This is a genomic window from Limibacter armeniacum, assembly GCF_036880985.1.
In the GTDB taxonomy this organism is placed as follows: domain Bacteria; phylum Bacteroidota; class Bacteroidia; order Cytophagales; family Flammeovirgaceae; genus Limibacter; species Limibacter armeniacum.
Map to the genome: position 1 here is coordinate 461,371 of NZ_JBAJNO010000008.1, position 57,671 is coordinate 519,041.

Below are 57,671 nucleotides of genomic sequence, written 5' to 3' on the forward strand. Positions count from 1 at the left end.
TCAGCAGGAACACAAACGTTTGAAGTTACTGCTACGGATGAGTATGGCAAAGTAAGCATTCATACAATTGAGGTGAATGTAGCTAACGTGAACCGTGTGCCAGTAGCAACTGAAACTGCACCAATCAGCATCGACTTTGAGTCTAAAGGTGTAAGCCTACCATTGGCTGATATCTTTGTAGATGAAGACGGTGACGAAATGACTTTCACTACTGTAATAGCAGAGAATACAATTGCTCAAGCAGTACTGACTGGTGAAGAACTGTTTGTAGTTCCGTTCAATGTGGGTAATACATTTGTAACAGTAACAGCTACTGATTCAAATGGAGGAACAGCAGAAGTAAACATTGAAGTTGTAGTGACTGATGTTCCACTAGGCCTTGACGATGAACTGGCTTCGACGCTTAACCTGAAAAACTTCCCTAACCCGGCAACTGCCAATACAACTATCAGCTACGAGCTGCCAGTTAATGGTCAGGTGACGGTAGAAGTGTTTGACTTCAACGGAGGTAAAATTGCGACACTTGTAAATGCTGAACAGCAAGCAGGACAGTATGAGGTGACTTACCAAACAGCTGGTCTGCCAGCAGGCATGTACATTTATGCACTGAGCATCGATGGCGAGCGTGTTGCAACAGGCAAATTGTTGAAACAATAAGGAGCAGTCCTTTATACTGATAAATCCGAAAAATTCGGGAAAACCTACTTAATCAGAAAAACCTCCATCAGGGAAAGTCCCTGTATGGAGGTTTTTTTGTTTTAAGTGAGATCAACAAAAGGCTTATCAAACGAGTTCACTATCTTAGTGAAAATTTTTTTAACGGATACAGCATGGAAAGAATAGCTAAAGAACAAAAGCACGGAAGCACTACTTTTTTATTTGCACTCGCAAGAGCTATTAATAATGGTGCCTATTATGGATTGAGAGGTGTTTTGGTATTGTATATGGTGAGTTATACACTGGCGTTACCTGAAGACGAAGCCTTGTCGATTTATTTAGTTTTTACATTGGGAGTACTCTTTTCAAAGGCTGTGGGAGGTATTCTGGGAGATTTTGTATTGGGCAACAGAATGGCTTACCTAACGGGAGCCTTGCTTCAAGCCATTGGGTGTTTTGTTTTATGCATCAGTGGGTTTGATAGCTTATACATAGGGTTGGTTCTGATTGCATTGGGAAATGGTTTGTTTGGAACCAATGCCTTATCGGAATTTGGGAAATTATACTACGGAAAAGAAAAGTTGTCTGATGCTGGCTTTACCATTCTAAATTTCATTTCCAATATAGGGATCGTAATCGGGACAATTCTGGTAGGTTATGCAGCCGATCTTGACTATAGTATTGGCTTTGCTGTTGCAGGTGTTGTAACCGCTATTTCAGGATTGATTTTATTCTTTTCAAATATACCTGCCAATACCAAAAGACAGTATGCAATAGGTGAAACTGTCCCTAATAACAAAGGATACCTGTATATAGGTATCAGCACAGTCGCTATTTTCTTGTTCTGGTTTTTCTATGAGTTAGGTTACAGTGACCTGTTTGAACTAGGGTACCTGATTAGTGAAGCATTGAGGATGCCTGAGATGTTGGTAATAGAAATAAATAACTCCCTATCTACTTATGCTAGTGTAGGGCTTGCTGTTTTTTGGTCATTTTTTTATGTAAAAACTCAAAGGAAACTGGCATTGGGAATGCTCTTCGGGAGTATAGCCTTCGCCTTTTACTTTATAGACTCATATGCGAATATCGTTCTGTCTATACTACAGTATGGAGGAATCAGTATTTTTCTGGTTTTGGCAGAACTGTTTCTTTTCCCAATAATTTGTTCTACAGCCGTTTATTATGTTAAGCCAAAGTATTTGTCTACAGTAATGGGTTTGGCAATTTTACCTTCATTATTAGCGGCTCATTTGGCAAATCTGATTCCATTTGAAGCATTGGAAACTAACCATTATAAGGTTGGGGCATTCATCACCATGCTGCTGATAGGAATATTGGTTTTGTTCCTTTCAAAAGGAAATAAGAAGAACGAGTTGATATAAATACCATTAAAATCAATTTTGGAGATAAAGGAAAGTATTGAAGAAATGAGTTGACAGTACTTTCCAAAAGGCTTTTCAAGTTGGGGGAATGAAACTTATTCTTCCCCCAATTTTGCCAAGAAACCTCTCAAACTTTCATCTTCATTGAGTCCCAATTTTTTTCTGAGCCTGTGGCGGGCAACTTTTACACTGTTGATTGAAATCCCTAATGTGTGGGCAATCTCCTGAGAGGATAGTTGCATTCGGTACAGGTAGCAGAGTTTTTGGTTAGCATTGGTCAGGTTAGGATACTGTTGTTGTAAAGCCCTGATAAAATTGCGGTGTACTTCACTGAACAGGTCATGAAACTTGCCCCAATCCCTGTCTAGTTCAAAACTTGCATCAATCTCACGAATCAACCTTTGAAGTTCTTTATGAGAGTTTCCTTCAGGCTTCTTGAGACTTGCTTTGATGGTGTCGCTGAGCTTTTTCAGTAACTCATTCTTGTGAATGGTATGAAGGGTATGACTCGTCAATTCTTTCTGCTTGAAGAGCAATTGCTCCTTGAGTTGCTGTTGCATCAGCTCAGCGTTTTCATGTTCAGCTTCCAACAGTCGCACCTGTTGAGCCATGGCCTCTTTTTGCTGTTTTCTCAGGTCGTCTGTACGTTGTTCTACCAGTCTGTTCAACATTTCTTCCCTGCGCCTGATAACGCTAAGCCGTCTGCGGTAAACAAGGAGAATAATGCTGATTCCGAGTAGAACGGTCAGAATCTTGAAATAGATGGTTTCCCACAAATAAGGTAAAACGGTTATGGTAAGCTGACTCTCTTTTGCTTGTTTCCACTCGGTAGGGTCAAGGCTAGCTTTCACCTTAAGGGTGTATGTGCCAGGAGGCAGGTTGGTGTAGGTCGCTGTTCGGTTATGACCTATGTAATTCCATTCCTTATCAAAGCCATCTAACAAATAGGCATACTCTACCTTACTTGTATTGACAAAACTCATGGCAGAGAAGGAAACGGAAAAGACTTTTTGGGAAGGAGAAAGTGTGATAGCAGAAGTTTCAGTGATTGGTGCCTGTAGTGGAGATCCTTCTTGGCCAACTTTTACTGGTTGGTTGAACAGGCTGAAATCCGTAAATCGTACAGGTAACTTCAAGTTTGCAGTAGCCACTTTGGTCGGATCAAAAATATTGAAGCCACTGATTCCACCAAAGGCTAAATCTCCATTGGAAAGTTGCATGGAACAAGCTCTCTGAAACTTACCATTCTGAACCCCATTCTCGGCAGTGTAGTGTGTCAATACGGAAGAGTTCAGGTCAAACTTTGTAAGCCCTGTATTGGTAGAAAGCCAAAGGTTGTGTTGCTGGTCTTCCTCAATGCTCAGAATCACCTGATTGGATAAGGAATGCTGCTTTTCAAAAGCAGTGATTTTTTGGGTCGTCCTGTCAAATCGGTATAGTCCTGCCCCAAATGTGCCAATCCAGATATCTAATCTGCTGTCTTCAAAGATACTGAGAATGCCTTTGGCAGGAACAGCTTCATCTTTTGGCAAAGGGAAGTGTTCAAAACTGCCGGAGTCGGGTTTGTAGCGGTTAAGCCCATTGAAAGTCCCAATCCAGATATCCTGTTTGATATCCTCAAAGATCATTCGTATTTCATTGTTGCTCAGTGTCGTGTTTTCATGTGTGTAGTTGGTGAACTGTTTTGTGGCAGGGTTGTATATACTGATTCCGTTACTTGTACCACACCATACCTTGGCAGTCTTGTCTATCAGAATGGTCCATACATTGTTTTGGGTGAGCGAATTTGGATTGTCTTCCTGACTCAGGAATCGGGTTACTCTCATAGTTTTGATTTCTAAGAGGTTTAGCCCACCTCTGTAAGTGCCTATCCATAAGTTTCCTTTTTCGTCCTGAGCAATAGAAAGAATATGGTCGCTGCTTAGGCTGTAAGGGTTTTGAGGTTGGTGTTTCAAAACGGTAAACTGTCCTGTTTTAGGATCAAATCGATTCAATCCGCCGCCATCAGTTCCTATCCACCAGATGCCATCTCGGTCTTCAAACAGCGTAGTGGTTTTATTATTTGAAAGAGAGTTCTTTTGATAAGGGAGATGCCTGTAGTGAAGGAATGGGTTCCGGTTATTGTAAAGCTTGAGACCTGAGTTGTAAACCCCTAACCATACATTTCCTTCTTTGTCCTGATAAATGGAGGTAATGGCTTGTGTACTGAGATCCTGTTCCGTTTGAAAATTATAGGGATTAAAAAGCCTTTTGTTGAGATCAAAAATACAGATGCCACCACCTTCTGTTCCAACCCAAAGCTTTTTCTCTGGTCCTTCAGCGATTGACAGGATTTCATTGCCTGTAAGTCCGTTAGGTGTTTTTATAAACTGTTGTGTATCCCCTGTAGGACTGTGGCAGAAAACACCCTCACCGTATGAGCCAATCCAAAGGTTATGGAAGGAGTCCATCGTTAAGCACCTTACTTCAGGGTTGGATACAGGTAGCTCCACACTGGATAAACCATGCTGTTGGTGGTACTTGTAGAGCCCCTTGGTTGTTCCAATCCAGATATTGTTGGAATAGTCACTTACAAGTGCTGTTACATGAGCTTGCTTCAGTCCATCATAAGGAAGTTGGGTAAAGGTATTGTTCTGTAGATTGTACAGGAAGACACCATTTCCGGCTGTACCAATCCAGAGATTTTGGGATCTGTCTTCAGTAATAGCCCTGATATCATGGTTAAGCAGTCCTTCATTTGGGCCGAACTGTTCAAAGTTGTCTTCGGTACGGCAATAGCGGTTCAGGCCTGCATGTGTTCCTACCCAAAGGTTTTGTTGGCTATCCTCAAATAATGCCCTTATGGAATTAAAACTAATGCTATTATAAGATTTTAGTGACCGGTGATATGCTGTGAAGGTGTAGCCATCATACTTGTTGAGTCCATCATCTGTACCAAGCCATATAAAGCCTTTTGAGTCTTGAAGGATGCAGTAAATATCACTTTGTGACAGCCCGTCTTCAGCACCAATGCTTCTAAAACTGATAGGGGTGTATGAGGACATGGCAGCCATGGGAGACACACATGTCAGGAGTATTACAAAAAGGGTGTTTTGTAGTAAGTTAGTAAATGGTCTTGTCATGATCAGTTGATGTTGAGCAGCTTTGAAAAATAGTCTTCAGATAAAAAGATTTATAGGTTTTGGTCAAATACAAATGGTTTGTCAGGGGGCTCCATTTGTAAAGTCAGTTCTGATAGTATTGATAATTCGTTAGTTGTAATTCAAAATAGGTAAACCTGAATAGTGCAAAATTTGTGCTGTTTAATTGGGTTATTCTAATAAAATTTAAAATAATTTATATATGAAATATGTTATTTTCAAATAAAAATCTGAATAAATGATGTATACCTAATAATCTTCCTAAACAAAGCGCTTTAGTGGTTTTTTCATAGCTCTGTATCCCTTCTGTTACCTTATCCTCTAAGCTGTATCCTCAAATGTAACGGGGTTTCCTTGTCGCAGTCCCTGCTCCCGAACTAGTTTGGAATGCAAATAACGTCCGGACTATACTTCTCATCCGAAATTTATTCAATTGGTATTTCACCATTTTACTTATCAAAATAATCTACTATTCTATTATGAAAATGACTATGAGCTACGGCTCCTTTTCAGGCGGTAGCTGGAAAGGAAAACTACTTGGCTGTATGTTGTTGCTCCTATCGTTGTCTGTAAGTACAACAACATTAGGACAAGCCAACAGTGGAGCCGCTTACACAACTACTGACCATCAGAAACAAATCATTGGCTACTTTACACAATGGGATGCATGGAAGGATGTTAACCATGGTGTGCCAGCCAAAGGATCATACAATCAGCTCAATATTGACTACTCTCAATACACCATTCTTAACTTCTCATTTTTTGGTGTAGCCAAAGACGGTACACTCCACAGTGGTGATCTTAGAAACAAAAGTATTAATCAGGTAGGGCAGGTACAGGAACCGGGAGAAATCCTGCATCCTGATGCCTACAGTAGCTGGGATTACTGGTTGCTGTATGGAGAACTTGATCTACTTTGGGAAGTAACCCCTGAAGCTGAGGCGGCAGGTTACACTACCAACGGCACTACTTGGAGCAATAGCCAAACAGGACTGACTGGACAAATGCCTATTCCATTTCCAAAGGAGGGAGGAGCGCCAGGTTTATTGCAACTTTGTAAGGACAATGGTGTAAAAGCAATGGCATCGATTGGAGGTTGGTCCATGTGTAAGCACTTTCCTGAGATGGCACGAGACCCACAAATGAGGGCTAGCTTTGTCAATGATTGTGTGACCCTGATTAATATGGGTTTTGATGGTATCGATCTGGATTGGGAGTATCCGGGTTCGATGGGTATGAACATCGAAAACTTTGGACAGGATGACTATCACAACTTTACCTTGCTGGTTCAGGAAATCCGTGCCGCAATTGGTCCTGACAAGTTAATCACAGCGGCTTTCAGTGCTCAGCCTGCCAAATTGCAGGACTTTGAGTGGACGGAGCTGCAACAGACCATGGACTACTTCAATATGATGACTTATGACTTCCACGGAGGTTGGTCCAATATAGCAGGTCATAACTCACCACTTTATTCTTATACAGGTGAGGAGTATGGAGCGCAATCTTGGAATGATACATTTACAGCACTGCAAGCAATGGGAGTAAGTGCTTCCAAAGTTAATATGGGCGTAGGTTTTTATGGTAGAGGTGTCATCACGGATGGGGCAGCCGAACGTAATGCACCAACAGTGAAAGTCTCAAAAAACATAGAGCCTGACGGAACTGTGATGACGGCGGGTGACTATACTAACTTTGGGTTGTTTGATGCTACGCCTACCTATCAGTATATCAAGAACAATACATCAGACTGGACTTACCATTGGGATGATGAGGCTAAAGTACCTTACATGACAAAGGATAATTTCTTCCTGAGCTTTGATAATGAACAGTCAGTACAGGCAAAGGCGGAATATGTTACGGATAATAATATCGGTGGGGTGATTGTATGGCACGTATTCGGGGACTTGGATTTTCAAGGCATCGAACAAACTTTTGCCAGTAAATTACCATACGATTCACAAACAAAAGCACCATTGGTGAACGTACTGAACAGTACTTTTGCCGCAAATGATGGTTCACCTTCTATCTCATTTACTGCACCAGCTGCTGGAAGTACCATTCAGCAGACAACAGCTTTTTCTGCCATTACTTTCGCTGCTGATGCTTCAGATGCTGACGGCAGTATTGCTTCAGTTACCTTCTTGGTAAATGGTGGGGCGGCGATTGCAGGTACAGCAAGTGGAAGTACCTATACTGCCTCTTGGACGCCTTCTGCATTTGGAAGCTATACAGTGGTAGCTACTGCGACAGATAACAGTGGGGCAACATCTTCGGCACAGGTTACCTTCTCCGTACAATGTACAGGTGAAGATTGTCCGAATGAAATTCCTACTGTCTCAATTGATTCACCGGCTGATGGTGAGGAAATACAAGCGACTTCGCTTTCGCCGATCAGCATTACAGTTTCAGCAGCTGATGCTGATGGAACCATTGCTTCAACAAGCATTGCTGTAGATGGGCAAACATTTACAAGTTCTCCAGCCTCTTGGACACCTTCTGCCTTTGGAGACTTTACCATTACGGCGACCGCAACAGACGATAAAGGAGCTACTGCAACAACTACTGCTTCAATATCAATTGTAGAAACCTGTGGTACTCCTTGGACAGCTCAAACCTATCCATCAGGTTCAGAGGTGTCATATAATGGATTCCTTTACAAGGCTGGTTGGGAAGCTGGTGCTTCACAGGTACCGGGAACTGCTGATGTATGGAAATTGCAGACAGCTTGTCCGGGTACTGTTCTGAATTGTGGAGACTATGATGAGTGGGATGGAACTGCGACATACGAAACCAATGGAATGGAAGTAGCTTACAACGGGAATGTATATACATTACTGACTTGGTGGTCCCAAAACCAAAATCCAGAATCAAACCCAACAGTTTGGAGTTTGCTAGCTCCTTGTGATGGTGGTGTTGTAACCGATAATCCACCTTCTGTAGGCTTTGTTTCTCCAACAGGAAATACTACTGTAACTCAGGATGTATTTGCACCAATCTCAGTGGAGGTTTCAGCTTCGGATGACAACACACTTTCGAGTGTATCAATTGATATCAATGGGGTAGTAACTTCGGGAACTACAGCAACATTTACACCTGATGCTTATGGAGAATATACGGTAGTAGTCACTGCTACAGATGATGCCAACCAGTCAACCAGTGATAGCATTGTAATTACAGTGCAACAAGCACCGGGTACGCCAACAGTAGGTTTTACTTCACCAACAAATGGACAAGTATTTAGCGTATCAACACTATCAGCCATCAATATTTCAGTTGATGCTGCAGATGCGAATGATGTAAGTATAGCCGTAGATGGTCAGAGTTTCAGTGGTACGTCTGCAAGTTGGACACCATCGGCATTTGGAAGTTATACCTTGACAGCAACTGCAACAGGAGCAGGAGGTACAGCTACCACTTCGGTGGATGTAACAGTAGAAGAAGCTGTAACTTCTGGAGGAATTTGTGAAGGTGTTGAAGCGTATAAAACTTATGCAGATGGTGGATTGTATAATTCCGGAGATCAGGTGACTTATGAAGGAAACCTTTATGAGGCACAGGTAAATAATCTTTACAATGTGACGCCTGGTACGGCAGATCATTGGTGGCTACCTCTAGGGGCTTGTACAGGTGGAGGAAACCAATCTCCTACAGCTTCTATTACAGCACCTGCTGATGGAGCAACCATCGTTGGTTTGGTCGCTACGACCATTACTGTTGAGGCAGGTGATGCTGATGGAACAGTGGCAAGCGTTGAAATTAGTGTAGACGAGCAGACCTTCAGTGGTACGTCCGCAAGTTGGACACCATCTGCTTATGGAACTTATACCATCACTGTGACTGCAACAGATGATCAAGGAGCTACTGGAACAGACAGTATAGAGGTTACTGTAGAAGAACCACAAGGTCCACAGGCTCCGGTTGTGACATTTGTAAGCCCGACTGATGGTCTGAATATCAAACAGACAACCTTATCGGCAGTTCAGGTTTCAGTAAATGCAACAGATGCTGATGGAACGGTAACAGGTGTTACGATTGCAGTGGATGGACAGAGCTTTAGCGGTACGTCTGCCAGCTGGTCACCGTCGGCTTTTGGAACCTATACCATTTCGGCTACAGCGACTGATAATGAAGGGCAACAGACTACAGAAACGATAAGTGTGACTGTTTCAGAAAATGTAGCCTTTACAGATCATGTATTGGTAGGTTACTGGCATAACTGGAATATCTCAAGCGCACCATATATCCGTCTGAGAGATGTAGACCCATCTTATAATGTGATCAACATTGCCTTTGCAGAGCCTACCATTCGAGATACAGACAATACAATGGTATTTGCTCCGATTGACGTCAACAATTCCGGCAATGAGCCAACAGCAGCTTCACGTCAGCAGTTTATTGAGGATGTAGCATACCTGCAAAGCCAGGGCAAGAAAGTACAGATTTCAATTGGTGGAGCAAATGGCGTGGTTCACCTTGATAATGATACAGAGAAGCAAAAGTTCGTAACTTCGATGATCAGCCTGATTGATACTTATGGTTTTGACGGAATGGATATAGATTTGGAAGGCTCTTCGCTGACGCTTAACTCAGGTGATTCAGATTTTAAGAATCCGACTACGCCACGTATCGTTAACTTTATTGATGCAATTCAGCAGATATTGGCTAACTACAATGGCAACCTGATGCTGACAGCAGCTCCAGAGACCGCATATGTACAAGGTGGCGCTATTGCTTATGGAGGCTCATGGGGAGGTTACTTGCCGATCTTGTATGCCTTGAAAGATAATTTAAACTTTGTACACGTGCAGCTTTACAATACAGGAAGTATGATAGGTTTGGATGGTCAGACTTACACACAAGGCAGTGCAGACTTTATCGTAGCCATGTGCGAGATGATGTTGCAAGGGTTTGATACATACAGTACGGCTGGAGCGTTCCCTGCATTTAGAGATGACCAAGTGGCGATCGGATTGCCAGCTACAGCTCCAGCAGCACCTGCTGGAGGTTATGTTACTCCTGCCAATGTACAGAGTGCCTTGAATTACCTGATAAACGGTACTTCGTTCGGGGGAAGCTATACGATGGTGAATGCTTCAGGCTACCCGAACTTCAGAGGTATGATGACATGGTCAATCAACTGGGATGCAACAGTAGGATATGAGTATGCAAATAGCTTTAATACATTTTTTGGAAGTGGCGCAAGACTGGCTGCGGCTGTTCCTCAGCCATTGTCAGAAAAGATTAAGCTCAATGTATACCCGAACCCATTCAGCCAAGAGGTAACACTGGATATAGAGCTGAATAAAGGAGAGCAAGCAGTTATGAAACTTTATAATATGGCAGGTCAGGCTGTTTTTGAACAGCTCTATAAGTCAGAATATAAAGGGCTTCATAACCTGAAACTGACGATCCCGAGACTTGAAACCGGCATGTATATGCTACAGACTTTAACTCCACAGGGAGTAAGCACACATAAGTTGATCAAGGAATAGTATTAACTTTAGCGAAACAAAGACACCCTTACACTGTAAGGGTGTTTTTTTTATGCCTTATTTTTTAAACAAATATTGATCAATTTATATAACTTAATTGTAAATAACTCAGACCTCATTTCAACCCAACTACCTGATCACTATGGAATATAAACTAATCAATGATGCAGACAGAGCCTTTTTTAAGGCAGAGTATAATGAAGCGAGCAAAGTGCTGTATACATTTTGGTTCGGAAAAACCATCTCAATTGAAGAAGTAAAAGGAGGAGGGATGATGATGGTAGAAATAGCAAGAGAAAGAAGCGTAAAAAAAATCATGAACCATAATGACAACCTGCTAGCTTCATGGGATAGCTCACTTCCTTGGGTAAGCAAGGTGTGGGTCCCAGCAATGGAAAAGGCGGGTGTATTGAAAATGGCTCATTTGATCTCCACCAATCTCTTTGCTCAGATTTCTGCTGAAAATACAAGGAAGATAGTCGAGCATAGGGCTTCAGCATTTGATTTTAGAATTTTTAGTGAGAAGGAAGAGGCGATGTTTTGGTTAATGGAATAACATCGTACATATTGGTGATTTAGAAAACACAAATATTGATAAGGGAAACAGGAATTACTGTTTCCTTTTTTTGTTTCTCTATTAAAACAGAAAAGCAATTTATGATGGAGAACAAAGAATTGATCACCAGAGACTATCTGGCAATTGAGCGTACAAAACTGGCTAATGAGCGTACATTTTTGGCTTACTTCAGGACATTTATAGCCATGTTCAGTTCAGGGTTGGCAATACTTGAATTGGACTTTTTGGCTCAGGTTGACCGTTTGGGAGTAGGTCTACTGGTTTTATCCCCTTGTGTATTGCTGGTCGGGATTCTTCAGTTAATCAGGGTACGTAAAGTGATCAGAAAATACTATCATAATTGATGCAAGTGAATCAGGAACAATCGTAATTTTGGGAACGAAACGGATAATTAGCATTTTCGTGACTGACTGAAATCAATTGCAGAACTAAACTTTAATAACCATGCAAATCAATGTTTATCTGGCAGGGCAAATTCATGATGACTGGAGAGATACTTTCCGTGCACATGCAGTAGAGATAGGGTTAGCCGTAAATTTTCTAGCACCTATGGAGGTACACGAACGTTCGGATAACGTGGGAGAAGACATATTGGGAGTGCAACCTAATCCGGTGATGAAAGACGAAGTAGCCTCAATGATGAATAACCTGCGTACAAGGGTATTGGTTGAAAAAGCCGATGTGGTAATCGCATATTTTGATACAAGTCAATACCGACAGTGGAATACAGCTATGGATGCGGGAATTGCAATTGGAATGGGTAAGCCACTTATTTTGGTAAGAGATGCGACAAAACACCACGCACTGAAAGAGATTTCCAATAGGGCACAGGTAACAGTTGAAACGCCAGAGCAGGCGCTACAGGCACTTCAGTATATTTTTGAATAAAGTTTCAAAAAAGTCTGAAGTACAGTAAATTAAGGAGGTGTAATGTGTTGCTTTTAGTAACAACAGGATCAATACAAGCTTAATTTACCACCAAATACCTAAATACTATGGAAGGCTATATCTCAGACTTTGACCACAGATACGCGGATTACTTGAGTGATAAAGACCTCAAACAGATTCAAGAGTTTGAGAAGAAAACAGGTAAAGTTTTGCTGGCTTACTACTCTAAACCAAGGGTAGCTGAATTGTCAGATGAAGAACTGAACATGATCAAGAAACTTGAAGAAAAGCTTTGCATTAGGATAGTCGCTTATGAGGGCTTCGATCCAAGCCGTAAAAGCTCCTAACGTAAAATCCCTTTCCTGAATAACAGGAAAGGGATTTTTTTGATTTAATATCAAACTTTTTCTTTGTCAGCCTCAAGCTTTTTTCATAGCGAATTTTTCGAGTCCGTAGACAAATACAAAACCGCCAATAGCTAAAACAACTGCCAACATTAATTGAGGGTCACCTGCAAAACTCATTGGGCTTACATTCTGCTCAACCAAAGGTTTCATTTCTCCATGACGGTTGGTATAATACTCCAACACTTCTTTCCATGGCCATACCTTATTGAGTGAGCCGATCATAAAACCAGTAAGTAGTGCGACTGTAGCATCGTGATAGCGCTTCAGTAAGAAACTCAAGACTCTTGAAAATGATAGTATTCCCACCAGACATCCCATACCGAATACAGCCAGTTTAGTAATGTCAAAATCTGAGATTGCTTGCATAATGCGTTGATACTGTCCCATTAGCAGCAAGATAAATGAGCCTGAAATTCCCGGTAAAATCATTGCACAAATGGCAATGCACCCTGACAGAAATACAAAAGGCAAGCCTTCAGGAGCCTCAGAAGGACTTAGAACTGAAATGTAATAAGCAGCGACAGTACCTACGATAATGGCGATTATACTGCCTGCATTCCAATGTTTGATTTGTCTGCTGACAATCACGGCAGAGGCTATGATAAGTCCGAAGAAGAACGACCACAATAGGATAGGATGTGTCTCAAGTAGGTATTTCATCAGTTTGGCCAATGTCAGGACTGACGTGAAAATACCTGCCAGTAGAGGCAAAAGGAAGTTGCCGTCCACTTTTTTCCAAATTCCCTTGATATCGAAGCGGAGTAACATTCGGAGCGCATCAGCATCTACCGACCCAATGGCATTAAGTAACCTTTCGTAGATCCCCGTAATAAAGGCTACTGTACCACCAGACACACCTGGTACCACATCAGCGGCACCCATTCCCATGCCTTTCAGATAGATAAGCAGTTTTTCTTTCATGATAATGTTAAGTAGTTGTTAGCTTCTGAATTAACCTTCAGCTTATATTTATCAGGCTAAGCTCAGTTTTATCTGTAATAAGAGATGCAAACATAAAAAAAACACCTAAGAGTTTTATCGAAAAACGCCAAGGTGCTTTTAAGGTAAAATGAATTCTCTAGAGGGAAAAGTGTACGAATTAACTTGCAGACTTTGTCTCCTTATTATTTTCACACAAGCTTGGGTCTTTTCCACAAAAACTACAGGTTTTACCTTCAGGGTTCAGGAATGGGCTTTGAGAAGCACAAGTTCCCTCAAATTTCCCGTCTTTTTTCAGAATGATTTTTACGGACATCAGAATAAAGAACAAGCCGATCATTCCGACTCCAAGTAATATAGGCAGAAGATTTTCCATAATGACTCTTTGATTTTTCCAAGGGCAAAATTAAACAATCTTTATGGCCCTTGCTAACTCTTTTTCTAAATAACCGTCATTATCCCCAAACTGTTACCACCTTATGATTTTTCTGTATTCAAAATAGGAGAGAAGCCTTATCGCTTTTGGTAGGTGATGATTGGTATGTTGTTTATTTATAGGAGGTTAATGACAAGCGAATCCATTCATTTCAAGAGCAAAGTAATGCTCAGGTTAAAATAATTTAAGGTTTTGAGTAAGGGGTAACTTATTGTTATGTAAGGTTTTAGGTTGTTTGTTGAATCTTGTTAACTTCAAATAATCCAAGTTGATAGTAACTTTTTGAATTAAGGTGCCGTATAAAAAGTTGTGCAGCATCATTAACGTGAATACTTTGATCATTGAATCAAAGGCTGGGGTTGGGGCAACTGTTGGTAATGTGTGGGAGCGTCCTCGACCTCGGCTTTCTTCAAGGTCAAATTTTATTATCTTAAGTGTCAAATTAACTAAAAGAAATTCTACTACTATGTCAAAATTGGTAAAATCAAACTCAGATAAAATCCTCACGGGTGTTTGTGGTGGATTGGCGAGGTATCTAAACATTGACACCACTCTAGTTCGTTTAGGGTTTGCGGTAGCAGGCGTATTAGGAGTCGGCTCTCCAATTCTAATCTACTTTGTGATGGCTTTAATAATGCCGAGAGAAGATCCGTTTGAAATGTATTAATTTGCTTTTAAGTAACCGGTAATTACTTAAACTTATTTTCGACCACTATATAAAATTGGCTAAAGCCCCTCTGAAACATGCGTTTTGAGGGGCTTTTTGTTTTGTTGTTGGATTTTCAACCCTTTTTTACCTCAAATATTAGTTGCCTGTTTTTCATATATTATGTGGACAATATTTGTGATTTACCCACACTTTGTCCACACGGGATACAGGTGGTAGATAGACTGACAGACCAATAAACTAACAATAGCAATGGCAGAGGTGAAAGTAACTGAGTGAAGACAGAAGGATGGTATGATGACCCTGTACCTGTATTATAGAGAGTATGATAAGAGGTTCAGAAAGTCTACAGGCTATGTTGCCTCTAAGATGATACTCATATTTTCTCGACAGGTTACGGATTTTGATTATTAAAACTGTATTAATCCTGTCACTCTTGGAAAATATGCTAATGTATCACGCTCCATTTCTGCTTCTCTTTAGGCTTTCTTCAACCTTATGATCTCCGGCACTTCAGGGGTAGTGATACGTTTTCTTTTCTAGTGAAAGGAGCTGTTCCGCTATGGAGTTTCCACACCATCTACAGATCATTGATACATCCAAACCATAATCTGCTTATACTTGATTTACAGGCTACTGTTCGGGATCAAGCATGCCGACTATCATTTCTTTAAATTCTTGCTCGTGTACTTTTCCTTTAATCTTGCAAAGATAATGGTTGTAGGCTATAGCTATTTCATAGCGCATGTTGTGCTTAGGCTTTTTTTGTGCAGATGATTACACCTGTTGACCAGTTCATCTTTGTCATTGTCAAGTCTTCCCTCGACTCTAAATAGGCCGTTAGATTCTCAGCTTTTTCATTATGTCCTTCTGGCCAATTTGGTTGGGGGGTCATGTCGTCAATCACGTAGAAACCACCGACTTTTAGAAGTTCCAACGTTTCTTCTAGTTCGCTGTATTTACCAGGCCATGCATCGGCAAAAATCAGGTCAAACTTATCTCCTGAGTAGTTCTTAATCCACTCAGTTCCATCTATACAGATTAAGTTCAACCTAGGGTCGTTTCCAAAAAAGTCCTTGGCAATGCCGATTAGTTTTGGGTCATTATCAATACTAGTTAGATTCGAATGTTCATCTAATCCCTCAATCATCCATGCAAGAGAAAGGGAAACGCCTGTTCCTAACTCCAAAATGTTCGCCTTCGGTTTCGAGGCAATTAGTGACTTTAAAAGCGTTCCAATATAAATGTCGGAGGGCATGGTAAACCCGATTTCTTTACACTTTTCTTCTAGCTTAGAAAATGACTTAGGTGCGTCTAGGATATTTGATTCATTCATTTCGTCTCTGATATTAAGCACAACGGTCTTGCTAAAAGCTGTGACCATCCCCCGAGGGCAGGTATGACTTTTAGCTTTTGTTGTATGCAACTTTTATTTTAATTCAATTATTATAATATCTATCGAAAATTGGGTTTGGATCATCAAAATTATCCAACATAATCACACTTTCCCCTTTATTTGTGAAGCCTTTCGAATATTTTGATGTTTTCTTTGCTTCCAAAATATCTTGTCCCAATACATCAAAAATATCATTGTTTATTGTTAAAAAAAACTGTAAAAAGTTCTGCTCATTTTCGACAGTTTCCTGCTAATGTATTAATCCGAATTTTTGGTTTTATTTCATTTATTTCGAACATATTCCTAATCCAAATGCTATCGCAATTTGCATTCTTGTTCAAATAATTATTGACAGTCTTTAGAAAAACAGAGGACTCAATTTGTTGGTTTCAACAAAATGCTCTGCAAACCCAAGTTTTTGATTGACTGTAAGAGACGGATAAGTTTTTTCTTTACTTAAAAGACTAAGAGCTTGTTTGTGATACTTCTTTAGGTTTTGCTTGCCGCGAAGAAATTCCTCTAATCATTTAAGTAGGTTGTAGAAATTTTTTCTATCTAAATTAGCATTCCAAACAAGCTCTAAAAAAGATTTCTTGGATAAGGATATATCTGCAGCAGTATGAAAAAATAAATCGAAGTGGGAAATTATAAATACTGCAATTTCAAACAAGCTCTTACTTATTTTTTGAATGATAATTATTCTGAAATATATAAAGGCAGTAATAAGTCTCTCTGTAAGATCTATTGATCAAGGCTTCAATGATAAGTATATTTTTTAGCAACTGTATGTACTCCGTAAACTTATGTAGCTGTACATTTTTGGACTTTATCAGGACGGTCACAAGCAATACGAACATAAGAAATACACGTTTTCTCCTAATGATCTTGTATGACGAAAGTGTTTCGTGTAATTTTGGTGTCAACAATTTTGTAAAGGTCTAGCTGAGGGTTTTTCGTAGAACAAAGCTAGACCTTTTCTTTTTTGACTTGAGAAGTACCTCGTTGGCTTGCTATCATATTTATATTCAAATGTTTAGCTATAAGTTCGTGACTTTTTAAAAATTGTCGGGTAGAGTGAAACAAATAAAATAAAAATTGCTATGAATTCAGTTAGTGTAAAATTTAATCGAGAAGACAGACCAGAGTTTGTCACGGAGTTGAGGAAGAGGGTGAACAGCTACTTCAAGGAAAACAACATTTCAAAGTATGGAAACCGCCAAATGAAAGTGAAAACCCTATTTATGGTGCTCCTGTACTTATTACCTTTTACTTTCATGTTGACAGGGTACATTACCAATATATGGGTTATACTTGGTCTATGGGGACTCATGGGCTTTGGGATGTCTGGAATTGGCCTGGCCGTAATGCACGATGCAAATCATGGTGCGTACTCCAAGAATAGAAAGACCAATGAGAGGATCGGACGAATCTTGTACTTGGTCGGTGGCTATCCTGCCAATTGGAGAATACAACACAATGTACTCCACCATACCTACACCAACATTCATGAGCATGACGAAGACCTAGGAAATGGGTTTATCCGTATGTCGCCGAATCAAAAGAGAATGGGCATGCATAAATTCCAATTTATCTATGTACCCTTCTTCTATACAATCATGACATTGTATTGGCTAGTGAGCAAAGATTTTCAACAAGCCTTTAGATACAAGAAAAAGGATCTATTGAAAACACAAAACCTGACGTTTCAGTCGGCATTGACCAAAATAACCTTAAGTAAAATCATATATACACTTGTATTCATAGTGCTACCGCTCGCTGTGATCCCAATACCATGGTGGTATACCATGTTAGGTTTCCTACTGATGCAAGCCGTTTGTGGGTTGTCACTTGCCTTGGTCTTCCAATGTGCACACGTGATTGAAGAAACTTCATTTTTTAATACAGAAGAAAATGGAGGAAGCATGGAGAATAACTTCGCGATTCATCAATTGAAATCGACTGCAAACTTTGCCCATGGGTCTAGAGCCTTTTCTTGGTTTATTGGAGGACTGAACTACCAAATTGAGCATCATTTGTTCCCCAATATCTGTCACGTTCACTACAGACAGATTTCAGGTATTGTCAAAGCAACAGCAGAAGAGTATGGCGTACCTTACTTTGCCCATAAAACTTTTGCAGGTGCACTAAGAAGTCACTTTGGGATGTTGTACCACTTGGGCAATGGGAGTTATGAGAAAAAAATAGCTGAAGCACAACCACAGAAGGTGGCGAGCTAAAGGAAAAGAATAGAGTCAATAGAAAAGGAATCTCGGGCGATGCTCGGGATTTTTTTTATACCTAACAGTCGTGTACCCTTGCGTAGGACTTGGAACAAAAAAGTGGAGAACCTGTTAAGTTAGGCTGCTAAGTTGTTGTTTGAAATTAAATGTCCGCATTCATGGGGGGGGAGATAGCCTAAAGCAGCGTGCTTCCGCTGTAGATTACACGATACCTCAATATATTCGAAGAAGACTAGTTCAGCGAGGTTATCCTAGCCTCTTCTCCCGTTTTAAATATGATTTTTTGAAGGGATAACAAATTTGCCACTACCTAAACTAGATCACTAATGACGCTATAGCAACATACAGATTATTAGCTACATTTATAATTTCTCTGAATTCCCTTTGGTTAGATGCAATTACCCACTTCATTTCCATGAAATAATTTCAATTGTTTATTTAAGACGTTTACTTGAGAATACATTTCTGTTTCTATAAACCTATTTTTCCAGTCTATTCCATCATCTGGATTTTCATTATTTCTATGCTCTAAGTAGTAGTTATTCGTTTATGTATTATTGATTGAATGTTATGAGTATTAGAAACTGAGCTCACCTTGTTTGAGGTCATTTCATTTATTCCAACATTAAGGATTAATTCGAATTCAAAAGCACGTTTGGAACCTATTCGGAACCATTCGATTATTTGTGAATTAGCATTAATTATATAAACGTATTTACTGATAAATCCAATGTTGTAGCTAACGGTTAATGTAAAATGTGTCTTAATTCATTTTACATATTGTTATCTTCTTTTTTAATTATTGCAATTGATTCTTTAAAACCTAAATCTCTATTCTCTGAAGCAATAATTTCATTATAGAATCCTATTGCTCTTGGATTCAATTTGGAAATTTTTAACCATTCAGTCTTTAATTCAGACCAAACTTGAGAGTTTAATATACTTTTAAATTGCTCTATTTGGTAAATTGAATCAAGATACTTTATAGCATTAAATCCCCATAGAACCGAATTACTTTCAAACATATCAATTGGCCGATATTCTTGCCCTTACCTTAGACAGATACACGCTCTCCGAAAAGTGAAACCTGTTCAGTTCCTTTGAAATGTTCCCTTACAAGATAAGTTTTCTTGTTTTGTGACTCATAATAGATACGGATCATTAACTCCGTCATCACGCCAAAAAACAGGAATTGTATACCGGCCAGCAAAAGTGTGATACCTAGAATAAGAAGGGGTCTTCCCCAGATATCCTGTCCCATCAACTTCAATACAAGTAGATAAAGGTTTATGCCACCTCCCACTGCAAAGCTAAGTAATCCAAGCAACCCAAATAGGTGAATTGGCTTTTGCATATACTTCTGCATAAACATCATCAGGAATAGGTCACTGACTACTTTGGTTGTCCTGCCCAAACCATACTTTGAGCTACCGTGGATACGGGCATGATGCTTCACATCCACTTCTGTAGTACGCCCACCTTGCATATGAATCAACACCGGAATATAGCGATGCAGCTCTCCATAAAGTCCAAGGTTCTTGGCTATGTGTGAGCGAAATACCCGAAGTGTACAGCCATAATCCTTCAGGTAAACACCAGTCATTCGCCTGATTATGGCATTGGCAATCTTACTGGGAAGTTTTCGTAACAGCGCCCCATCCTGCCTGTTGGCTCTTCTCCCTGCTACTACATCCCAGTTTTCCTGCTTCAGTTTTTCAAGCATCATCGGGATGTCCGTTGGGTCATTCTGCAGGTCACCATCCATGGTCGCTATATATTTACCCTTGGCGTAATCAATTCCGGCAGCCAAGGCAGTAGTCTGCCCGAAATTTTTGGTAAACACTACCAAATTAACTCGATCATTGGCAACTGACTTTATCCGTTCCACGGTCAGGTCAGTAGAACCGTCATCAACTAGGATGATCTCATAATCTAAATGTTGGAGTGCAATCTGAATCTGTCCAATTAACGGGATAACATTATCTTCCTCGTTCATCAGGGCAATGACAACTGAAAGTTCCATAGATTTTTGGTATTAAGATGGTTGATTTTAGTACTGTTTATTTGTCTGTTTAGAGTTTCAAACTAAAACTTACGCCCAAAGAACCTTGCTGGTAAAATGGAAGCAACAAAGCAGAATTGGTCTTTCGGCCAGATTTACTTGCTACTTTTTCCATCAAGGGATAAACCCAATAAGCTATTCTAGTACTTAAGATACCGATTCCTGCTCCTGTAGCGACATCTGTTAACCAATGGCGGTTATTGTAGATCCTGAAAAGCCCTGTACCTGCTGCTACCATATACCCCGCAACACCATACCAGCAAGAGATATCCTTGTATTCCTGTCGTAAGAACTCTGCGCCCATAAATGCTGTAGCCGTATGGCCTGACGGAAAGGAATTGGTAGAACTGCCATCTGGTCTAAGAATTTGTGTATTGTTTTTAAGGGTCAGAACAGAAGACCCCATAATCAGGGTTGCAGTAGCCAACACGGTTGTCCTTTTCCAGAAAGCACTTTTACCTTTTATACCTGCCATATTCAGCGCATATACAGATAAGGAAGGTACAAACTGCGTAAAATCGTCTATTGTAATTCCTTCATCTATATGTTCATTTACTTCCTCCCGCAGCTCAAGGTTAATATGGTTCAAGTGTTTGTTATAGGTACCTATGGTTCCAAAACTGATAAGTACTGTGGGGACAATGAGTGACTTCCAGTAGGTTGGTTTAACCTTTTTAAGGGTGTCTACAGAATTGTTTTGAGCATAAAGTTGCATACAGCCCACGAATAGGCATACAACCAAAACCATTGTATTTCTCATTTTTAATCGGTTTATGAAGGCGAGTTACTTCCTATGTAGGAGACGGCGACAAGTCATTAGGCAGTTACCTATCGTTGATGATTCAAGTTGCTTAGCTTATAGATGTTTTGCTGTTTTCCTTCTTGGAGGCAGTCTTTGCCATAGGCGGTAAAGTATTGGTGCTGTTGTAAAAAAATAAGGTTCAGCTCCTGCCACTCATCTTCCGAAAAGCTCTTCCCCAATTCTTTTTCCCATTCTTGCCTAAGCAGCGCATTGCGATGAGTAAAGTCAGCCGTTCCTAGGTGGAACAGGTCCGCATCACAAAGGATCTCTGCTAGTGGGTGCTCTGGTTTCTGAGGTATTTGGGTAGCTCTGATGCAGGTCAGTACCAATTCCAGTTTATGAGTTGGGTAATCAAACAATACCAAAAACCTTTCCGCCAGTTGACAGCTGACTACCTCATGTTGTTGGTAGGTGACCACAAAACCAATGTCATGCATCCATGCTGCTATTATAAGTGGTTCTGCCTCACTTTCTGGTATATGCTGTTGCCTCAGTATGGTCTTTACATTGCGGACAACTTCATTGGTATGTACCCAATTATGAAAGGGAAACTCTTTGCACCTGCCGTGCTTCAGCAGTGCCATACTAAAGCACATGGCTTTTTCTGTAATGGTCTCCAGATGCTCATATGCGCCCATACTGGGAATCAGTTCATCCCATAGTTTAGAAAAAGCGTATGCCTCTGTCACTTGGTCAGTCTGTTTCTTTCTCATTGTCCTTTGCTTTTATCCGCTCTTCCAATAGAACGGTACCTGTACTATCCAGTAGAATTTCAGACTGTCCATCCTTACAAGTCAACACCACTTCAAATGAGGTTCCTTTTGGAGTCGATACCTTTTCCACCTCCTTGGTTTTACATGCCGGAAAACGATCTTTTAAAGTACCTGAAACAGGTTGTGGTAAATCTGAGATAGCAATAGCAACTTCTGTCTCAAGCCATTTGCCATTAGTGTCAAAATTGGCTGAATATTCAGAGCCCTTCACCTTAAATTCTGCTTCCCAATTGTTATCCTCCATCTCCCATTGCAAGTGGGATACTTTCGGGAACATCTGTTGAAAGGTACTGCTAACAGCCACAGGTACTTCCCTGTCTTGACCATATGAGGTGCTAAGACAGAATAACAAACCCAGCACTACAAAAAGAGCCTGAGTATAGAAAGGTCGTCGATTCATTTGTGGTCTTGTTTATTGGTTATATCAGCAACCTAGTATCAGATTTTGAAGATTTTTAGAATTGGATAGAAAAGGAATGTAGACCACTCGAATATTTGTAATGGATTTGCCAGCCATGCAGGTCAGCAATTTTCTTGACAATGGCAAGTCCAAGTCCTGTACTGTGTGGGTGGTTGCCCGCTTTTGAAAAGCGCCTGAAGATCACCTCTTTCTCTAGCTCAGCCCCTTGGCTGCTGTTGGAAATAACCAGTTTGCCAGCGCTTAGGCGAATAGAAAGTGTACCTCCTTCTATATTATGTCGGATTGCATTCTGAATCAGGTTGCTCACCATCACTTCCAAGAGGGTTCGGTTGGCTGAAACGGTTAGCTGGTACTCGATACCATCCTCCAGTTGGATCTTTTTTTCATAAAGCTGCTCAGAGAAGAGAGGTAGTATTTCCTTCAGCATTTCAGCAAGAGACACTTCAACTGGGTTAAGGGAGTTCATATTATCCATTCGGGCAAGCAGGATCAGGTTTTTATTGATCTTGCTTACTCGAGATATAGCTTGATAGAGTTGCTCTACTATCTGTGATTGCTCCACAGTCAGGTCAGGGGACTGTATCAGCAAGTCAAGTTTGGACTGGAAGACAGCAATAGGGGTCTTCAGCTCATGTGAAGCATTTTCCGTAAACTCTTTCTGTAACCTGAATATTTCCACATTCACATCCACAAGTTGCTGAAGCACCTCATTGAGTTGAGCAAACTCTCTGACCTGTGGTTTGTCAAAGGTCGGTGGGGGAGCATTTAGGTTAAAGTGTTTGAGCTGTTCCAGTGTCTTGTCAAAAGGTCTCCAAAGGTGTCGGGATACCAATGTAGAGACAAGCATAAAACCTGATAGCAGTACCAGAAAAGTAAGTAGGAAAAGCAAAGCCGTATTGCCGATAATATCTTCTGATTCTACAAGGTTTTGCCTAATCATCAGTGTAAAAGGCTTCTTTTCTATGCGGATGGGTACATAAAGGGAGCGATAAGGCTCCCATTCAACAGAGAGTGTATCATAAAAGAATTCATCCACTATTCCTGAATGGCTTTGTCCTAATGAATCAGGCAAAAGCTGTGTGTCTCGGTTAAAGCGGTTCCAGTCAGCAATGTCTTCCAGTGTAAGGGATGCCTGTTGGTAATGGAAAAACTCATCCCTGCGTAAGTACAGTGCCTCATCCACATCATCTGTGTAAAGCTGAAGAGTCAGCCAGTAAAAAAAAGGAGAAATGCACAGTAGCAGTGTTAATGCTATGACTGCATAATAAATCAATGTCTTGGTAATCAGCTTTTTCATATATCCCATTTATACCCCATACCATAGACTGTCTTGATATAGTCTTGGCTACCGGCTTCCATCAGCTTTTTTCTTAGGTTTTTAGTGTGAGCATAGACAAATCCGTAGTTGTCAATCATATCTGCCATGTCACCAGAAAGATGTTCTGCCAATGCCATCTTGGAAATAACCTTACCCTTATTCTTGATAAAGAACGTCAGTAGGTCATACTCAGAACGTGTCAGTAAAACCAAAACTCCATTTACCTCAACTGACTTGGCAAGCAAGTCAACCTGCACCTCTTGGAAGGTAATGACATTGCTGTTTTCAAAGTGTTTTCTCCTTACTACAGAGTAGATCCTTGCCTGAAGCTCTGAGAGGTGAAATGGCTTTGAGAGGTAATCATCTGCACCTATCTGCAAGCCTTTTACCTTATCCTCTACATCCCCTTTGGCAGATATGATAATTACTCCTTCTTGCTTTTGCATTCGTCTGAGTTCTTCAAGTAGTTGGAAACCATTGCCATCTGGTAGCATCAGGTCCAGTAGGATACAATCATATTCATAGTCATGGATTTTGTCCATGGCTTCTTCTAATGTAGAGGCAACCTCACACCTATATGTCTCCTCAGTAAGGTAAGACTCAAGGCTTGCCGCCAGTTCTGGCTCGTCTTCGATTATCAGGATTCTCATAACTACAAGGTAAGGAATGAATTTCGAAGAAATTTAGAGCAGGTTTTAACAAAGGACTGGGTAAGGAAAAAAAGTAGTAATAAAACCATACCTCTTAATAGGACAGATCTAAATCGTCTAACAGCAATGGTATACCTCAAACTTACCAAGTTTCATTGCTGTATTGTCTTCTAAAAATCTTCTAAATCCAATAGCAACTTAGCCATACAAAGTTCAAGCTAAACAATAGGCACAACATATTTCAAAAATAGACAACGAATGAGATTAATCCCCAATATGAAATTGGTCTTCCGCAAATGCAGCGGAATATATTTGCTTCCTGTGCTGTTGCTGTTAATTGGTCCCATATCTGCCCAGACAACCCAAACAACGGTATCTGGTCGTATCATGGATAAAGCCACAGGAGAGGCTTTACCCTATGTCAATGTAGTACTCAGGACACTACCAGATAGCCTCCTTGTTGATGGTGGTATCACCAATGAAAAGGGACGTTTTACGCTGACGGTCAAGAAACCCGGTGAGTACCTGCTTCAATCCACATTCATAGGGTACACAACCCAAACCCAGTCACTTTATATAGGTAGTCATGCAGATTTTCTGGAAGTGCCGCCAATCGATCTGGAGAGCGAAGCAGCTACCTTGGCTGAAGTAACCGTTACAGGAGAAAAAGGGGGTGTCAGTGAGTTGTTGGACAAGCAGACTTATCACCTTTCAGATAATATTGCACAGGTAGGAGGTTCCATGCTTCAGGCCATGCAAAACCTACCAGGAATAACAGTACAGGACGGGAAGATACAACTTAGGGGAAACGACAGGGTAACTGTGTTGATAGATGGAAAACAGACAGCTCTTACTGGTTTTGGTAGCCAAAGCGGATTGGATAACTTACCTGCCTCAGCAATTGAGAAGGTGGAAATTATCCAATATCCTTCTGCCAAGTATGAGGCAAATGGCAATGCTGGTATTATCAACATCATACTGAAGAAGGAGAAAAAAGAAGGGCTAAATGGAAAAGTTGGCTTATCGGCAGGAGTGGGTGCCCTTTGGGTCAGAAAAGATAACCTGCCCGGAATCAGACCCCAGTACAAGCGTACACCAAAAGTGAATCCTTCCTTATCACTCAATTACCGGAAAAAGAAACTCAATTTCTTTCTTCAAGCAGATAACCTCTATACAGAGAGCTTGTACAAAAATGAGTTTGTAGACAGAACCTATCAGGATGGTACCATTATCAGACAGCAAAGCAAACGAAACCGTGATACTAATTTTTTCACTTCTCGGACTGGTGTAGACTGGTACCTGAACCAGCAGGATATGCTGAGTTTTTCCGGAATGTTGGGTAAAGAAAAAATTCTAGATAGGGGAGACCAGCCCTTTTTCAGCGATGATTATTCCGAAAGGCTTAGGCTCTGGCAGTACCTTGAAGACGAGGTAAAGACAACCGGTATTGCTACTCTCAACTACCAGCATGCTTTTGCCACCCCTGGTCATAAGCTTCAGTCAAGTCTCAGTTATACCTTCCATCGGGAGGATGAGCAATATTTCTTTGACAATATCTTACCTGACTATAGCGGAAAAGATGCCTTCAAGCTTCTGTCAGATGAACATGTAGCGGATGTATCGGTGGATTATATCAGACCACTATTACATGGCAGTCTCGAGACCGGTCTCAAACTGAGAAGACGGGAGATTCCAACCAATATGCAGTTTTTCCCGGGGTTTAACTCTCCACTGGATTCTACAGCAGGCGGACGTGCCACTTACAAAGAAACCATTCCTGCCTTGTATGGCAATTACGCCTTTGAAAATGGCAAGATAGACGCGGAAATTGGGCTTCGTATTGAGTATGTCAATGTGGATTATACGGTCAATCCAGGCCATAACACCTACAAAAGTGACGGTTACCGGTATTTCCAACCTTTTCCCAATGTAAGGTTCACTTACAAGATAAATCCTTCCCATACCTTATCAGTCTTTTATAACAGGCGGGTTGACAGACCTAGCGAAGTAGATATCCGGATTTTCCCAAAGTATGACGATGCTGAGATCATTAAGGTGGGGAACCCTACTTTGGCTCCTCAGTTCACCAACATGTACGAGTTGGGTTACCGTGCCAATTGGCAAAAGGGTAGTCTTTATGGAGCCCTGTTTTATCGGGCAGTGGAGGGCACGATTACCCGAATTGCCACTACTGTTCCTGACAGCTACCTGATCTACTCAGTCTTCCAGAATGCCGGTAATAGTCATGCTACTGGTATCGAAATGATCTTGACACAGGACCTCGATAAGCTGATGTCACTGAACCTAAGCATGACTGGCTATCGGCAGCAGATTGATGCATTCAGCGTGGAGAACCAATATCCGACTCCCCATACCTATCATGCCGAGACCTCTTCTATTATATCCGGAAATATAAAATTGAATACCCAATTGCACTTGTCCCATCATTGGGAGGTACAACTCACGGGGGTATATCTGGCACCAGATATCATCCCGCAAGGAAAAACAGGAGCCCGTTACTCACTGGACATGGGTATCACCAAGTCAGTGCAGCACGGTAAGGGATTGGTCTTTATAAATGCAACAGACATACTGAATACCCTTGTAGAAAGAAAGGAAATACAAGGGGAGGATTTTAGATATACCAGCACCGATTACCGTGAAACACAGGTATTCAGAATGGGATACAACCTAAAATTCTAAGTCTAGGTATAGGCTATGCAGTAAGATATGGAGATGTGATGGATAGGTTTACCGCTTTAGATTCAATGATGGCCAAAACAAAACTCAATAGAGGAAATCTAAATCATATTTGTAGTAAAGATGAGAGTTCTAATTACAGGAGTAGCGGGCTTTATAGGCTCCTACACAGCCATGCAACTGTTGGAGCAAGGCCATGAGGTTACAGGGGTAGACAACCTGAATAACTATTATGATATCCGTATTAAAAAATTCCGATTGGATAGCTTACTACGGCATGAGCGTTTCACTTTCTACCCAATAGATGTCGAAAACCATATCTCGCTGAAGTCCGTGTTTGCTATCTCAGAATTCGAGGCAGTGATCAATCTGGCAGCACGTGCCGGAGTCAGGTATAGCCTGAAAAATCCGTTTATCTATGCCAGTACTAATTACATGGGCAGTCTGAACCTGTTGGACCTGATGCAGCAATACAAGGTCAAGCGCTATGTAATGGCTTCCACTTCCTCAATCTATGCAGGCTGTGAAGTGCCTTATCGGGAAGATGCTCCAGTAAATGCCCCTATCTCACCTTATGCAGCTACCAAGAAAGCCGCTGAACTTATCGCCTACACCTATGCCAACCAGTTTGAACTTGAGGTAGCTATTGTAAGGTACTTCACTGTCTATGGCCCTGCTGGAAGACCTGACATGAGTGTACTTCGCTTTATCCGCTGGATTGATCAGGGAATGCCCATACAATTGTTTGGGGATGGTTCCCAAGCTCGTGACTTTACCTATATAGGCGATATTGCTAGAGGAACAGTACAGTCAGTATTGAAGCCCCTTTCATATGAGATCATCAACCTGGGAGCAGGTAACCAACCTGTATCTATGCTGACACTCATAGAGCATCTGGAGGAAATGCTGGGCAAAAAGGCTGTCATAGATTTCTTGCCGTTCCACTCTGCTGATATTGACACGACATGGGCCAGTATTGACAAGGCAAGGGAACTGCTGGATTGGACACCGGAAGTTTCACTGGAAGAAGGACTAAGACATACGGTAAACTGGTACCTGGATAATAAGTACTGGTTAGATTTAATCAGTTTTTAACATATAAACCATGGATAGTGGTTGCAACTGATGCAGCCTATCTATCCAAAAGTAAATAAAGAAAATGGACACTGTTTATTGGAAAAAGCCGCGTGTCCTATATGCCCTGTTGCTCTTGATGATGGTAGGCGCTTATGGGAGCGGCATGATGGTAGAGCTTTATGGTAATGCAGTCAAATACGCTTCAATCAGTAAAGAACTACTTGAAAGAGGTGATTGGCTAAAGCTAACATTCAAGGGAGGTCTACCATACCTGCAAAAACCGCCTTTGTTTTTCTGGCTCAACGCCTTATCAATGGATATTTTGGGGCAAAACTCAATAGCCTATCGGTTGCCGTCACTTATGTTTTATGGCTCTATAGCCTATATCAATTGACTATCCTGTGCTATGGAAAGCAAGTGGCCAAACTAACAGTGTTGATGACGGCTTGTTCATTGGGAATGCTGCTATTTATGAATAATGTCAAGATAGATGCGATGTTGCTAAGTATAGTATCTTTCTCTACTTGGCAATTCTTTGTAGCGTTGAGAAGCAACAAATTACGCCATTTTGTTGGAGGGTTTGCAGGTGCTGGCTTGGCTATTTTATTGAAAGGCCCTGTAGGGCTTTTCATAATTGGAGCAATGGTAATAGGTGAAATAATTAGCCGAGGTAACTGGCATATCCTTAGAAATAGCAGATGGGTTACTGTAGGTTTACCACTTATCCTGCTGTGCTTGCTACTTGTCGTCGTTTTGCTGCTATGGAGCTGTTCTTTTATAATGTGAGTTATGGATTAGCATTATTTCGTCCTTTTAGGGTGTGGTGTTGTATTAATTGTCATTACATGAAATCCTTTCAGGGCATAAGTCCCGAAGGGACAAAATATATTAGCGACGGGTTTTAACCCGTTGTCATAAAAAGATCCATTAGCCCTGAAAGGGCAGTATAAAAATGAGCTACTAAACCAAGTGTCTTGCATGCTGTCAAATGAAGGTTTCTGTCCTAGGTATAAACCCATTACACACATTAAACATCACTAAATCAAGCAGAAGCTCTGCCGCAAAAAATTTACTACGGAGAACCCCGCCCATTCAGAAGTAAACGCAACACCTCTGTAGGGATGACCCCATATGGTCAACCTAAAAATTATATAATTACCAAACGGTTGTGGAATTTCATTCAAGGAAGGGGAAAAGGCAGTTCAAAAAATTACAGCTGAGCATTTCGGCTGTGCTCAATATCCACATGTACAATTACTGAGCATTTCGGCTACGCTCAATGACCACACGTACGGTTGCTGAACCGAGCCGAAGCACATAGATACTGAACTTGCTAAAGCATCACGCAGCCCAACCTGGACCACTGCGGCACTTTACCTCCACAGCAGCAGTATCAACCGTTATTGGCTCAGGCTGCTGTATTTCTCTATACAGCAAGATGCCCTCGTCTTGCGCTTGCGCTTTAGGTATAGCTATCTTGACCTCAATAGCACACTCCTGCGGTTTTTTCTTATACAGCCACCACCAGTATTTGGGCATTCTGATATAAGGGCGCTCACGATAGGGCTTCTGCCTGATAGACTTGCCCGTTCCTGTAGGAAAAGAAAAGTAATTGTGCCGCCCAAACCGGTAACGCTCAGAGTTCTCACAGTACATATCCCACCAGTCACGTTTGCGATGCAAATTGAGCCAAGCTTTCCTTACCTTATAGTTGTAGTCATAGCGGCTACGGTAGCTACGCATGTCATGCCACCACCAAACACGTTTGCGGGGCTTTCGTACCTCCAACCGATCCCTCCAAGTCCACTCAGTAACGCCTACAAACCGTAAACTCAAATGGTAGGAACGCTTATAAGTACTGATACCACCCTTGGGCATAGGCTGTGGCTGTCTGTTCCTGTAAGACTTTATACCTGCTTCCATCCTGCGCAGATGGGCTTTGCGGTTCGCTTGAAAAGCAAGATAGCGACCATCTGCCTCACTATTGCGCGCCACCTCACGACTTACCGTAGAGCGGTGAACCCCAAGCGCACGGGCAATGGCTGCCAATGACTTGCCAGCTTCCAGCATAAGACTGATCTGTCTGCGGTGTTCGTTGTGGAGACGCATTTATTCGTTGAGGATTGAGACGTTTAGATGAGTTTACAAAAAATTGTTGAGAATAGGAAGAAGGAGCTAACCGTTGATTATTCGTTTATTAAACGTTTAATCCACGGTTAGGCAGGCAGCTTTGATTATCTTATCAAATGGATAAAAGAAAGGATAGCCTTTAGAGATATAAAAGAACGCATCGTGTTACCAGTCTATCCCCCCTATATAAAGGTAATATGTCTGCAAAGAAGTTTTGTACAATATTGATATATGCTGTAGATTAATGGAGTTATTGATGCATAAGAAATAAACGCCATGGTATTTTTCTCCCTTAAATTGGGTGGATAAACGCAATGCTTTTTATACAATTGTTGTGCGTCATTCAAAAAACATCGTAACACATGAGGGATATTATACTAATACTAGCATTCTTTTCAATATCTTTTATTGCCTATTCTCAGTCAGATGATAGACCAAGAATGGGAATTGAATTTGCAAAACAAGAGCTAGAAACTGCCTTAAATAATTCTTCTGAAAAACAGATACTAGTTGATACTATTATCAAATCACAAGAGACAGCAATTAAATATGCAGAAGCTATTCTATTTGAGATTTATAGTCAAAAGAATATTGAAAAACAAAAACCGTATGAAATCTATAAAATAGACGGCTATTGGATAATTAGAGGGACTTTGCCATCTGGAATGCGAGGAGGAACATTTCTGATTATTATTAACTCCAAAAGTGGACAGGTTATTAAATTGACACACGGAAAGTAATGAAAAGATTACTATTTATTTTATTGGTTTTTGTTGTTTTTCAATCTTGCGCACAATCAATCGACTTGAATGACTTGAAAATATCAGACAGAGATTTTAAAGTAACATATTGGAAAAAAGATTCGGCTGGATTAGATAGTACCATTACGAGTGTAATTAATAAAGATTCGAAAGAATTAAAAAGTTTAACTGACTGGTTGATTAATAATTCAACTGGATGGGGAAATTCCATTGCTTCTTTTGCTTCTCCGAATATCTCATTGACAAGTGGTAATTTAAGATTTTTAATATTCAAAGATTTTGTAGTGATTGGATATTCAGATAAGAACAACAAATCGAGGCAATTGACAAAGAAAGTTGATATTAAAGAATTCGGGTTTTTGATTGAATAATAAATGAACGAACGTACAATAATAAATATAAGCAATGGCGGTTTTTGTAGGTGTTTGGTCGGCAGTGGTTCTAATCAGCCCCGCCAAATCTACCGATTTGACTATATAATTTTGTGTAGCTTTGGCTACTTTGTGACTCGATACGAAACCGTATTTAAGTCCGCTACATGCTCATATTATTAACGTTGTGCTTAATTTTTTCAATAAACATTTTAACTAAAACAAAGATGAGTGTTGTAACTCCAGGAATTGGGCTATTCTTTTGGGTAATCGTATTTTTTGCATTTATCCCACAAATTATCTGCTTGTTCAGTATTTTGAATAATGAGTTTAAAAATAATGATAAGTTAGTTTGGGCTTTAGTTGTGCTATTCCTACCTCTCATCGGGCCACTATTTTATTTGATAATTGGCAGAAAGCAACAAGTAAAGAAATTTCAGTAAGTTCTGTTATTTGGATAGCGACTAAAGGAGAAAACTAATAAAGTATCTCGAACGAGATGAATCTAATAAAAGATGGATTAAACGTTTAGTATTCGTTTATTAAACGTTTAATCCACGGTTAGGTAAGTAGTTTTGATTATCTTATCAAATGGACAAAAGAAAAGATTAGCCTTTAGAGATATAAAAGAACGCATCGTGTTACCGGTCTATAACCTTCTATATAAAGGTAATATGTCTGCAAAGAAGTTTTGTACAATATTGATATATGCTGTAGGTTAATGGAGTTATTGATACATAAGAAATAAACGCTATGGCATTTTTCTCCCTTGAATTGGGTGGGTAAACGCAATGCTTTTTATACAATTGTTGTAAAACATTTAGAAAATTGAACTCTATAATAAAAATCCTGCTGATTTTAATAATGTTAAAATTATTCAGTTCTTGCTCGAGAACAGTGAATCTGAATTTATCTAAATCGGAAATTAAAAATTTAGATACAATCTATTATAAAAAGACAAATCATAAAGTATTCGATGCAGAATGGTTGTTTCTTGATAAAAATATCTGTCAATATTCAACAACACTAATTCGAAAGAAAACTTATACTGGAACGTGGTCAAAAGTTGGTGACTCTCTAAAAGTGAACTTTTTCTATGAAGGAAAAAACAAATTAGCAGATAGAATGATTGCGATTGAAACTCTTGAAATAAAACGATGAAAAAAATTTAACGAAAATCGAAATTAACCAAATAAAAAACGTTTTACAACAATGGCTATAATTCAGCGTGGCGACAGTGCAAAAACCAAAAGTAAAACCTATATTTAAACTGATTTCGGCGTGGAATCGTCCGCAGGACTATTCCACGCCGAAATCATAGCCAAACCGTTATAAGCTATTCGGAAAGTCCTGCGTTTTGGTGGAGAGGTGACAAGCAAGGAGATAAGTAATGGCAGCCGCAAGGTGGTTTTAAAAAAATAAAGCTTAGCTTTTCTGTGCCAGACCCGAAGGGTTTGGTTTTTTACTTTTAACCTGAGGCTTAGAGAAAACCTGTTTTCGGAAAGCGGAAGGTAGCAGGTGAAAAAAGCTGCTAACCTGTCAGCGTATGCAGAAAAGCTAACGTAATTAAAGGACAAAAACCACCTTATGCCGATAAATGAACAGCATCTCCTTAGCAGAAGAGTAGCCCCAAAACAGGTTTCGTGCCGGTTTGTCCATTGGAGAAACGGCCGATAGTTTAGCCAAAGCCTCAAACTCTATCCGTTTCATTTTTTAATAACTCCCTTCTAGCGTAAAGAAAAAGCCGGATCGAACAAAGTAGCAGGAGCAGGAATTCCCTATGGTACCTGTTTTACTTTCACACACTGTGCCTCACCAAAGAAACGCTGTAAAACAGCTTATAACATGCGCTATCAGTTTATTAAATCTTGGATTAGTACTATATTGAGAAGGGTCAAGCTTGAACAAACGATAGCTTGGTATTATAGCCAATTAAGATGACTGAAGAATTAAGACAGAATATTATTGATTTTCAACTTGGAAAGTTATCAAAGGAGGAACTTACCTTACGATTACCTTTTAATATGGAGAAGAAACATGAGAATCTTGAAATATTAATAGACGGAGTAATTGAATCAAAGGATAGTGAGGGTGTAGAATTCGGACTGACACTAATTTGGTTACTTGAAGAAAATAAAGAATTCACTGATTTAATCCATAAAATCATATTGCAACCTTGGCATTCGAGATATGAGGATTTAATACATGATATTCAAAGGAGAAAAGAGAATACGAGTGTCCCGATAATTAAAGAAGTTATTCAACAGAAATTTGATTTTTTAGAATCATATGAAACTGGGACAGGTCAGTTTATTAGTCAATGTGGATATGCTTTGTTTTCTATTGGAACAGATGATGCAATCAATACAATAACTGAACTTTCCAATTCTGACAATGAAATGATTAAACGTGAAATGAACTACCAATTGAAAAGACTAGCAAAGAATCCTGATACAGAGGATTCTGATAAAACCCCAAGATGGTGGACGTAAAAAAATGGCTATAACACTGTATATAGCAAATAGGGCGTTCGGTGGTTTACGAGTGTTTAGTGCTATTTGCAAACACCGCCAAATCGTTGATTTGGCTTTTAAGAATGAATAAATTAAAAACAAAATACAACGATTTGGCTCAGTGCGAACTTGATACTTTATCATTATCTTGTGCCCTACTTGCCATATACTATTCGTTAGCAACAAGCTTAAGAAACAATAGGTAAACTGATATTAAGAAGCAGGAATAGATATATTCAAAATTAACATCTTGCAATCCAACCTAATGATGATTCAACTCAAATTCATTTTGTATCTTGAAGGTATGATTAAGTTTTACATAAGTAGCAATTGAGATTTGAATGATCACAAACAAAGAAAAGCGTATAAAATACCTGGGGTTCGATGATAAATGGTTTACTATCATTGGTATTTTGCTATTGGGCTTATCGGCAGTCTTCGTCTTTAACGTAGAAGGTATCACTCACCTTACCACCATCGAGCTCACCTTCACTTTTGTGGGGTCATTATTTTTTTCCGCTTGTGATTGGTTGATCAACAGGCTCATCTTAATACGACTAAGAATCGTATATCCCAGTTTAAAGGATAGTACTAAGCGAATCACTTTTCTTCTTATCTGCACCTTAATTACCGTGACCTTAGTTGATTTTATAGGAATTAGCTTAATTTCCTTGCTCGTAGAGAATGTCAGTTACAATTTCCTAGAAAGAATACGATCCTTGGTGGTCGTGGTTTTTCTTACGACTATGACCATGGCCATTTATGAAGCTATTTACTTCTTTGTACTGCTTAAAAATTCGATCAGAGAAGAAGAACAGGCAAAGCAGGCCATCATACAAGCAGAACTTGATACGCTTCGCAATCAAGTCCAGCCTCACTTCTTTTTCAATACACTGAACACCTTGCGAGATATCATCGATCACAGTCCCAAAGAAGAAGCCAAGAAGTTTGTAGACAAACTATCGGATATCTACCGCTTCTTGCTGGAATCAGGTAACACTAATTTGATTTCATTAAAGTCTGAGCTGAAGTTTGTGAAAGCCTATATTCACGTTCAATCGGAACGATTTGGAGAGAACCTAAAATTGAATTGGAACATCCCAGTAGCACTGGAAGATAAGCTCATCGCACCGATGAGCCTGCAATTACTCTTAGAAAATGCCATTAAACATAATGTGGTTTCCAAGGCTAAAACACTGGTGATTAACATTGACGTTGCGGATGATTTTGTTGTGGTAACGAACAAGATTCAAAAAAAATCCACACAGCTGCCTTCTACAAAAATGGGATTAAAGAATATTGAAAAGCGATACGCACTTATCTCAGACCGAGCTGTGGAAATAGCGAATGATGGAAATGAATTTTCCGTGGCTCTCCCCCTACTGAGGGAAGACATGCTTAAAAAATGACTATGAAAACCTTAATCATCGAAGACGAAATTCGGGCGGTTAACCAATTGCAATTACTATTGAAAGACTGTGACTTTACGTTCGAATTGCTGGAAATTATCGATACGGTTGAAGATGCCGTGGTATGGTTTCAGCAAAACGAAACCCCCGATCTAGTATTTATGGACATCCAACTAGCTGATGGCTTAAGCTTTGAAATTTTTCAAAAAACAACGGTAGTGGCACCCATTATATTTACGACAGCCTTTGACCAATACGCCATTCAAGCTTTTAAGGTAAACAGTGTCGACTATTTGCTAAAGCCAATACAAAAGGATGATCTGAACACTGCACTTGACAAATTCATCCAATCCAACAGGTCTTTCCCATTAGATCAGGTTACCTTGCCCATTTCTCATTTCACAAAGCTCTTCTATCTCACTCCAATTATTTTGATATGAGTAGTACCTAAATTCCCACTCAGGGCAGATAATTGCTTCTAAAGCAGAAATGGATTTACAAACCTGTTGTAACTCAATTGGATTTGGGAGCAGGCTTAAATTTTTAGTCGAAAGAATACTCATTGTTTTGTAATTGGTAATGATAGCTCTGCATCCATAGTATGGATCTTCATTTTGGCATATAGCACTTATTCGTAGCTATTTTTTTAATTCGTTTTATAAATTAGCTTTTCTATGAAGCCCTTATTTCTGAAAGCTTTCCAGATAAAGACAGTACTAATTCCAGAAATAAGTGTTCCAAAAAACAAAACTCCCTCTGATCCTAGTATTTCAGCTAGACCCAATGATAATCCTCCCAAAACCCCTATTCTTCCACGAATCTCATAAGTATAACCCAACTCCATATTTTTTGCATAGTCGTAAGAAAAAATAACAACCCCTAAAGTAATCAAAAGCATAATCAAAGGATTTTTAGCTCTTGTAAAAAAACTTTCCTCTTCCAATACATATTTCGGTTGTAGACTTAAGCCATCCTTAAGGTATGAGAAAATTTCTTTCTTATGTTCCCCAGCATGGATTAATAGCTCACTGTCTTTGCCATAATTCAGTTGAATCTTAGGTGACCCCACCTTAGAAGAAATACTTCTTATGTAGCTAAGAGGAGTCCCTGTCAATTTTTTAGGGATCTTTCCTTGGCGAAGTTCTTCCTCGAAGAGATAAAGTTGATTTAAGCCAGGATTGAAGTTATAAATAACATCATCAGACACTACAATAAGCTTGTCATTACCGCTCTTTGATACCCAATATTTCATCTTATACAAAATTGTTTTTTGAAACTCTTACAGCATATTTTTAGTGTAAGGTCTTATTTTTATTATTTCAATCTCAAAAAGTCTTTGGTCTCTAACATCAAGCTATCGTTTGTTCAAGCTTGATGCTGCTCAATATAGTACTAATCCAAGATTAATAAACAGAGACTAGGTGTTATAAACTATTTTATGGTTTTAACTTGGGTTGTTTATAATAAGAACCTCATAAGCCCAAATATAGGCTTTAGCATACTACCTTATAAAAAGAACCTAACTCATCCTTTACTTAAAAATATGCAACATTTTATGGTTGAATAGATGTTAAGTAAAGAGATATCCCTCCTAAGAAAAGTAACCAGTAAATAACACTTAAACTATTCTGTAATGGCACAAGAAACCACCCCAAAAGTCATTCGAGCATATGCAGCTCAAGAACAAGGTGCAACTCCTGCACCGTGGCAGTACGAACCTCGTCAACCCCGTCCGGATGATGTGTCCATTGAAATTCTCTATTGTGGCGTATGTCATTCGGATATCCATTTTGTGGATAATGATTGGAATATGACCGTTTATCCTGTTGTCCCTGGACACGAGATTGTAGGTCGGGTAAAAGCAGTTGGCTCTGAAGTATCCAAATACAAGGTAGGAGATATGGTAGGAGTTGGTTGTTTGGTGGACTCATGCCGTCAATGTTCAAGTTGTAATGAAGGCTTGGAGCAGTATTGTGCCCAAGGTGTTTGGACTTATAATGGAGTAGACCGGTTTGATGGTAAGATGACATATGGTGGTTACTCTGAACATATTATTGTGAGTGAGCGCTTTGTGGTACACCTTCCTGATGGGCTAGACCCTGCAGCAGCAGCACCAATATTGTGTGCTGGTATTACTACTTATTCTCCCCTTAAATATGTTGGTGTAAAACCTGGAGATAAAGTTGGAGTAGTTGGTATGGGAGGTCTTGGACATATGGGAATCAAGTTTGCTAAGGCAATGGGGGCAGAGGTCACACTTTTTACCCGTTCTGAAAGTAAGATTGAGGAAGGAAGAAGAAATGGGGCAGATCACTTTGTGATTAGTACTGTAGAAGACCAAATGAATCAAGCAGCCGGATCACTAGATTATATTCTCGATACAGTGCCTGTGGAGCATGACCTAAATCCTTATGTCGCTTGCTTGAAAGTGAATGGGACTTATATTCTGGTTGGACAGCTGACACCTCTGAACCCGCCTATTGAAGCCATACAATTGGTGTTGGGTAGGCGGTCGATTCTTGGTTCGGCTATTGGCGGTATGCCTGAAACACAGGAAGTTCTTGATTTCTGTGCTGAACACGGTATTAGTTGTGATGTCGAGATGTTGGATATTCACAAGATTGGTGAGGCATACGAACGGATGAAGCGGGGAGATGTTCGTTACCGTTTTGTAATTGATATGGAATCACTCAAAAATTCTTGAGGGCCAGAATACTTTGCCATCAAATAGTGATGGTTCATAAATGAGAAAGGTAGGGGATCAGCCTACCTTTCTTAATTTTAGGTTATAGAGGAGAGGTCATAAATACAGGGCGTGATGAAATCGCTTGCATAAACGCAACAACAGCCTCTTTTTCTCTCTTGGTCAGGTGAAGTGGTTTTAATAGTTCGGATTGTTCAGGGAATGGCAATTTGTACTCTTTTTTAGGATGCTTTTTTCCTACAGGAATAGCCTTGTCGTATAGTGCCACAATGCCAAACATATCATCAAATAGACCATTGTGCATCCAAGGGCCAGTGTACATTACATCCCTTAGTGAGGGTGTCCTGAATTTAGCAATGTCAGCTTCGTCTTGGGTAACGTTGTACTTTCCTAAATCTTCAAAAGGCCTTCCCATTTGATGAAGCCCTGTAACGTGAAGCTTATTATCAGAAAACAGTGGTGTATTGTGACAGTTGATACATCTTGCTTTTGTTCTAAACAGGTGTAGCCCTTCTACCTCGAGGTCACTTAATAAGGTTTCTTTTCCTTCAACGAAGTGATCAAAACGGTTTGATTGGCTATTGATGCCACGTTCGAATGTAGCGATTGCTTGTCCAATGGTTTCAGGTGAAATGGTTTTTTCAGGAAATGCTTGCTTGAAGAGTTTTGGATAAGTCTCGTGTGATTGTAACTCTTTTACTAGCTCATCAAGGTTCTGATTCATTTCGACAGGATCCTGAATAGGGAAAAGTGCCTGTGCTTCTATAGAGGGGGCTCTTCCGTCCCAAAATAAGGTCTGCCAATGTCCTGCATTGAGTATGGTTGGAGCATTTCTCTTGCCTAATTGCCTGTTATGTCCATGAGACTGCCTTTTGCCATCTCCCCATCCCAATTCAGGAACGTGACAAGAGGCACAGGCTATCTGGTTGGACTTGGAAAGGATTGGGTCAAAGAACAAACGTTTACCCAATGCTACTTTTTCTTCAGAATAGGGGTTGTGCTTTGGATATGTAGGTTTAGGGAGTGGTCCAATATCTACAAATCCATCTTCTGCTGTTTTATCTAAAGTTGGTTTGGGCCAATTGGATTTTTCTTGGCTGTATAGTGTCCGTAATGTATTGATTGTATATCCATCAAACGTAGTGTAAGTATCTTCAGTAAGCTCCTCTGGTTTCAATAAAAAAAAGGAAGAGAAGACAACGGTAGGTAACAATAAAAGTATTAGATGGTTCTGTTTCATTGTTTTACAATATGAAGAAAGGGAAAAGAGCTGTCTCAAAGAGACAGCTCTAAAAAATTAGTTAGGGAGGTCACTTTTTAGTGGTACCATGCGATAGATCATGGAGGTCATTTCCAGATTAGGGTCTTCTGAAGCAAAGTTTAATGTTACTTCAATCAACTTAGCATTGATATCATAAGTACCTTCACCGCTAATAGTTACTTCAATTGCGGTTACATTATTTGATAGGCTGATGTCGCCTAATGTCTCATTGGAGTCAATTTTATAGTTATACTCCTCATTTTCTGTTTCTGCAACATAGGTCTTTCCTTTCCACTCATATCCATCTTTTGCCCTGTAGACAGTTACAGTCTGTGTTGGTATGATTACTTTGCCAGCAGCAGTGTTATCTGGGTCAGTTGCGGCAAAGCGTATAAACTTTTCAAGTTTAACCCCTGAAGAGTTATATCCTACCAAATAGTTAGAAGGGAATATGTCACGGATATCAAATGCATTCGAAATATACGTGTAATAATAAGGGTATGAAGTGCTGCCAGGTTTTGGGACAGTCTTGTAGGTCATAGTCCAGTCACCTTTCAGCAAGTTCGCATCCGTTTCATCTTGATGGATGTAAGGGGCAGGTGAAGCAGCTGTCCAGCTTCCTGTTTCAGGGTTGATACGCTGAGTATATGGTTGGTATATACCATCTACGACTACTGATGGCAGAGCATTACCCTCTTCATCATAGGCACGTTCTCCATTTTCATTTGTGGCAACAACAACAGCACCATTTCCAGTTTGATCAGCATAGTCAGCTCTCTCCAATAACCAAGTTGATAATGCAACTTCTGGGTCAAACAGGTGGAGTTCAAAAGTGGCTTTACCTTCAGTCACAGCTACATCAGTTCTGGAAATGTCAGTAATTTTAGCTAATACGTTTTTGTCTGTACCTGCACTCCCTTTAAATAGTGGAGTTATCTGGAATGAAGCTGAAACTTCTCCAGCAGGAATTACCAACTCTGTTCCATTTGTCAAGCCATCTATTTCTATATCCTCACCAATTGTAGCAGAGCTTTCTGCAAAGTCAAATGTTAGCGTCACATCTTCTGTTAAAGCTTCAGCCAAACCTACCGTTACCTCGACAGCTTCCTGAAGGTAAGGGTTGGTTACAGTGTTGCTGGTAGCAATTGCGACAGCGGTAGCATTCTCCAGTGTAGTGGCATTGTCCAGAATATTGACAGTTGTTTTTCCTTCATCATCTGAAACTTGGTAATTATCGCCCGATACAAGTTCAATAATCACCTGCTTGTCACCGTCAATGCTAGCTACGTTAATCGGATTCAAGAATACTGTAGCTGTCTGCTCGCCCGCATTAAATGTGACTGTTTTTTCCTCAATAGACTGAAAGTTAACGCCTTCTTCTGCTGTGCCTGAGAGCTTAAAAGCAACTTCTATAGCACTTTGAGAAGCTTTGTCCAGTGTCAGGACTAGTTCGGCTGCTGAAGTGGCTGTTTCAGAAATGCTTAGTTCGCTTTGCTCAAAGCTTACGCTTGGAGGTGTCGCTACTTCGTCATCATCTTTACATCCTGTTTGGAATGTTAGTAGTCCCGCAGTTAGCAATAAACTGCTTTTGGTCAACCATTTGTTCATCTTTTTTGTAAGTTTAGTACAAGTAATAGTTATAATTAATAGCCTTGGTTTTGCTCAAGATTATCATTGATGTTAATGTTTTTCTGTGGGATCGGGAGGATCTGAAGGTCGCTAGGAGTGCTGACCGTACAGTTCATGCTGGCATTACAGTCTGTTCTTACTATATCCTTTCCTCTTCTGATCAGGTCAAAGTAATAATGACCTTCCAGTGCAAGCTCTTTTCTTCTTTCGAGTAAGATGGCATCTTTTAAAGCATCTCCTGATAGGGTGACTGGAGAAGCATCGGGGTTTGCCCTTTGCTGAATAATACCCAAGTCAGCTCTAGCCTGAATATTGTCTCCAATTTCAGCACTGCTTTCTGCCCTTATCAGATACATCTCTGCCAAACGAATAATTGGGAAATAACGGTCGCCATAGCTGGCGTCATAATGGAACTTACGAGTCACATAAGCTCCCTCTTTTTTCTCTTCAATCAGCTCTGCTCTAATATCCCCGTCATCATATATTTCCAATAGGTCTTTTGTTAAAATCCCAACTGTTGTTTGAGTACCTATTTGCCCAAACTGAGCAGCTAGCTTAGGGGCGCCATTTTCACTGGTTTCCAAGACAAAAATATCTTCTTGGTTGGTTGTGGTAGCAGCCCAAGCTGCTAGGTAGTTGTCATGGTTTACCAGTTGATAATCTTGGTTTGAAATAACTTTGGAGGCGTATGTGATGGCATTGTTCCAATCTTTTTTATAGAGATAGACTCTTGCCAAAAGTGCTTGAGCTACACCTTTACTGATAAATGCTTTTGTGACTCTGCCGCTTCTATATCCTCCAAGTAGTGATTCAGCTTGTTCCAGATCACTGATTATTAACCTGTAGGCTTCATAAAGTGGACTTCTTGAAGGCAGTTCAAAGACACCAATATTCTCAGGAAGGGTTACAATGCCTAAGTGGGTGCCATTTTGAGTGTAACTGTATGGTTGTGCATACAATCTTGTCAAGTCAAAATGAGCCAATGCTCTAAGTGTCAAAGCTTCTCCTAAGTACTGATTTTTTAGTGTCTGGTCTCCATCAGCAAGGTTGGGAATTGCCTCAATGATGTTATTAGCATATGTAATCAGTTGATATAATGATTGGTAAGAGCCAATGATAGGGCTGCTGTCTGATGGTAGTGTATTAAACTCATAAACAGGAAGCATGTTGGTAGTGGCAATACCACTGAAGCTGTTATTAAGTTTTACATTGCCAGATCGTAGGGCTGTATACATTTGCATTCCTTTTAGATAATAATAATCACTATTAATCAGTCTGCTATATACACCAGCTAATGCAAAGTTAATTCCGTCAAGGTCACTCAATAGTTCTTCATTTGAAACCTCTGAAGTAGGTTCTCTGTCAAGAAAGTCTTCGCAACTACTAATTATGAAGCAGCTAACGAAAAGTACTATAGCAGTTCTCACTTTATTTTTCATATGATGGTTTCCTTTTGATTAGAATGTGACATTCAGACCGGCTTGAATAGTCCTTGATTCGGGGAAAGTATAACGGTATTCAGCAATCCCATTCCGGTCGCTTCTGTTATCTTCCTTGTACCAGTAGCCAAGATTGTTGGCACTCAAGTTTACATTGATTGAGCTGGCATGAAGCTTTTGGCTAACAGCCTTTGGTAGCTGGTATGAAAGTTTGACATTGCTTAACTTGATATGTGTCATATCATACATAAAGCGAGTAGTATTGCTAACCAAAGATGCAGAAGTGCTGAGTTTTGGCACATCTGTCTGATCTCCTTCCTGCTGCCAACGGTCCAGAGCATTAACACTCTGGTTCATATAATTGAACCTCACCCCATCTGACATGGCTGTGGCCGCTGTAGTAGATATCATTCTGTCACCTCCTAACTGGTAGGTTAGCAAAACGGACAGGCTAAGTCCTTTATAAGACCATGTGTTTGTCCATCCTCCTTGTGCATCAGGGCTGGTGTTTCCGATAGCTATTCTGTTTTCTAGTTCTTTAGCTAATGAGCTATCTTCTGTAATGGTTCCATCTGCCAGTTGCCACTTAGGAGCCCCATTGTCAGGATTTACTCCTACGTAGATGACACCATAGATGGTAGTGTTTGAGTTTCCTTCTACCACACCGTTGATTTGGGAATCATGCTGTGGTGTTTGTTCTTTGTTGACATAAGTAATCAGGTTCTCGTTATGGGCAATGTTGAAGTTAGAATGCCAAGAGAAGGTAGGCTTATTGATAAAATATCCTTTCACTGAAAGTTCCCAGCCTGTATTGCGCATATCTGCTAGATTGACAGCTACACTGTTAAAGCCACTTTCATAAGGAACACTTAAAGTGGAGATGGCATCTGTGATGTAGTCACGGTAGTGCTCCAAGGTGATGTCAAAAAGATGGCTGATGCCAATATCCAGTCCAAAATTGGTTTTCAGGGTTTTCTCCCAGCCTAATGATGGATTAGGTGCAGATGATGGTAGAGCGCCAAGTTGTCCATTATAACCATTGTATTTACTATAGGAATACAAACCTCTTGCTGCATAGGTACCTACCTTTGAGTTTCCTGTTGTACCAATTGAAGCTCTTAGCTTAAGGTTATCCAGCCATTGATTTTGACTTTGGAACCATTGTTCATTGGACATTGTCCAACCTAATCCGAGAGAGCTGAAAAGGCCTTTTTGTACATCTCCTCCAAAAATAGAAGTGGCATCTTGTCTGACACTTGCCTGTAGACTGTATTTGTTGTCAAATGTATAACTCAATTGTCCGTATTGCGAAATGGTTCCATCACTCAGTGAAACAGAGCTAGTAGACTGGTTCGCCTTATCTCCTTGTCCCAATACTGGGTTCTCTTCAAAAGGCAAGTTTGATTCACTACCTCTCAAGCTATGGCGGTACTGGTCTTGAATTTCAAAGCCTGCAAGTGCCGATATAGCATGCTTTTCGGCAATTGTTTTCTGATAGTGCAATTGAGTAAAAGAGATCCAGCGGGAGGTATTATCTTTTTTCTCTGAAATATATCCGTTTCTATTGGCACCTAAAGCGTTTTCTTTGGAGTAAAAATAGTACTGGTGACTATTGGAGGCATCAATACCCAAGGTAGAGGAAAGGGTTAATCCATTCAGAATCTTATAAGACAACTTTAAGTTTCCATTGATATTCCATTCATTATGGTATTGATTGTTTTGAGCCAGTGCTGCCAGTGGATTTGCACGAGACTCAAAGAATCCACTATTATTGAATGATCCATCCTCATTGTATGGGGAGATGTTGGGAATGAAATCCAATGAGTTGAACTGGTTGAAAATATCCTTGTGCAAGTGACCTATACCCAGTACAACTGTTGAATGCAGTCGATCCGTCAGTTGGTTGTTAAGTGATATACGGGAAGACAACCGTTGTAGTCCATTCCCTTTTGAGATCGCTTGTTGGTCAAAGTAATTCAAAGACACCCGATAAGTGTTTTCAGGAGTACCTCCAGAAAGGCTGATTCCCGCTTGGGTAGTACTTCCTGTTCTCAGTACCAAGTCTTGCCAGTCTGTATAGATATCTGTTGTACCAACTCTATCAGCAGCCTCTTCAGGCGATACACCAGAGTTGATCAGGGTCTCGGTGTAGAGTGTTACATATTGTTCACTGTTCAAGTACTTGATTGGGTTGATGATTTCAGATACACCGTGCGAAAAGTTGAATTTTGCCTGCATCTTACCTGATTTTCCTTTTTTGGTAGTAATCAGTACCACTCCATTGGCAGCGTTGGCACCATATATAGACGCCGCCGCTGCATCCTTCAGTACCGAAATGGACTCAATATCGTTGGGGCTAAGTAATGAAAGTGGATTTATGTCAGTTGAAGTAAATGCCCCACCAGTTGTTTTGAGAACATTGCTTTCATGTACATCAAAAAGAGGAACACCATCCAGTACATACAATGGCTGGGAAGAAGCGGTAACTCCTGTAGAGGAGACTGAGTTAAGTGTATTCTGACCACGGACAAATACCTTGACCGGAGTCCCGGGATCAGCAGAACTCATTTCCACTTGTACCCCTGCAACCATACCTTCAAGCATCTTGTCTACGCTTTCCACAGGGCGATCTGCCTGAAGTGCTTCAGATGTGACAGAGGCTATACTACCAGTTAGTTTTTCCTTTTCCTGTTCTCCAGCATAACCAGTGATTACTACTTCATTCAGTTGCTCTTCCTTATATTCTAAGAATACTTCGAAGTTTTTTTGCCCATTGACAGGAACTTCTTTTCGCTTCATTCCAAGATACATGAAAACCAATTTTCCATCTTCAGTATCTACTCTAACCTTGAAGTAACCATTAAAATCGGTGAGCACTCCAGTACCAGTTCCTTTAACTTGTACCATTACACCAGGCAAAGGTTGCTGATCTTCCTGAGCGTGGACGATGCCTTCTACAAATCTGGTTTGGGCAATAGCAGGATCGCTTCCTGCTAGCCATATAAGTACAGCCAGTAAGAGATAAAATAGTTTGTTGTTAGTCATTGTTCAGTTCTAGTTTCTCCGCCTTTTCCCTACAGGAGTGTAGGTGAAAAACAGCAGATAATCTCTGGTTTTAAATTGCTAATTATATTCTGCATCACATCTTTGATACAGAATGTATGTTTGATTTATTTTCAATAAATCGAATGAAATATTTAATTACACACTGCGGATAGATAGATTTATTCTCAATTTCACAATTGAAGGCGCTAAATTAGATTAAATCTAAATAATAAGTCAAAAAAAGTTTGAATTTTTTTAAGTGTTGATTTGACTTGAAAATGAAGAGAGTGGGATGTAATGACTATTACTTTCGAGTAGGCAATAAGGACAGTATATACATTGAAGCGTGATTCTCAGTTAATCGAATTGTAAGTGTTAGTATATTGATAGTCAACCCTTTAATTGGTTGTGGTGTGTCGGTGATTAAAGAATATGATTACCCTACTTGAATAGGGTTGATATTTTATGATATGCTAATGGAAGAATCCGAAAAATGATATTTGAAATAATGAAATAGACTGTACTTTGGTTAAACTCATAAATACTGAAGATGGCAATGACAATTGTAATAATTACATAGCTAATTGACCAGTATTTGGCACTGTGTGATGAGTTTAAAACTTGGTAAATTAAAGTGATAAAAGGAATAATGTGTAGAGAAATTAGATATGAGGTGATTGATGCATAAGCATTTATATAAAAACTAAATGACAAAATCAGCAGTACCATGATTAACAATGTGCTGATTGTCTGTGTAGTATTGAATAAGTATCTCGATCTTCGATTAGAAATGTATAACCAGAAGTCATATATACCCATTGGAATTATCATAATGAGGGGATGAATTAGGTTTATATTCCAAAATATTAAGTAAATAGATAACCATGGAATGGCATTTTTAAAGCCTAATTCACTACTGTATAAGTTTGCGATACAAAAGAGAATAAAGGTAGAGTAAATTATGCCAATAAGATGAGCTTCATTACTTCCTTTTTGACCTAAGTTACGAGCAACTTTTTGAATTGTATTATAACCTGGCAGTTTGTTGCGCAGGGATACCTTGTAAGCATTTTGAAAAAAAGGATTATTAGGTTGCTTAAATAATGCTGATGATAACATTTCAGTAGAGGACTCATCTCCATGTGTAAGAGAAATAAGTCCGTCAGTGAAAAGGTTTTGTGCATTAATAGGGTTATCTCCTAATAAAAAATCCGATATATGTTTTGCTTCATCTTGTTGACCTAAGAAAGAGAGTACTAATGCTTTTGCCCTAAGGCATTTTGCATTGGTTGGGTCTATACTTAGACCATTATTTGCTAATTCCAATGCTTTATCAAAATTGCGTTTTATAACATATAGGGAACTAAGGTCTCCAAATATATTGGCATCATTGGGATTGAATGCTATAGCTCTGTTTAAGTGATCTATTGCTTTATCAGCATTTTGAAGTTGCATTTGAATTTTTGCAGCTAACTGGTAGTGTGCACATTCTATAGGGTTAAGGCTTATAGCCGTAGCAATAGCTTTGACAGATTCATTCAATTGACCTAATTGGCAATAATAGATAGCTAAAAATGCATGAAGACCATCATCATTAGGAGAGGTAGCTAGTAAGTCTTGAATATATTTTATCCCTTGTTTGTATTTTTTGTTTTGAACATAAAACCTAGCACTTGTTACCTCTTCGATAGTCATTTTAAAATAGTTGAATAAAAAAATATTAACCTTATTACCTATAGATGTTTATTATATTTATAAGTGGAGTGAAATACTAATTTTACCCTAAAATAAAATCACTATCAATTATTTTAAGTGTTATGTGCTTGCCTGTAGGGTAATTCTCAAAACCGGAGATATGACCTGTAAGGACGTTATACCTTTCAATCAGTTGCTCCAACCCAGTCTCGAATTGATGGATATCCACTTTCTGTTTTTGTGTTAACTCTCTTCCTTGTCGTCCATTCGTAAAGAACAACATTAAGTTATACTGATCTCCACACCTTTTTTCAAGATAATGGACAACATTGATATTGGCTTCATCGGTGATAGTCAAAAGGTCTTTAAGGAAACCTTCTTTGTTGGCTGAAAATAAGTTACAGTCAAATCGGATAGAAGAGGTTTCTGCATTCCATTTCTTAGGTGAAGAAGAGACTATGCTCAGGTAAGGCTTGCTTATACCTAAAGCTTGATTATCTGCTGGATTTGAAAGTTTAATCAATTCAGCATCTGTTGCTCGTTTTTCTGTGCTTATCAGTTGTGTCCCATGATTTTTTAAAATATCCTCTACCTTGATAAGTAACTCGAATTCAAAATCATTTATCATATATCCCCCAGTCCCAATCCTTAGATGGTTACCTGATTTGTAAACAAAAATGTAAGCACCCTTATGGGTACTCACAAGCTTTTCAATATCAGATAACAGTAGGTGAGTATTCTCAACTGATATATCAGTCATTAACTCTGCTGGGGCATCTGCAAAACCACCCAGTCCTTTTCTGAATTTGAAAAAGTCATAGGAATATAATCCTTCCGGAAAACCATAATACCAATAAACACCTAATACCATACTGACTATATATTTTGATAATTCACTACTCATTAGTAGCAGTTCTTCTCTGTTTATACCATATCACAAAGATCAGCAGAACAGCTAGTAATATAAGACTTGGTTCACTCATTCTTTGCGTGTCCTCACTCAGATCCAATGATCTATTGCCTGACAAAACCTGCTTCTGTTTCTTTTTGAGAATGGCTTTTTGTGCTTCATTTTCTACAACTAAATATGACGTTACCGGTGTCATGATTTTAGAAGTAAAACTATACTTTACCAAGTTCAGCCACTCTTGGCTAGAGGTCTCAGGATGTAGGGTATTAGAAATCCATTTGCCTTGCAAAATCAGGGCAGAAGTCCAGTCTTTTTCAGAAATGTCGGCTGATTGAACCTCAAAGAGGTCTGACTTTAGAATGACACTTGCCTTTTGATTATCAGGGATATATCTGATAGAATTGTCTTTTAATTTATATGCCAATACTGGGTGGCTAAAAGACAATGGCTTATTGCTGCGAATTGACTGATAAGGATTTGAAGTTAGGGAGTGAGGCTCCAATTCACCTGATTCATTGAGGTTATAGAATATATCTCCTTCAGGAAAGGCAAATTGCCAATCGGATAAATCTTTATTAAACACTGCATTTTCAAGATTATCTGTAACAACAACCATTACAGGGTATGTGTCAGATTGTGCTTTGTAAGAATTAAATAGTGTAGTCTTGATGGCTCTGTCAATATAAAATCCTTCTCCAAAGTTTTCCTCTTGGAGTTGCTGCTCCCAATTGTCATCAAGTGAGGTCGTAGAAACAACACTGTTGACCAAGCTGATTTTGGCGTTTTCAGTCAGGCTTTTATACTTCTCAGTAATGAAACCAATTTGTTTTTTGAACCTTGAAATGTTCTCTTCTTTGGAAATATCCAAGATGAAATGAAAGTAAGGTTTTCGGTATACTTTGGTCAGTTCTTGTTTCTGTTGTACTGATACATATACCATGTCATCAGTCTCAACAATGTGCTCCTGATCAGTTTTTGGCTTTCCAAGCTCAACAGTGTGTTCATCAATAGTGAACTGGATAGGTTCTTTATGAATCAGTTCAAACCCTGTTTTTCTTGTTTCATTATTGGAAAAAGGGAAGACCCTGAAGGCGACTTTATTGCCAGTTAAGTAATACAATATTCCAGGGTCCCGATTCTCACTACGGATATTTGAAAACACCCACATAGCGGACTTTTTCTCAGCGAGTATACCCATTTCTTTTTTGTCACCTACATAGAGGTAGTAATCACTGATCCATGTACCTTCAGGTAGGTCCAATGTTGTCGCATATTCTGATAGCCATCTGGCATCCTTATTTTGATTGGTGATTTCTAACTCCACCCAGCTTTTCCAAGCATTTTGGGATTGATCAAATACACTGTTTGTTGAAATGTTGGAAATGGAAACCTTGTCATTCTGAATATTTTCAGTTCGTAGTTCAAGTGAAGTACGACCAAAGAATATCTTTTCGATGGTGTTGATCTTGGCATCAGATAAGGTCAGGTTATCCAATACAAGAAAGTTGAAATATGAAGACAGGTAAGGTTGATGGCTTCCAAAAAAGTCATTATTATTTTTCTCCTTATGCTTTTTGATAACCGCTAAGGTGTTCTGAAGTGAAGCTTTGTCTAGGTGATATTTTTTTGAATAGTCAGGACTGTAGAGGTAGTCTAAAGTCTGGTGTAAAGTCTTTCTGTCATTCAGGTAATCGTTTGTGATAATAAGGGGAATCGTCATAAAACCTACAATGGAAAATATCCATATCGCACTGTTGGTATAGTATGTTCTCAGGAATGTGAAATCATTAGCCAACTCATTGATATGAACTATAAATAAAACTAATGGAGTCAGCATCAGGAATCCTGTACCAATTGCTACAATGGCAATAACGGATAACGGAAGAAAAGGAAGGAATACAATGAAAAAGTAAAAAGTGTAGGCAAATGTAAGACACCTGCCAAAGAAAAGGAGTATGCGGTATAACTTATGTTCACGGTTGGGCAAACAGATAAAAATACCATTCAGGAGAGCAATGATATAAAACCAATGGTTGGAGAAATTTCCAAAAATGCCTATTTCTCCCATTGTGAGGCTGTCGTTTAAGACCCCATTGTTTAATGCCAATCCTGTCAAGGGGAGAATGATTGAGATAGGAACCTTCCAATACAATTGATATTTCTGCCAGACCACTGATTTTTTAGTAGCTAAGATCAGTATACCACGGACTAGGAAGAATAGAAAAGCTAAAGTACCTGCTATGAGGAGGATTAGTATCACATGAATATTAAAAAAGCTTTCAGTAGGTTGCCATAGCGGCAGTATTACTTGTGCAAAAACATACCATACGATAGGTATCATAATGGCCATGTAAAAGCTTTTTTTAGCTTTGAGACCTTGGTCTACTGGCGTGAAATGTGTCACCAGAATAAACAAGGCATAAGCAAGTGTCGGCATCAGAAATGTGCCAACATATATAACCATACTACCTGGTATCATCCAGTCAGGAATAGAAGAAGGAATTATCTCCTGAAGGTGAAAAGCATAAAGGTAAATAAAAGGAAGATGAGAGAGTAAGGCGAAAATGGCATAGTAGAACGAAATACTTTGCTGCTTTAGGATAAGGTAGGTTGCATATCCAAAGTTAAGTAGCCCTAGAACACCCAATGTCAATCCAAATGTTTTCCAAAGGGTTATATTCTCTTCACTCAATAGGCTCTTGATAATCTGAAACTCACCATATAAGATTAAAAACAGTATAACAATGGGTAGTGTATTGATGATGAGTATCCATTTCGGATTAAGTAAGTTTCGCATTAGCGTTTCTAGTTTTAAGTATCCTCTCTGTTATTAAGTATATAAGTATCAAAAAAGTCAGGTTGGTGAGTATACCAATGCCTTCATGAATGATTTTCTCCTTGATAGGAAGTGCCAAGGCTGCTTGTTTCTGGATAATCACAGAGACAAAAATCCTTGAACTATTTACCAATACAGTAAATATATAAGCTCCTATAAATGAAAAAATAAATGCTGAGATTTTAAGAATCACTTTCTCAAAATATTTTAAGCTAAGGAATACCAGCATTAAAAAGCATAAGAGCCAAAAGTTAAACCCTGCACATGATTTGTCTATAATGATATCTAATTGTTGAAAATAGTACCCACTGTCTTGAATGAAAACAGATTTAGCACCTGTCAAAAATTTGACAACAAGATTGGTAGGTTCAAGTAAAAAAATTAAGTCAGATATGTCCGCTATCGTATACAGGTACTTCAGTATGATAAATAACCCAATAGCACTTATGTAGTAGGGTATGTTTTTATGTTCTATCACAGTTTATGGGGCTTTCTAAAGAACTGTCACAATATAATACTATTATCCTTTGGTAGGATAGCAGAATCAAACCTTCCCATACATCACAAATACAAGCCACTTTATCCCTAACTGCTTGACAACATAGCTTTTTGCTATAGTGAGGAATAAAATTGTTCCATAAACTTTAAAGCAAAATTTTATGAAGCATTCAATTTTTTTTCAATTCCAGACCATGCTGTTGGTGACTTTTATTTTGTGCTTATCAGGCTGCCAAAGTGACGGTTGGTCATCTGTGCAGAACAGTGAAACGCATTACTTGAAGTCTAAATACACCAATTCAAATTACAGGATTAATGTATGGTACCCTGAAGGGTATCAGAGCAGTGAAGACTATCATGCAGTTTATTTATTGGATGGTGATGATTACTTCAGGGAAGTGGCCGAATATCTTACTGGAGTGGGTAGGGAAGACATTGTTCTGATAGGGATTGGATATAAAGGAGACAACCAGAGAGGCCGAGATTTTTCCTACCCTGAAGATGATGACTTTCCCAATGATTCAGGTGGAGCAAAGCAATACATTCAGTTCCTGAACCATGAGTTGATTCCCTTTATAGAAAAAGACCTGAACCTCAATAGTATTGACAATACTCTCTTTGGGCATTCATTAGGTGGGTATTTAAGTTTGTATTTACTCTATCAGCAGGAGTATGAAAACCCATTTGATTATCACATTGCAGCAAGTCCCAATATTATGTGGTACCGCCACTACTTGTTTGAGTTGGAAGATGACTTTTATCGGATGGAGCAAGTCATAACTCAAAATATCTATGTGACTGTCGGTGATTTGGAGGGAGTAGCCTTGAATACATCTTTTGATGCTTTTCAAAACCTGCTGGAAAGTAGAGATTATAAGACGACAGTAGCTTTTGAGCGGTTACCAAATACAACTCACCGGAATAGCCCAATTCAGTCATTTATAAAAGGAATAGCCTTATTTTTTAATACTAAAGTTATTGCAAAATGAAAAATTACCTGACCCTGATATTTGTGTTGATCAGCCTGCCGACATTGTCTCAAAATCCATATAACAGTCCTGCTGATTATAGAAGGTGGCAAGTAGCAATAAACTTTACGACAGATTTATTAAATACCAGTTATGGGGATAACTATGGTATAGTGGCTAAAGCAAAAAGAAGTGCCTTTAACAGTCGTCATTTTCAGATGTATTATGGTGTCGCTTATCAACATAATGTTATTGATGAGCACAAAAACCTTTTTTCTGATTATGTAAAAGGTTATACCAGAGATATTGGGGCTTATGCTGTATATGAGGTCGTTTACTATCCGTTTAGGCAGGTAGGAGTATTGTTGTCTTTGGAACCTTTTGTGGGGTATACCCATCTGCACTCTATAGGTAAATTGAAAATGCCACACCATGATGTTTACGTTAAGTACCATCACAATTATGGTTACTTTAACTATGGCTTCACCCAATCTTTAGGATATACAATCAATCGGTTTACAATCAATGGCTTTGCAATGGTATCCTTGAAAGGAATGACAGATAGTGGACGTTTTCGTCCGGGTGATTTTGATTCCAGAATATTATTGGGTGTAGGTTTGGCTTATGGTTTCTGACTGAAAAAAGCGGTTTTGAATGCCTGATACTTATTTCTTGAGATTGGGATTCCTTCCGCTACATTTTCAAGTGATAGTTTGAAATTCCGGGCATTCCCTGAGGCGGCTGTTATTTTGTTCAGGTTAATAATATAAGAACGGTGAGGACTCATAATAAAGGCAACGTCAGAGAGAGAGTCCATTAGCTTTTTGATGGAAATGCGGTATGGCGTATAGACCACCTCACCATCTTGTTTTGTAACAATGTCCACGTAGTTCCCTTCTGATTTGGCAAAGATAAAACAGTTCAGGTTTAGCGTTATGACTTCATGCTTGTTGTTGGTCTGAATCTGAATTGTTTTATCTGTTTCTATACCTTGTTGGTTAATTCTTTTCTCTAAAACTGTGTTGTAGGCATGTGCAGTCTGTAAGTTCCTTTTCAGTATAATGGTATAATTTAGCCACACAACCATTAGTGTTGGGATAGAGCCTAGTCCAAGAACATAAAATGCGGCATTTCCGAACCTTTTCAGAAAGTTGGAAATGGGTTCTTCCAGTAAAAAGGAGAAGACAATGTTGTTGAAAAAGGCAATGGTCAGCAGCAGTAATAAAACCAATAATACCTCCTTGCCAATCGTCCAGTTTTCTTTGGTTTCAATAGAAATGAATAAACGTGGAGCAAGCTCTACAGTCAGTATAATACTGAGGAAAGTTATGCTTGCAGCAATTAGACAAACCTCCAATACAGAAAATGAAAGATGCGTCGGAAGAAATGACCTGTTTATCAGTAGGTAATTCATTCCATAGACCATTACACTTATGACCGATGCTATTAAAAAATTCCTTTTGGGTGTTAATAAATAGGGGTAAGACTGGTTTAACCCTTGATATAAACTATTTAGCATATTAGCCTGACTTCCGTTTCAATAGATTGTGATAAAACCTCATTTTGCTTTTATACAAAATGAGGTTTAGTAAGGCGAAATAACAATTATCTTTTCTATTGAGTGATAACCCTATATTAACTTTTGATGATCGTAAAAATGAGAAGGTTGACCCTTGCTTACATTACCTTTCTGATAAAGCCAGTTTGATGCCCAGCAAGACAAAAATCCCACCTGTTATTTTATCTAACCAGATCTTGAACTTGTAATTCTCTCGGATTCTGGTGGACATCTTGGATGCGAAAAGCGCCAGTATCAGGCACCATACAGTTCCAGTAGCTAAGAAAACCAGGCCAAGGATTAAGAAAGGAATGGGGCTTTGAGCAAAATTCGGGTCGATGAACTGAGGCAAAAATACTAAAAAGAATAAGGCAACCTTAGGATTGAGGATATTGGTGAAAATGCCAGACAGAAAGACTTTTTTGTAGTTGGTGCTTTCTTGAGAGGTGTCTACTTTAAAATCCTCTTTTGTTTTACTGAAGAGTGTCTTAATGCCTAAATAGATAAGGTATGCAGCTCCTAGGTATTTTACAGCCATAAATGCAATAGCTGACTTTGCAAGAATGATAGAAAGACCCAATGCTGCAAAAATGCAGTGTACCAGCTCTCCTGTTGAGATGCCAAGAGCCGATAAAATTCCTGCTTTTTTTCCTTGAGAGATACTTCTTCCCAAAATGTACATTGTGTCAGCACCAGGCGTCAGGTTCAAGATGATACCTGCGATAAGAAATGCTTCAAAGTTGATTATTCCGAACATAAAAAAAGTATGGTGGTAAAGAAACTATTTGATTTTAATTTCAGGGTTATGTGAAACGATAAAGTTACACGAATTAGCGATAAAACACATCTTGTTGGCTGCTTCATGTAATTCAATAGCCAGTTGTTTTTTTTCTAGGTTGTCTATTGTTACAACTGGATTGAGCGTAACCTCTACAAACTTCCCACTGCCATTATCACTTTCTTCCATAATGCCGGTAGCATTGTCCTGATATTCAGAAACAATAATATTGTTGGTAGCACAAAGGTGTAAATACCAAAGCATATGACATGAGGATAGTGATGAGAGAAATAGTTCTTCAGGGTTGTACCTGCTTTTGTCACCTAGAAAGGCAGGGTCAGAAGATGCCTTGATGGAATCATATTTACCTACAACACTAATAAGGTGATCCCTGTTGTAGGATTTGTAATTCAACGTTCCTTCTCCCTCATTACCTGTCCATTCGACCGTAGTTTGATAATTATGAAGCTTCGCCATCTTGTTCACTTTTTAGTTTATGAATGATTCTGTCCCCAAATGAGGATTGATTGAACTGCTGTTCTATGGTATCCAAGTATTTTAAAATTTCAGTTTGGTGATGAAGCATTTCTGTGATCACCTCCTCACCGCAATCCCATATTTGTTCCACCGCCGGAAGCGTATCAATAGCTTTCGGGGTGAGGGTAAATACAGTCCTTCTTAAGTCATTGGCATCTTTGGCACTTTTCAGGTATCCTTTCTTGATCATCTTATTGGTAATGGTAATCACAGATTGGTGTGTAAAGCCAATACTGTCAGCTATATCGATTACGGATATAGCCTTACGCTCATTGACCAGTTTTAAAATCAAATACCAGTTAGGCTCTATATCCAAGTCCAGTTTTTTATACATAGCTCTGGAACTGTGTGACATCGCATCGGCAATTCTTTTGAGTCTTGTTCCCAGTGCCCTAAGACCTAACTCTTTTACTAAATCCTCTTTCATAAGGGCAAAGGTAATACTTTATGCAGTTGACTGCGTAATGTTTTATTATTCGTTAGCAGAGCTTTAGTAAGCTGCTTATTTACTGCTTTTAATGGTCGAATTGCTTGTGGTAAAGTAAGGTGTTTTTGAAAGTAATAATGTGAAGAGGGTGTTAGGGGTAGGTGTTGTATTTTCTAAGCAGTCTTACAGTCTATGGCTTGGTTATTAAATGATTGATATACTTCTGTTTAGGGTCTTTTATATGAGACATATTTCTGTAAATTTAGATTAAACCCAATCAGTGTTGTAACCATAACTCCAGTCTATATATGTATAAGCTTTTTCAATTTATATATAGAGAAATTATATCGTAAATTAATTACACCAATAATAACCTAAAATATCTTTGCAATGACAGACAAAACATCATCAAATGGTAGTGCAGGCAAATGTCCATTTCACCACACTGCCGGTGGAGGTATGCAGAACAAAGACTGGTGGCCAAACCAGTTGAGAGTAGATCTTCTAAACCAGCACTCCTCTAAATCCAACCCAATGGAAGAGGGTTTCGATTACGCCAAAGCATTTAACAGTCTGGACTATGAGGCGCTGAAAAAGGACCTACATGCGTTGATGACCGACTCACAGGAATGGTGGCCCGCAGACTTTGGTCACTATGGCGGTCTTATGATTCGTTTGGCTTGGCACAGTGCGGGTACTTATCGTATTCAGGATGGCCGTGGTGGTGGCGGACGTGGCCAACAGCGTTTTGCGCCACTCAATAGCTGGCCGGATAATGTCAGTTTGGACAAGGCTCGCCGATTACTTTGGCCAATCAAGCAGAAGTATGGGAATAAGATTTCATGGGCTGACCTTTATATTCTGGTAGGTAACGTTGCCTTGGAGTCCATGGGATTCAAGACAATTGGTTTTGCTGGAGGCCGTACAGACACTTGGGAACCGGACCATGATGTGTACTGGGGTGCTGAGGGCGAATGGCTGGCAACGAGTGATAAGCCAGACAGCCGTTATTCAGGAGATCGGGATTTGGAGAATCCTCTTGCAGCAGTGCAAATGGGATTAATCTATGTAAACCCTGAGGGACCTGATGGCAATCCTGATCCTGTAGCAGCAGCCAAAGACATTCGTGAGACTTTTGCCCGTATGGCGATGAACGATGAAGAGACTGTAGCCCTGATTGCAGGTGGCCATACCTTTGGTAAGACACATGGTGCTGGAGACCCGACACTCCTTAGTGAAGATCCAGAGGCTGCACCAATGGAGGCGCAAGGCTTAGGTTGGTTTAGCAAACACGGTACAGGTAAAGGCCCTGATACGATAACAGGTGGGCCTGAGGTGATTTGGTCACAAACGCCAACCAAATGGAGCAACCACTTCTTTGATAACCTGTTTAAATACGAATGGGAGTTGACCAAAAGCCCTGCTGGTGCCTATCAGTGGGTAGCGAAAGATGCGGATGCAACAGTGCCTGATGCTTATGATGCAAACAAGAAACATAGGCCTACGATGCTGACGACTGACCTTTCGCTTAAGTTTGATCCAGTCTACGAGAAAATCTCTCGCCGTTTCTACGAAAATCCAGATGAGTTTGCAGATGCTTTTGCTAAGGCTTGGTTTAAGCTAACGCACCGTGATATGGGACCACGTTCCCGTTACTTGGGACCTGAAGTGCCTAAGGAGGTGTTTGAGTGGCAAGACCCGATTCCGGAGGTGGATCATACATTGGTTAGTGATCAGGATGTATCTTCACTTAAGGCTAAGGTATTGGCATCTGACCTGTCAATAGCGGAATTGGTATACACAGCTTGGTCTTCAGCGGCTACTTTCCGTGGATCAGACAAACGTGGTGGAGCCAATGGAGCACGCATCCGTCTGGAGCCACAGAAAAGTTGGGAAGTCAATCAGCCAGAACAGTTGGCTAAAGTATTGAAAGAATTGGAAGGTATCCAGTCAGTGTTCAATGCAGCAGGCGGTGCAAAAATTTCTTTGGCAGACCTGATTGTATTGGCTGGTTGTGCAGGTGTTGAACAGGCCGCTAAGAATGCTGGATTTGATATAACGGTACCATTTGATCCGGGAAGGATGGATGCATTGGCAGAGCAAACAGATGTGGACTCTTTCGAGCCTCTGGAACCTGTAGCAGATGGTTTCCGCAATTACCTTAAAAGCCAAGTTCCT

The 57,671-nt window shown here is 39.7% G+C and carries 50 protein-coding genes (2 of these 50 only partly in view); 24 read left to right on the forward strand and 26 right to left on the reverse strand.

Annotated elements, in window-relative coordinates; genetic code table 11:
- Both V6R21_RS07880 and V6R21_RS07885 read left to right on the forward strand, forming a co-directional pair.
- On the forward strand, positions 1 to 657 hold the 3' portion of the coding sequence (locus V6R21_RS07880; protein WP_334242455.1) for a S8 family serine peptidase. It extends 6,855 nt beyond the left edge of the window; the window shows 657 of its 7,512 coding nt (coding positions 6,856-7,512); its start codon lies beyond the left edge, outside the window; it ends in the stop codon at positions 655 to 657.
- Positions 658 to 830: 173 nt separating this feature from the next.
- Complete coding sequence (locus V6R21_RS07885) at positions 831 to 2,039, forward strand: MFS transporter (protein ID WP_334242457.1); 1,209 nt, start codon at positions 831 to 833, stop codon at positions 2,037 to 2,039.
- Positions 2,040 to 2,134: 95 nt separating this feature from the next.
- Here the strand turns inward: V6R21_RS07885 and V6R21_RS07890 are convergent, their stop codons facing one another.
- Positions 2,135 to 5,161, reverse strand: coding sequence for a two-component regulator propeller domain-containing protein (locus V6R21_RS07890; protein ID WP_334242459.1), 3,027 nt, complete (start codon positions 5,159 to 5,161; stop codon positions 2,135 to 2,137).
- A 497-nt stretch (positions 5,162 to 5,658) separates the two neighbouring features.
- Between V6R21_RS07890 and V6R21_RS07895 the strand changes: the two genes are divergently transcribed.
- From V6R21_RS07895 to V6R21_RS07915, 5 genes are all read left to right on the forward strand, one after another.
- Positions 5,659 to 10,671 (forward strand): glycosyl hydrolase family 18 protein, encoded by a 5,013-nt coding sequence (locus V6R21_RS07895; protein ID WP_334242462.1) that lies wholly within the window; start codon positions 5,659 to 5,661, stop codon positions 10,669 to 10,671.
- Between the two features lie 142 nt (positions 10,672 to 10,813).
- Entirely contained in the window at positions 10,814 to 11,227 is a 414-nt protein-coding gene (locus tag V6R21_RS07900; RefSeq protein WP_334242465.1) for a hypothetical protein, read from the forward strand.
- 101 nt (positions 11,228 to 11,328) lie between these two features.
- Positions 11,329 to 11,592: a DUF202 domain-containing protein gene (locus tag V6R21_RS07905; protein ID WP_334242467.1), complete on the forward strand. Its 264-nt coding sequence runs from the start codon at positions 11,329 to 11,331 to the stop codon at positions 11,590 to 11,592.
- A 100-nt stretch (positions 11,593 to 11,692) separates the two neighbouring features.
- Positions 11,693 to 12,136 carry a YtoQ family protein gene (locus V6R21_RS07910; protein WP_334242469.1) on the forward strand — a complete coding sequence of 148 codons (444 nt, stop codon included), beginning with the start codon at positions 11,693 to 11,695 and terminating at the stop codon, positions 12,134 to 12,136.
- A gap of 107 nt (positions 12,137 to 12,243) precedes the next feature.
- On the forward strand, positions 12,244 to 12,483 hold the full coding sequence (locus tag V6R21_RS07915; protein WP_334242471.1) for a hypothetical protein: 240 nt from the start codon (positions 12,244 to 12,246) through the stop codon (positions 12,481 to 12,483).
- A gap of 72 nt (positions 12,484 to 12,555) precedes the next feature.
- Here V6R21_RS07915 and V6R21_RS07920 read toward each other — a convergent pair whose 3' ends face one another.
- Together V6R21_RS07920 and V6R21_RS07925 are read right to left on the reverse strand one after the other, a co-directional pair.
- Entirely contained in the window at positions 12,556 to 13,464 is a 909-nt protein-coding gene (locus V6R21_RS07920) for a DUF368 domain-containing protein (RefSeq protein ID WP_334242473.1), read from the reverse strand.
- Between the two features lie 178 nt (positions 13,465 to 13,642).
- Positions 13,643 to 13,858 (reverse strand): hypothetical protein, encoded by a 216-nt coding sequence (locus V6R21_RS07925; protein WP_334242475.1) that lies wholly within the window; start codon positions 13,856 to 13,858, stop codon positions 13,643 to 13,645.
- Positions 13,859 to 14,384: 526 nt separating this feature from the next.
- Here V6R21_RS07925 and V6R21_RS07930 point away from each other — a divergent pair.
- Entirely contained in the window at positions 14,385 to 14,585 is a 201-nt protein-coding gene (locus V6R21_RS07930; RefSeq protein ID WP_334242476.1) for a PspC domain-containing protein, read from the forward strand.
- 754 nt (positions 14,586 to 15,339) lie between these two features.
- Here the strand turns inward: V6R21_RS07930 and V6R21_RS07935 are convergent.
- Entirely contained in the window at positions 15,340 to 15,843 is a 504-nt protein-coding gene (locus tag V6R21_RS07935; RefSeq protein WP_334242478.1) for an O-methyltransferase, read from the reverse strand.
- A gap of 1,238 nt (positions 15,844 to 17,081) precedes the next feature.
- On the opposite strand from V6R21_RS07935, the gene V6R21_RS07940 reads away from it, so the two are divergent.
- On the forward strand, positions 17,082 to 18,218 hold the full coding sequence (locus V6R21_RS07940; RefSeq protein WP_334242480.1) for a fatty acid desaturase family protein: 1,137 nt from the start codon (positions 17,082 to 17,084) through the stop codon (positions 18,216 to 18,218).
- A 776-nt stretch (positions 18,219 to 18,994) separates the two neighbouring features.
- On the opposite strand, the gene V6R21_RS07945 is transcribed toward V6R21_RS07940, so the two are convergent.
- From V6R21_RS07945 to V6R21_RS07975, 7 genes are all read right to left on the reverse strand, one after another.
- Entirely contained in the window at positions 18,995 to 19,246 is a 252-nt protein-coding gene (locus tag V6R21_RS07945) for a hypothetical protein (protein WP_334242483.1), read from the reverse strand.
- Between the two features lie 29 nt (positions 19,247 to 19,275).
- The gene (locus tag V6R21_RS07950; RefSeq protein WP_334242485.1) at positions 19,276 to 20,244 is read right to left on the reverse strand and encodes a glycosyltransferase family 2 protein; all 969 of its coding nucleotides are present in this window, start codon (positions 20,242 to 20,244) and stop codon (positions 19,276 to 19,278) included.
- A 49-nt stretch (positions 20,245 to 20,293) separates the two neighbouring features.
- The gene (locus V6R21_RS07955; protein ID WP_334242487.1) at positions 20,294 to 21,043 is read right to left on the reverse strand and encodes a phosphatase PAP2 family protein; all 750 of its coding nucleotides are present in this window, start codon (positions 21,041 to 21,043) and stop codon (positions 20,294 to 20,296) included.
- A 68-nt stretch (positions 21,044 to 21,111) separates the two neighbouring features.
- Positions 21,112 to 21,798, reverse strand: coding sequence for an HD domain-containing protein (locus tag V6R21_RS07960; protein ID WP_334242489.1), 687 nt, complete (start codon positions 21,796 to 21,798; stop codon positions 21,112 to 21,114).
- A complete protein-coding gene (locus tag V6R21_RS07965) occupies positions 21,779 to 22,258 on the reverse strand; it encodes a PepSY-like domain-containing protein (RefSeq protein WP_334242491.1) in 480 nt (159 codons plus the stop codon). Before V6R21_RS07965 ends, V6R21_RS07960 begins: the two co-directional genes overlap by 20 nt.
- Before the next feature lie 55 nt (positions 22,259 to 22,313).
- Positions 22,314 to 23,576, reverse strand: coding sequence for a sensor histidine kinase (locus tag V6R21_RS07970; RefSeq protein WP_334242493.1), 1,263 nt, complete (start codon positions 23,574 to 23,576; stop codon positions 22,314 to 22,316).
- Complete coding sequence (locus V6R21_RS07975; RefSeq protein WP_334242494.1) at positions 23,573 to 24,247, reverse strand: response regulator transcription factor; 675 nt, start codon at positions 24,245 to 24,247, stop codon at positions 23,573 to 23,575. The genes V6R21_RS07970 and V6R21_RS07975 overlap by 4 nt, the downstream gene beginning before the upstream one ends.
- Before the next feature lie 258 nt (positions 24,248 to 24,505).
- Here V6R21_RS07975 and V6R21_RS07980 point away from each other — a divergent pair, with 258 nt between their 5' ends.
- From V6R21_RS07980 to V6R21_RS07995, 4 genes are all read left to right on the forward strand, one after another.
- Positions 24,506 to 26,950: an outer membrane beta-barrel family protein gene (locus V6R21_RS07980; protein ID WP_334242496.1), complete on the forward strand. Its 2,445-nt coding sequence runs from the start codon at positions 24,506 to 24,508 to the stop codon at positions 26,948 to 26,950.
- 120 nt (positions 26,951 to 27,070) lie between these two features.
- Positions 27,071 to 28,042, forward strand: a complete 972-nt coding sequence (locus tag V6R21_RS07985) for a GDP-mannose 4,6-dehydratase (RefSeq protein WP_334242498.1) — start codon at positions 27,071 to 27,073, stop codon at positions 28,040 to 28,042.
- 64 nt (positions 28,043 to 28,106) lie between these two features.
- Complete coding sequence (locus V6R21_RS07990) at positions 28,107 to 28,418, forward strand: ArnT family glycosyltransferase (RefSeq protein WP_334242500.1); 312 nt, start codon at positions 28,107 to 28,109, stop codon at positions 28,416 to 28,418.
- The gene (locus tag V6R21_RS07995; protein WP_334242503.1) at positions 28,415 to 28,810 is read left to right on the forward strand and encodes an ArnT family glycosyltransferase; all 396 of its coding nucleotides are present in this window, start codon (positions 28,415 to 28,417) and stop codon (positions 28,808 to 28,810) included. The genes V6R21_RS07990 and V6R21_RS07995 overlap by 4 nt, the downstream gene beginning before the upstream one ends.
- Before the next feature lie 555 nt (positions 28,811 to 29,365).
- On the opposite strand, the gene V6R21_RS08000 is transcribed toward V6R21_RS07995, so the two are convergent.
- Positions 29,366 to 30,133 carry a helix-turn-helix domain-containing protein gene (locus tag V6R21_RS08000; RefSeq protein ID WP_334242505.1) on the reverse strand — a complete coding sequence of 256 codons (768 nt, stop codon included), beginning with the start codon at positions 30,131 to 30,133 and terminating at the stop codon, positions 29,366 to 29,368.
- A 383-nt stretch (positions 30,134 to 30,516) separates the two neighbouring features.
- On the opposite strand from V6R21_RS08000, the gene V6R21_RS08005 reads away from it, so the two are divergent.
- The 4 genes from V6R21_RS08005 (at position 30,517) to V6R21_RS08015 (ending at position 32,447) form a co-directional block, all read left to right on the forward strand.
- Positions 30,517 to 30,894: a YbbC/YhhH family protein gene (locus tag V6R21_RS08005; protein WP_334242507.1), complete on the forward strand. Its 378-nt coding sequence runs from the start codon at positions 30,517 to 30,519 to the stop codon at positions 30,892 to 30,894.
- Positions 30,894 to 31,286 (forward strand): hypothetical protein, encoded by a 393-nt coding sequence (locus tag V6R21_RS08010; protein WP_334242510.1) that lies wholly within the window; start codon positions 30,894 to 30,896, stop codon positions 31,284 to 31,286. The genes V6R21_RS08005 and V6R21_RS08010 overlap by 1 nt, the downstream gene beginning before the upstream one ends.
- A 227-nt stretch (positions 31,287 to 31,513) precedes the next feature.
- Positions 31,514 to 31,729, forward strand: a complete 216-nt coding sequence (locus V6R21_RS32395; protein ID WP_408612976.1) for a PLDc N-terminal domain-containing protein — start codon at positions 31,514 to 31,516, stop codon at positions 31,727 to 31,729.
- Between the two features lie 385 nt (positions 31,730 to 32,114).
- Complete coding sequence (locus V6R21_RS08015) at positions 32,115 to 32,447, forward strand: hypothetical protein (RefSeq protein WP_334242513.1); 333 nt, start codon at positions 32,115 to 32,117, stop codon at positions 32,445 to 32,447.
- Between the two features lie 405 nt (positions 32,448 to 32,852).
- Here V6R21_RS08015 and V6R21_RS08020 read toward each other — a convergent pair whose 3' ends face one another.
- The gene (locus tag V6R21_RS08020; protein ID WP_334242515.1) at positions 32,853 to 32,996 is read right to left on the reverse strand and encodes a hypothetical protein; all 144 of its coding nucleotides are present in this window, start codon (positions 32,994 to 32,996) and stop codon (positions 32,853 to 32,855) included.
- A 227-nt stretch (positions 32,997 to 33,223) separates the two neighbouring features.
- Here V6R21_RS08020 and V6R21_RS08025 point away from each other — a divergent pair, with 227 nt between their 5' ends.
- From V6R21_RS08025 to V6R21_RS08035, 3 genes are all read left to right on the forward strand, one after another.
- Entirely contained in the window at positions 33,224 to 33,778 is a 555-nt protein-coding gene (locus V6R21_RS08025) for a hypothetical protein (protein ID WP_334242516.1), read from the forward strand.
- Between the two features lie 362 nt (positions 33,779 to 34,140).
- Positions 34,141 to 35,208 (forward strand): sensor histidine kinase, encoded by a 1,068-nt coding sequence (locus V6R21_RS08030; protein ID WP_334242519.1) that lies wholly within the window; start codon positions 34,141 to 34,143, stop codon positions 35,206 to 35,208.
- 2 nt (positions 35,209 to 35,210) lie between these two features.
- Entirely contained in the window at positions 35,211 to 35,648 is a 438-nt protein-coding gene (locus tag V6R21_RS08035) for a LytR/AlgR family response regulator transcription factor (RefSeq protein WP_334242521.1), read from the forward strand.
- A 206-nt stretch (positions 35,649 to 35,854) separates the two neighbouring features.
- On the opposite strand, the gene V6R21_RS08040 is transcribed toward V6R21_RS08035, so the two are convergent.
- On the reverse strand, positions 35,855 to 36,460 hold the full coding sequence (locus tag V6R21_RS08040; RefSeq protein WP_334242522.1) for a hypothetical protein: 606 nt from the start codon (positions 36,458 to 36,460) through the stop codon (positions 35,855 to 35,857).
- A gap of 381 nt (positions 36,461 to 36,841) precedes the next feature.
- On the opposite strand from V6R21_RS08040, the gene V6R21_RS08045 reads away from it, so the two are divergent.
- On the forward strand, positions 36,842 to 37,912 hold the full coding sequence (locus tag V6R21_RS08045; protein ID WP_334242524.1) for an NAD(P)-dependent alcohol dehydrogenase: 1,071 nt from the start codon (positions 36,842 to 36,844) through the stop codon (positions 37,910 to 37,912).
- An 82-nt stretch (positions 37,913 to 37,994) separates the two neighbouring features.
- Here the strand turns inward: V6R21_RS08045 and V6R21_RS08050 are convergent, their stop codons facing one another.
- From V6R21_RS08050 to xrtK, 8 genes are all read right to left on the reverse strand, one after another.
- Positions 37,995 to 39,152, reverse strand: a complete 1,158-nt coding sequence (locus V6R21_RS08050) for a cytochrome-c peroxidase (protein WP_334242526.1) — start codon at positions 39,150 to 39,152, stop codon at positions 37,995 to 37,997.
- 57 nt (positions 39,153 to 39,209) lie between these two features.
- On the reverse strand, positions 39,210 to 40,781 hold the full coding sequence (locus tag V6R21_RS08055) for a Calx-beta domain-containing protein (protein ID WP_334242529.1): 1,572 nt from the start codon (positions 40,779 to 40,781) through the stop codon (positions 39,210 to 39,212).
- A 35-nt stretch (positions 40,782 to 40,816) separates the two neighbouring features.
- A complete protein-coding gene (locus tag V6R21_RS08060) occupies positions 40,817 to 42,241 on the reverse strand; it encodes a RagB/SusD family nutrient uptake outer membrane protein (RefSeq protein ID WP_334242530.1) in 1,425 nt (474 codons plus the stop codon).
- An 18-nt stretch (positions 42,242 to 42,259) separates the two neighbouring features.
- Complete coding sequence (locus tag V6R21_RS08065) at positions 42,260 to 45,286, reverse strand: SusC/RagA family TonB-linked outer membrane protein (RefSeq protein WP_334242532.1); 3,027 nt, start codon at positions 45,284 to 45,286, stop codon at positions 42,260 to 42,262.
- Positions 45,287 to 45,727: 441 nt separating this feature from the next.
- A complete protein-coding gene (locus tag V6R21_RS08070) occupies positions 45,728 to 46,981 on the reverse strand; it encodes a tetratricopeptide repeat protein (protein ID WP_334242535.1) in 1,254 nt (417 codons plus the stop codon).
- Between the two features lie 82 nt (positions 46,982 to 47,063).
- The gene (locus V6R21_RS08075) at positions 47,064 to 47,885 is read right to left on the reverse strand and encodes a hypothetical protein (RefSeq protein WP_334242537.1); all 822 of its coding nucleotides are present in this window, start codon (positions 47,883 to 47,885) and stop codon (positions 47,064 to 47,066) included.
- Positions 47,878 to 50,688: an MSEP-CTERM sorting domain-containing protein gene (locus V6R21_RS08080; protein WP_334242540.1), complete on the reverse strand. Its 2,811-nt coding sequence runs from the start codon at positions 50,686 to 50,688 to the stop codon at positions 47,878 to 47,880. The genes V6R21_RS08075 and V6R21_RS08080 overlap by 8 nt, the downstream gene beginning before the upstream one ends.
- Entirely contained in the window at positions 50,672 to 51,205 is a 534-nt protein-coding gene (gene xrtK, locus V6R21_RS32400) for an exosortase K (protein WP_408612977.1), read from the reverse strand. The genes V6R21_RS08080 and xrtK overlap by 17 nt, the downstream gene beginning before the upstream one ends.
- A 181-nt stretch (positions 51,206 to 51,386) precedes the next feature.
- On the opposite strand from xrtK, the gene V6R21_RS08085 reads away from it, so the two are divergent.
- Both V6R21_RS08085 and V6R21_RS08090 read left to right on the forward strand, forming a co-directional pair.
- The gene (locus tag V6R21_RS08085) at positions 51,387 to 52,214 is read left to right on the forward strand and encodes an alpha/beta hydrolase (RefSeq protein ID WP_334242542.1); all 828 of its coding nucleotides are present in this window, start codon (positions 51,387 to 51,389) and stop codon (positions 52,212 to 52,214) included.
- Positions 52,211 to 52,828, forward strand: a complete 618-nt coding sequence (locus V6R21_RS08090) for a hypothetical protein (RefSeq protein ID WP_334242544.1) — start codon at positions 52,211 to 52,213, stop codon at positions 52,826 to 52,828. Before V6R21_RS08085 ends, V6R21_RS08090 begins: the two co-directional genes overlap by 4 nt.
- On the opposite strand, the gene V6R21_RS08095 is transcribed toward V6R21_RS08090, so the two are convergent.
- The 4 genes from V6R21_RS08095 to V6R21_RS08110 form a co-directional block, all read right to left on the reverse strand.
- A complete protein-coding gene (locus V6R21_RS08095) occupies positions 52,816 to 53,607 on the reverse strand; it encodes a LytR/AlgR family response regulator transcription factor (RefSeq protein ID WP_334242546.1) in 792 nt (263 codons plus the stop codon). The genes V6R21_RS08090 and V6R21_RS08095 overlap by 13 nt on opposite strands.
- Before the next feature lie 268 nt (positions 53,608 to 53,875).
- Positions 53,876 to 54,508, reverse strand: a complete 633-nt coding sequence (locus V6R21_RS08100) for a LysE family translocator (protein ID WP_334242548.1) — start codon at positions 54,506 to 54,508, stop codon at positions 53,876 to 53,878.
- Positions 54,509 to 54,532: 24 nt separating this feature from the next.
- Complete coding sequence (locus V6R21_RS08105) at positions 54,533 to 55,006, reverse strand: OsmC family protein (protein WP_334242550.1); 474 nt, start codon at positions 55,004 to 55,006, stop codon at positions 54,533 to 54,535.
- Entirely contained in the window at positions 54,990 to 55,493 is a 504-nt protein-coding gene (locus V6R21_RS08110; RefSeq protein WP_334242552.1) for a MarR family winged helix-turn-helix transcriptional regulator, read from the reverse strand. Before V6R21_RS08110 ends, V6R21_RS08105 begins: the two co-directional genes overlap by 17 nt.
- A gap of 390 nt (positions 55,494 to 55,883) precedes the next feature.
- Here V6R21_RS08110 and katG point away from each other — a divergent pair, with 390 nt between their 5' ends.
- On the forward strand, positions 55,884 to 57,671 hold the 5' portion of the coding sequence (gene katG, locus V6R21_RS08115; RefSeq protein ID WP_334242554.1) for a catalase/peroxidase HPI. 408 nt of this gene lie beyond the right edge of the window; 1,788 of the gene's 2,196 nt are visible here — the first part of the coding sequence; it begins with the start codon at positions 55,884 to 55,886; the stop codon falls past the right edge of the window.

Bases quoted from the DNA above. Each gene is read 5' to 3' on its own strand.
- V6R21_RS07885 (WP_334242457.1), top strand. From the start codon at position 831: ATGGAAAGAATAGCTAAAGAACAAAAGCACGGAAGCACTACTTTTTTA.
- V6R21_RS07890 (WP_334242459.1), bottom strand. From the start codon at position 5,161: ATGACAAGACCATTTACTAACTTACTACAAAACACCCTTTTTGTAATA.
- V6R21_RS07895 (WP_334242462.1), top strand. From the start codon at position 5,659: ATGAAAATGACTATGAGCTACGGCTCCTTTTCAGGCGGTAGCTGGAAA.
- V6R21_RS07900 (WP_334242465.1), top strand. From the start codon at position 10,814: ATGGAATATAAACTAATCAATGATGCAGACAGAGCCTTTTTTAAGGCA.
- V6R21_RS07905 (WP_334242467.1), top strand. From the start codon at position 11,329: ATGATGGAGAACAAAGAATTGATCACCAGAGACTATCTGGCAATTGAG.
- V6R21_RS07910 (WP_334242469.1), top strand. From the start codon at position 11,693: ATGCAAATCAATGTTTATCTGGCAGGGCAAATTCATGATGACTGGAGA.
- V6R21_RS07915 (WP_334242471.1), top strand. From the start codon at position 12,244: ATGGAAGGCTATATCTCAGACTTTGACCACAGATACGCGGATTACTTG.
- V6R21_RS07920 (WP_334242473.1), bottom strand. From the start codon at position 13,464: ATGAAAGAAAAACTGCTTATCTATCTGAAAGGCATGGGAATGGGTGCC.
- V6R21_RS07925 (WP_334242475.1), bottom strand. From the start codon at position 13,858: ATGGAAAATCTTCTGCCTATATTACTTGGAGTCGGAATGATCGGCTTG.
- V6R21_RS07930 (WP_334242476.1), top strand. From the start codon at position 14,385: ATGTCAAAATTGGTAAAATCAAACTCAGATAAAATCCTCACGGGTGTT.
- V6R21_RS07935 (WP_334242478.1), bottom strand. From the start codon at position 15,843: ATGCCCTCCGACATTTATATTGGAACGCTTTTAAAGTCACTAATTGCC.
- V6R21_RS07940 (WP_334242480.1), top strand. From the start codon at position 17,082: ATGAATTCAGTTAGTGTAAAATTTAATCGAGAAGACAGACCAGAGTTT.
- V6R21_RS07945 (WP_334242483.1), bottom strand. From the start codon at position 19,246: ATGTTTGAAAGTAATTCGGTTCTATGGGGATTTAATGCTATAAAGTAT.
- V6R21_RS07950 (WP_334242485.1), bottom strand. From the start codon at position 20,244: ATGGAACTTTCAGTTGTCATTGCCCTGATGAACGAGGAAGATAATGTT.
- V6R21_RS07955 (WP_334242487.1), bottom strand. From the start codon at position 21,043: ATGAGAAATACAATGGTTTTGGTTGTATGCCTATTCGTGGGCTGTATG.
- V6R21_RS07960 (WP_334242489.1), bottom strand. From the start codon at position 21,798: ATGAGAAAGAAACAGACTGACCAAGTGACAGAGGCATACGCTTTTTCT.
- V6R21_RS07965 (WP_334242491.1), bottom strand. From the start codon at position 22,258: ATGAATCGACGACCTTTCTATACTCAGGCTCTTTTTGTAGTGCTGGGT.
- V6R21_RS07970 (WP_334242493.1), bottom strand. From the start codon at position 23,576: ATGAAAAAGCTGATTACCAAGACATTGATTTATTATGCAGTCATAGCA.
- V6R21_RS07975 (WP_334242494.1), bottom strand. From the start codon at position 24,247: ATGAGAATCCTGATAATCGAAGACGAGCCAGAACTGGCGGCAAGCCTT.
- V6R21_RS07980 (WP_334242496.1), top strand. From the start codon at position 24,506: ATGAGATTAATCCCCAATATGAAATTGGTCTTCCGCAAATGCAGCGGA.
- V6R21_RS07985 (WP_334242498.1), top strand. From the start codon at position 27,071: ATGAGAGTTCTAATTACAGGAGTAGCGGGCTTTATAGGCTCCTACACA.
- V6R21_RS07990 (WP_334242500.1), top strand. From the start codon at position 28,107: ATGGACACTGTTTATTGGAAAAAGCCGCGTGTCCTATATGCCCTGTTG.
- V6R21_RS08000 (WP_334242505.1), bottom strand. From the start codon at position 30,133: ATGCGTCTCCACAACGAACACCGCAGACAGATCAGTCTTATGCTGGAA.
- V6R21_RS08005 (WP_334242507.1), top strand. From the start codon at position 30,517: ATGAGGGATATTATACTAATACTAGCATTCTTTTCAATATCTTTTATT.
- V6R21_RS08010 (WP_334242510.1), top strand. From the start codon at position 30,894: ATGAAAAGATTACTATTTATTTTATTGGTTTTTGTTGTTTTTCAATCT.
- V6R21_RS32395 (WP_408612976.1), top strand. From the start codon at position 31,514: ATGAGTGTTGTAACTCCAGGAATTGGGCTATTCTTTTGGGTAATCGTA.
- V6R21_RS08020 (WP_334242515.1), bottom strand. From the start codon at position 32,996: ATGAAACGGATAGAGTTTGAGGCTTTGGCTAAACTATCGGCCGTTTCT.
- V6R21_RS08025 (WP_334242516.1), top strand. From the start codon at position 33,224: ATGACTGAAGAATTAAGACAGAATATTATTGATTTTCAACTTGGAAAG.
- V6R21_RS08030 (WP_334242519.1), top strand. From the start codon at position 34,141: ATGATCACAAACAAAGAAAAGCGTATAAAATACCTGGGGTTCGATGAT.
- V6R21_RS08035 (WP_334242521.1), top strand. From the start codon at position 35,211: ATGAAAACCTTAATCATCGAAGACGAAATTCGGGCGGTTAACCAATTG.
- V6R21_RS08040 (WP_334242522.1), bottom strand. From the start codon at position 36,460: ATGAAATATTGGGTATCAAAGAGCGGTAATGACAAGCTTATTGTAGTG.
- V6R21_RS08045 (WP_334242524.1), top strand. From the start codon at position 36,842: ATGGCACAAGAAACCACCCCAAAAGTCATTCGAGCATATGCAGCTCAA.
- V6R21_RS08050 (WP_334242526.1), bottom strand. From the start codon at position 39,152: ATGAAACAGAACCATCTAATACTTTTATTGTTACCTACCGTTGTCTTC.
- V6R21_RS08055 (WP_334242529.1), bottom strand. From the start codon at position 40,781: ATGAACAAATGGTTGACCAAAAGCAGTTTATTGCTAACTGCGGGACTA.
- V6R21_RS08060 (WP_334242530.1), bottom strand. From the start codon at position 42,241: ATGAAAAATAAAGTGAGAACTGCTATAGTACTTTTCGTTAGCTGCTTC.
- V6R21_RS08065 (WP_334242532.1), bottom strand. From the start codon at position 45,286: ATGACTAACAACAAACTATTTTATCTCTTACTGGCTGTACTTATATGG.
- V6R21_RS08070 (WP_334242535.1), bottom strand. From the start codon at position 46,981: ATGACTATCGAAGAGGTAACAAGTGCTAGGTTTTATGTTCAAAACAAA.
- V6R21_RS08075 (WP_334242537.1), bottom strand. From the start codon at position 47,885: ATGAGTAGTGAATTATCAAAATATATAGTCAGTATGGTATTAGGTGTT.
- V6R21_RS08080 (WP_334242540.1), bottom strand. From the start codon at position 50,688: ATGCGAAACTTACTTAATCCGAAATGGATACTCATCATCAATACACTA.
- V6R21_RS08085 (WP_334242542.1), top strand. From the start codon at position 51,387: ATGAAGCATTCAATTTTTTTTCAATTCCAGACCATGCTGTTGGTGACT.
- V6R21_RS08090 (WP_334242544.1), top strand. From the start codon at position 52,211: ATGAAAAATTACCTGACCCTGATATTTGTGTTGATCAGCCTGCCGACA.
- V6R21_RS08095 (WP_334242546.1), bottom strand. From the start codon at position 53,607: ATGAATTACCTACTGATAAACAGGTCATTTCTTCCGACGCATCTTTCA.
- V6R21_RS08100 (WP_334242548.1), bottom strand. From the start codon at position 54,508: ATGTTCGGAATAATCAACTTTGAAGCATTTCTTATCGCAGGTATCATC.
- V6R21_RS08105 (WP_334242550.1), bottom strand. From the start codon at position 55,006: ATGGCGAAGCTTCATAATTATCAAACTACGGTCGAATGGACAGGTAAT.
- V6R21_RS08110 (WP_334242552.1), bottom strand. From the start codon at position 55,493: ATGAAAGAGGATTTAGTAAAAGAGTTAGGTCTTAGGGCACTGGGAACA.